53 protein-coding genes, 1 pseudogene and 1 riboswitch (1 of these 55 only partly in view) are annotated in these 55788 nt (G+C 54.8%); of the genes and pseudogenes, 27 read left to right on the top strand and 27 right to left on the bottom strand.

The window, feature by feature from the left end; translation table 11 throughout:
* Positions 1–1460: hydroxysqualene dehydroxylase (locus IQ241_RS12985; protein ID WP_193907801.1), on the top strand; the 1460-nt coding region annotated here is incomplete at its 5' end.
* A gap of 40 nt (positions 1461–1500) precedes the next feature.
* Here IQ241_RS12985 and IQ241_RS12990 read toward each other — a convergent pair.
* Positions 1501–1770, bottom strand: a complete 270-nt coding sequence (locus IQ241_RS12990) for a hypothetical protein (RefSeq protein WP_193907804.1) — start codon at positions 1768–1770, stop codon at positions 1501–1503.
* Positions 1771–2037: 267 nt separating this feature from the next.
* A complete protein-coding gene (locus IQ241_RS12995) occupies positions 2038–2652 on the bottom strand; it encodes a glutathione S-transferase (RefSeq protein WP_193907806.1) in 615 nt (204 codons plus the stop codon).
* 177 nt (positions 2653–2829) lie between these two features.
* On the opposite strand from IQ241_RS12995, the gene IQ241_RS13000 reads away from it, so the two are divergent.
* Entirely contained in the window at positions 2830–3963 is a 1134-nt protein-coding gene (locus IQ241_RS13000; protein WP_193907808.1) for a M50 family metallopeptidase, read from the top strand.
* Here the strand turns inward: IQ241_RS13000 and IQ241_RS13005 are convergent.
* The 3 genes from IQ241_RS13005 to ggt form a co-directional block, all read right to left on the bottom strand.
* Positions 3950–4501, bottom strand: coding sequence for a Uma2 family endonuclease (locus IQ241_RS13005; RefSeq protein ID WP_193907810.1), 552 nt, complete (start codon positions 4499–4501; stop codon positions 3950–3952). The two genes, IQ241_RS13000 and IQ241_RS13005, sit on opposite strands and share 14 nt — an antisense overlap.
* Positions 4502–4707: 206 nt before the next feature.
* Positions 4708–4941: a type II toxin-antitoxin system VapB family antitoxin gene (gene vapB, locus IQ241_RS13010; protein WP_193907812.1), complete on the bottom strand. Its 234-nt coding sequence runs from the start codon at positions 4939–4941 to the stop codon at positions 4708–4710.
* Between the two features lie 108 nt (positions 4942–5049).
* Positions 5050–6591 carry a gamma-glutamyltransferase gene (gene ggt / locus IQ241_RS13015; RefSeq protein ID WP_193907814.1) on the bottom strand — a complete coding sequence of 514 codons (1542 nt, stop codon included), beginning with the start codon at positions 6589–6591 and terminating at the stop codon, positions 5050–5052.
* Positions 6592–6939: 348 nt separating this feature from the next.
* Here ggt and IQ241_RS13020 point away from each other — a divergent pair, with 348 nt between their 5' ends.
* Entirely contained in the window at positions 6940–7707 is a 768-nt protein-coding gene (locus IQ241_RS13020) for a hypothetical protein (RefSeq protein WP_193907816.1), read from the top strand.
* Positions 7708–7751: 44 nt separating this feature from the next.
* On the opposite strand, the gene IQ241_RS13025 is transcribed toward IQ241_RS13020, so the two are convergent.
* Positions 7752–9266: a hypothetical protein gene (locus IQ241_RS13025; RefSeq protein ID WP_193907818.1), complete on the bottom strand. Its 1515-nt coding sequence runs from the start codon at positions 9264–9266 to the stop codon at positions 7752–7754.
* A gap of 100 nt (positions 9267–9366) precedes the next feature.
* Positions 9367–10335 carry an ABC transporter ATP-binding protein gene (locus IQ241_RS13030; protein ID WP_193907820.1) on the bottom strand — a complete coding sequence of 323 codons (969 nt, stop codon included), beginning with the start codon at positions 10333–10335 and terminating at the stop codon, positions 9367–9369.
* A 235-nt stretch (positions 10336–10570) separates the two neighbouring features.
* Here IQ241_RS13030 and speE point away from each other — a divergent pair, with 235 nt between their 5' ends.
* The 3 genes from speE to IQ241_RS13045 all read left to right on the top strand — a co-directional run bounded on the left by speE (position 10571) and on the right by IQ241_RS13045 (position 13551).
* Positions 10571–11869 carry a polyamine aminopropyltransferase gene (gene speE, locus IQ241_RS13035; protein ID WP_193907822.1) on the top strand — a complete coding sequence of 433 codons (1299 nt, stop codon included), beginning with the start codon at positions 10571–10573 and terminating at the stop codon, positions 11867–11869.
* Positions 11847–12911, top strand: a complete 1065-nt coding sequence (locus IQ241_RS13040) for an agmatinase family protein (protein ID WP_193907824.1) — start codon at positions 11847–11849, stop codon at positions 12909–12911. Before speE ends, IQ241_RS13040 begins: the two co-directional genes overlap by 23 nt.
* Before the next feature lie 115 nt (positions 12912–13026).
* Complete coding sequence (locus IQ241_RS13045; protein WP_193907826.1) at positions 13027–13551, top strand: protein-tyrosine phosphatase family protein; 525 nt, start codon at positions 13027–13029, stop codon at positions 13549–13551.
* A gap of 10 nt (positions 13552–13561) precedes the next feature.
* Here the strand turns inward: IQ241_RS13045 and IQ241_RS13050 are convergent, their stop codons facing one another.
* A complete protein-coding gene (locus IQ241_RS13050) occupies positions 13562–14137 on the bottom strand; it encodes a Uma2 family endonuclease (RefSeq protein ID WP_193907828.1) in 576 nt (191 codons plus the stop codon).
* 199 nt (positions 14138–14336) lie between these two features.
* Here IQ241_RS13050 and IQ241_RS13055 point away from each other — a divergent pair, with 199 nt between their 5' ends.
* Positions 14337–14894, top strand: a complete 558-nt coding sequence (locus tag IQ241_RS13055; RefSeq protein ID WP_193907903.1) for a GrpB family protein — start codon at positions 14337–14339, stop codon at positions 14892–14894.
* Between the two features lie 126 nt (positions 14895–15020).
* On the opposite strand, the gene IQ241_RS13060 is transcribed toward IQ241_RS13055, so the two are convergent.
* Entirely contained in the window at positions 15021–15341 is a 321-nt protein-coding gene (locus IQ241_RS13060; protein WP_193907830.1) for a TMEM14 family protein, read from the bottom strand.
* Positions 15342–15392: 51 nt separating this feature from the next.
* Between IQ241_RS13060 and IQ241_RS13065 the strand changes: the two genes are divergently transcribed.
* The 3 genes from IQ241_RS13065 to IQ241_RS13075 all read left to right on the top strand — a co-directional run bounded on the left by IQ241_RS13065 (position 15393) and on the right by IQ241_RS13075 (position 20034).
* Entirely contained in the window at positions 15393–16706 is a 1314-nt protein-coding gene (locus tag IQ241_RS13065; RefSeq protein ID WP_193907832.1) for an ATP-binding protein, read from the top strand.
* A 44-nt stretch (positions 16707–16750) separates the two neighbouring features.
* Positions 16751–18043, top strand: a complete 1293-nt coding sequence (locus tag IQ241_RS13070) for a TAXI family TRAP transporter solute-binding subunit (RefSeq protein ID WP_193907834.1) — start codon at positions 16751–16753, stop codon at positions 18041–18043.
* A gap of 500 nt (positions 18044–18543) precedes the next feature.
* Complete coding sequence (locus IQ241_RS13075; RefSeq protein ID WP_228021664.1) at positions 18544–20034, top strand: alanine/glycine:cation symporter family protein; 1491 nt, start codon at positions 18544–18546, stop codon at positions 20032–20034.
* A 41-nt stretch (positions 20035–20075) separates the two neighbouring features.
* Here the strand turns inward: IQ241_RS13075 and IQ241_RS13080 are convergent, their stop codons facing one another.
* Together IQ241_RS13080 and IQ241_RS13085 are read right to left on the bottom strand one after the other, a co-directional pair.
* A complete protein-coding gene (locus IQ241_RS13080) occupies positions 20076–20261 on the bottom strand; it encodes a hypothetical protein (protein ID WP_193907838.1) in 186 nt (61 codons plus the stop codon).
* Between the two features lie 178 nt (positions 20262–20439).
* The gene (locus IQ241_RS13085; protein ID WP_193907840.1) at positions 20440–20868 is read right to left on the bottom strand and encodes a universal stress protein; all 429 of its coding nucleotides are present in this window, start codon (positions 20866–20868) and stop codon (positions 20440–20442) included.
* A 276-nt stretch (positions 20869–21144) separates the two neighbouring features.
* On the opposite strand from IQ241_RS13085, the gene IQ241_RS13090 reads away from it, so the two are divergent.
* Complete coding sequence (locus IQ241_RS13090; protein ID WP_193907842.1) at positions 21145–21498, top strand: arsenate reductase family protein; 354 nt, start codon at positions 21145–21147, stop codon at positions 21496–21498.
* 67 nt (positions 21499–21565) lie between these two features.
* Positions 21566–22177, top strand: coding sequence for a hypothetical protein (locus tag IQ241_RS13095; RefSeq protein WP_193907844.1), 612 nt, complete (start codon positions 21566–21568; stop codon positions 22175–22177).
* Here IQ241_RS13095 and IQ241_RS13100 read toward each other — a convergent pair.
* From IQ241_RS13100 to IQ241_RS13125, 6 genes are all read right to left on the bottom strand, one after another.
* Positions 22174–22848 carry a chromophore lyase CpcT/CpeT gene (locus tag IQ241_RS13100; RefSeq protein WP_193907846.1) on the bottom strand — a complete coding sequence of 225 codons (675 nt, stop codon included), beginning with the start codon at positions 22846–22848 and terminating at the stop codon, positions 22174–22176. The genes IQ241_RS13095 and IQ241_RS13100 overlap by 4 nt on opposite strands.
* An 89-nt stretch (positions 22849–22937) precedes the next feature.
* On the bottom strand, positions 22938–25004 hold the full coding sequence (locus IQ241_RS13105) for a cation:proton antiporter domain-containing protein (protein WP_193907848.1): 2067 nt from the start codon (positions 25002–25004) through the stop codon (positions 22938–22940).
* Positions 25005–25106: 102 nt separating this feature from the next.
* Positions 25107–26243, bottom strand: coding sequence for a magnesium/cobalt transporter CorA (gene corA / locus IQ241_RS13110; protein ID WP_193907850.1), 1137 nt, complete (start codon positions 26241–26243; stop codon positions 25107–25109).
* Positions 26244–26263: 20 nt separating this feature from the next.
* Positions 26264–26884, bottom strand: coding sequence for an exopolysaccharide biosynthesis protein (locus tag IQ241_RS13115; protein ID WP_193907852.1), 621 nt, complete (start codon positions 26882–26884; stop codon positions 26264–26266).
* Positions 26874–28661: an SLC13 family permease gene (locus IQ241_RS13120; protein ID WP_193907854.1), complete on the bottom strand. Its 1788-nt coding sequence runs from the start codon at positions 28659–28661 to the stop codon at positions 26874–26876. The genes IQ241_RS13115 and IQ241_RS13120 overlap by 11 nt, the downstream gene beginning before the upstream one ends.
* 188 nt (positions 28662–28849) lie before the next feature.
* Positions 28850–31663: a cation-translocating P-type ATPase gene (locus tag IQ241_RS13125; RefSeq protein WP_193907856.1), complete on the bottom strand. Its 2814-nt coding sequence runs from the start codon at positions 31661–31663 to the stop codon at positions 28850–28852.
* An 87-nt stretch (positions 31664–31750) separates the two neighbouring features.
* Here IQ241_RS13125 and IQ241_RS13130 point away from each other — a divergent pair, with 87 nt between their 5' ends.
* Both IQ241_RS13130 and IQ241_RS13135 read left to right on the top strand, forming a co-directional pair.
* Positions 31751–32839, top strand: a complete 1089-nt coding sequence (locus IQ241_RS13130) for an AAA family ATPase (protein WP_228021665.1) — start codon at positions 31751–31753, stop codon at positions 32837–32839.
* Between the two features lie 55 nt (positions 32840–32894).
* Positions 32895–33024, top strand: a riboswitch (cyclic di-AMP (ydaO/yuaA leader).
* Between the two features lie 62 nt (positions 33025–33086).
* Positions 33087–34421 (top strand): annotated as a pseudogene (locus tag IQ241_RS13135) (ArsB/NhaD family transporter).
* 536 nt (positions 34422–34957) lie between these two features.
* On the opposite strand, the gene IQ241_RS13140 reads toward IQ241_RS13135, so the two are convergent.
* Positions 34958–36385 carry a dihydrolipoyl dehydrogenase family protein gene (locus tag IQ241_RS13140; RefSeq protein ID WP_193907860.1) on the bottom strand — a complete coding sequence of 476 codons (1428 nt, stop codon included), beginning with the start codon at positions 36383–36385 and terminating at the stop codon, positions 34958–34960.
* 124 nt (positions 36386–36509) lie between these two features.
* Here IQ241_RS13140 and IQ241_RS13145 point away from each other — a divergent pair, with 124 nt between their 5' ends.
* The 3 genes from IQ241_RS13145 (at position 36510) to rfbB (ending at position 38475) form a co-directional block, all read left to right on the top strand.
* Positions 36510–37100, top strand: coding sequence for a hypothetical protein (locus tag IQ241_RS13145; protein ID WP_193907862.1), 591 nt, complete (start codon positions 36510–36512; stop codon positions 37098–37100).
* A gap of 107 nt (positions 37101–37207) precedes the next feature.
* Entirely contained in the window at positions 37208–37342 is a 135-nt protein-coding gene (locus IQ241_RS25985; protein ID WP_265579893.1) for a hypothetical protein, read from the top strand.
* Positions 37343–37404: 62 nt separating this feature from the next.
* On the top strand, positions 37405–38475 hold the full coding sequence (gene rfbB / locus IQ241_RS13150) for a dTDP-glucose 4,6-dehydratase (RefSeq protein ID WP_193907864.1): 1071 nt from the start codon (positions 37405–37407) through the stop codon (positions 38473–38475).
* A gap of 70 nt (positions 38476–38545) precedes the next feature.
* On the opposite strand, the gene IQ241_RS13155 is transcribed toward rfbB, so the two are convergent.
* The 4 genes from IQ241_RS13155 to IQ241_RS13170 all read right to left on the bottom strand — a co-directional run bounded on the left by IQ241_RS13155 (position 38546) and on the right by IQ241_RS13170 (position 41656).
* Entirely contained in the window at positions 38546–38911 is a 366-nt protein-coding gene (locus IQ241_RS13155) for a DMT family transporter (protein ID WP_193907866.1), read from the bottom strand.
* A gap of 63 nt (positions 38912–38974) precedes the next feature.
* On the bottom strand, positions 38975–39931 hold the full coding sequence (locus IQ241_RS13160; protein ID WP_193907868.1) for an RNA polymerase sigma factor, RpoD/SigA family: 957 nt from the start codon (positions 39929–39931) through the stop codon (positions 38975–38977).
* A gap of 551 nt (positions 39932–40482) precedes the next feature.
* On the bottom strand, positions 40483–41343 hold the full coding sequence (locus IQ241_RS13165) for an SDR family oxidoreductase (protein WP_193907870.1): 861 nt from the start codon (positions 41341–41343) through the stop codon (positions 40483–40485).
* A gap of 139 nt (positions 41344–41482) precedes the next feature.
* On the bottom strand, positions 41483–41656 hold the full coding sequence (locus IQ241_RS13170; RefSeq protein WP_193907872.1) for a hypothetical protein: 174 nt from the start codon (positions 41654–41656) through the stop codon (positions 41483–41485).
* Positions 41657–41787: 131 nt separating this feature from the next.
* Here IQ241_RS13170 and IQ241_RS13175 point away from each other — a divergent pair, with 131 nt between their 5' ends.
* Positions 41788–42405 (top strand): hypothetical protein, encoded by a 618-nt coding sequence (locus IQ241_RS13175; protein WP_193907874.1) that lies wholly within the window; start codon positions 41788–41790, stop codon positions 42403–42405.
* 157 nt (positions 42406–42562) lie between these two features.
* Positions 42563–43306 (top strand): hypothetical protein, encoded by a 744-nt coding sequence (locus IQ241_RS13180; RefSeq protein ID WP_193907876.1) that lies wholly within the window; start codon positions 42563–42565, stop codon positions 43304–43306.
* Between the two features lie 25 nt (positions 43307–43331).
* On the opposite strand, the gene IQ241_RS13185 is transcribed toward IQ241_RS13180, so the two are convergent.
* Together IQ241_RS13185 and IQ241_RS13190 are read right to left on the bottom strand one after the other, a co-directional pair.
* Complete coding sequence (locus IQ241_RS13185; RefSeq protein WP_193907904.1) at positions 43332–44636, bottom strand: MFS transporter; 1305 nt, start codon at positions 44634–44636, stop codon at positions 43332–43334.
* A gap of 330 nt (positions 44637–44966) precedes the next feature.
* Complete coding sequence (locus IQ241_RS13190; RefSeq protein ID WP_193907878.1) at positions 44967–46331, bottom strand: FAD-binding oxidoreductase; 1365 nt, start codon at positions 46329–46331, stop codon at positions 44967–44969.
* Positions 46332–46397: 66 nt separating this feature from the next.
* Between IQ241_RS13190 and IQ241_RS13195 the strand changes: the two genes are divergently transcribed.
* The gene (locus IQ241_RS13195) at positions 46398–46757 is read left to right on the top strand and encodes a DUF3566 domain-containing protein (protein ID WP_193907880.1); all 360 of its coding nucleotides are present in this window, start codon (positions 46398–46400) and stop codon (positions 46755–46757) included.
* On the opposite strand, the gene IQ241_RS13200 is transcribed toward IQ241_RS13195, so the two are convergent.
* On the bottom strand, positions 46728–47516 hold the full coding sequence (locus IQ241_RS13200) for an isochorismatase family cysteine hydrolase (RefSeq protein ID WP_193907882.1): 789 nt from the start codon (positions 47514–47516) through the stop codon (positions 46728–46730). The two genes, IQ241_RS13195 and IQ241_RS13200, sit on opposite strands and share 30 nt — an antisense overlap.
* Positions 47517–47646: 130 nt before the next feature.
* On the opposite strand from IQ241_RS13200, the gene IQ241_RS13205 reads away from it, so the two are divergent.
* The 6 genes from IQ241_RS13205 (at position 47647) to IQ241_RS13230 (ending at position 52981) form a co-directional block, all read left to right on the top strand.
* Positions 47647–48033, top strand: coding sequence for a resolvase (locus tag IQ241_RS13205; RefSeq protein ID WP_228021669.1), 387 nt, complete (start codon positions 47647–47649; stop codon positions 48031–48033).
* A 295-nt stretch (positions 48034–48328) separates the two neighbouring features.
* Positions 48329–48463, top strand: coding sequence for a hypothetical protein (locus IQ241_RS25990; RefSeq protein WP_265579894.1), 135 nt, complete (start codon positions 48329–48331; stop codon positions 48461–48463).
* Positions 48464–48588: 125 nt separating this feature from the next.
* Entirely contained in the window at positions 48589–49101 is a 513-nt protein-coding gene (locus IQ241_RS13215; RefSeq protein ID WP_193907886.1) for an inorganic diphosphatase, read from the top strand.
* 266 nt (positions 49102–49367) lie between these two features.
* A complete protein-coding gene (locus IQ241_RS13220; protein ID WP_228021670.1) occupies positions 49368–51113 on the top strand; it encodes a peptide ABC transporter substrate-binding protein in 1746 nt (581 codons plus the stop codon).
* Positions 51114–51119: 6 nt separating this feature from the next.
* Positions 51120–52076, top strand: coding sequence for an ABC transporter permease (locus tag IQ241_RS13225; RefSeq protein ID WP_193907890.1), 957 nt, complete (start codon positions 51120–51122; stop codon positions 52074–52076).
* Positions 52076–52981 carry an ABC transporter permease gene (locus IQ241_RS13230; protein WP_193907893.1) on the top strand — a complete coding sequence of 302 codons (906 nt, stop codon included), beginning with the start codon at positions 52076–52078 and terminating at the stop codon, positions 52979–52981. The genes IQ241_RS13225 and IQ241_RS13230 overlap by 1 nt, the downstream gene beginning before the upstream one ends.
* Here IQ241_RS13230 and IQ241_RS13235 read toward each other — a convergent pair.
* Entirely contained in the window at positions 52978–53811 is an 834-nt protein-coding gene (locus IQ241_RS13235) for an Rpn family recombination-promoting nuclease/putative transposase (protein WP_193907895.1), read from the bottom strand. The genes IQ241_RS13230 and IQ241_RS13235 overlap by 4 nt on opposite strands.
* A 135-nt stretch (positions 53812–53946) precedes the next feature.
* On the opposite strand from IQ241_RS13235, the gene IQ241_RS13240 reads away from it, so the two are divergent.
* Complete coding sequence (locus tag IQ241_RS13240; RefSeq protein WP_193907897.1) at positions 53947–54672, top strand: LmeA family phospholipid-binding protein; 726 nt, start codon at positions 53947–53949, stop codon at positions 54670–54672.
* 107 nt (positions 54673–54779) lie between these two features.
* On the opposite strand, the gene IQ241_RS13245 is transcribed toward IQ241_RS13240, so the two are convergent.
* Positions 54780–55788: the 3' portion of an ArnT family glycosyltransferase gene (locus IQ241_RS13245; RefSeq protein WP_193907899.1), read on the bottom strand. Its footprint extends 725 nt past the window's final position; 1009 of the gene's 1734 nt are visible here — the last part of the coding sequence; the start codon falls outside the window, past its right edge — the gene reads right to left on this strand; it ends in the stop codon at positions 54780–54782.

The following is a 55788-nucleotide window of genomic DNA, read 5'->3' on the forward strand; positions in this document are numbered from 1 at the left end:
GGGCCGGGCTGGGGGCGACCTACCACCTGACGAAGCAGGGCTATGACGTAACCCTGCTGGAGGCCGGTGCCCACCCCGGCGGCCTGGTCGCGGGCTGGCAAACGGCGGCGGGTCGAGCCGTCGAAGCGGGCATCCATGGCTTTTGGTATCCCTACCACAACATTTTTGGCCTGGTTGATGAGCTGGGGCTCCAGCCCTTCACCCCCTTTACTCGCTCGGCCCAATATTCTCCCGCCGGGCTAGAGGTCGAGTCGCCCCTATTTCAGGAAATGCCCTACCTGCCGACCCCCTTGGGCACCTTTATCTATACCCGGTTCAAACGGCTGCCGCTGCGCGATCGCCTGTCTGCCCTGCCGCTGCTCTACGCCGTTGTTGACTTTGACAATTCCGACGACGCCTGGCGGCGCTACGACGGCGTCACGGCACGGGAGCTATTCAAGCAGTTTGGTGTCTCGGAACGGCTCTACAAAGAGTCCTTCGAGCCGATGCTGCTAGTGGGCCTGTTCGCGCCGGGTGAGCAATGTTCAGCGGCGGCGGCTTTGGGCATGCTCTACTACTTTATCCTGGCCCACCAGCCCGACTTTGACGTGCGCTGGTGTCGCGGCACCGTCGGCGAAATGATCTTTCGCCCCTGGGTAAAAAAGATTGAGCAGCTGGGCGGACGAATTCTGGCGAATCGCCGGGTGAGCGATGTCCAGGCGAATTCTAACGGCGCAGTGACGGCGGTGATCTGTGGCGATGAGGCGTTTGCCGCTGATGCTGTTATGTTTTCCGTGGGCATTACCGGCATGAAGAAGATTGTTGCGGGCAGCCCCAGCCTGCGTCAGCGAGAGGAGTTTCGCAACTTCAGCAACCTCGGCGCGGTGGATGTTTTGGCGACGCGGCTGTGGTGCGATCGCAAGATAGATGTGCTGCTGCCGTCCAATGCCTGCTTTGGCTTCCACCCCACCACCGGCTGGACGTTCTTTGACCTCAACGCGCTGCATGACGAGTATCGCAATGAACCCGGCAGCGTGATCGAGGCCGATTTTTACCATGCCAATCAGCTGCTGCCGCTGGATGATGCAGAAGTTGTTGCTCAGGTGCAACAGGATCTGGCAGGCTGCCTACCCGCTTTTGCCGAGGCTAAAGTGATAGACCATAGCGTGATTCGCTTACCGCAGGCGGTCAGCCACTTTGCCCCCGGCAGCTACCGCTATTTACCGACTGTTACCACCAGCTTCCTCAACCTGTTCATGAGCGGCGACTGGATTGCTAACCGGCACGGTTCCTGGTCGCAGGAAAAAGCCTTCGTAACCGGTTTAGAAGCCGCAAATCAGGTGATTGACTATCTCCAGGTCGGTCAAAAAGCAGCTATCAAAGCCGTCACCCCAGATGAACCACACATTCAAGCCGCCCGGCAGCTCAATCGGGCAGTGCGTACCGTTACCGATCCTCTGACGCAGTTTTGGCTGCCCTGAGGGGATAGCCTAAAATTGGCCGCTCGCAAAAACGCCCGAGTCATTCCTCAAGTAGCCGATCTATCTTGTTTTCAATTGAACTGAGCCGCTGCAGAATGGTTGGCCGATCCTGATCCAGGGCGCTTAAAAGATTGGCAATTCTCAAGGTGGCTGCCCTCAGCTCGGCTCTGTCTGATTCCGCCTCACGCTGTACCCGAATCAGGTCTGCAATTTCACTGCCTAGCGTTTCGCCCATTGCCTGAATTGAGCGAGCGTTAGACTCGACTAAGGCTTCAATTCGAGCCAGGCGCTCTTCAGATGAGTTGGCCATGATGCTGCTTTCCCCAGAATTGGGGGACTGTAGAGCTTGCTCTTCTCGAAGAGTGGGGCCTCAGTATGAGGATGTTCCTTAGGGTGTTTGAGGTCAGCAGCTGATTGACTCGTTTCAGTCATCAACGTTGCTTGAAGGCTCGACATACTAGGGATTCTAGGCTCCCTCTCCCAAGCTTGGGAGAGGGCTGGGGTGAGGGCGCTCCGAGAATTGGTAGGCATGGAAGTTATACAATTTCTATTCCTACGCTTGCCCTGGACTCAAACGCTATTCCAAAGGAGTTGCAACAAATTCCGGCAGCCGCTCGGCGTCGTTAGAAAACTCGGCCAGGGCTGGATAGGTCGCTTTCTCAATCACCTCAGGCAGCATCAGCTGGGTAAATCGCCAGGCGACGCAGACGGTAATATCGGGCTGCATCAGCTCCGTTGTCACCAACCAGGGCGATCTCTGGGCGGCAGACTGCTCCAGCAGATCGTAGGCGGCCACGAGCTGGCCATTCACCCGGTCTAGCCAGGGCTGATACTGCTTTTCAGCCGGGCGCAGGGTGCGCTCATAGACAATTTGAACCGTTTTTTCACAGGCCCCCAGCGCCAGGCCAATCAGCCGCAGAGACTGCTGATGCTGGGGATTGCCGCTCGGCATCAAGCTCTTATCTGGTCCAGCCATTGTCTCGATGTATTCCAGGATCAGCGTGGAGTCTAGCAGCACCGTACCGTCATCACAGACCAGAGTAGGCGCTTTAACGAGGGGATTGGTCTGGCTAAAATCGTCGAAATTTTGGAAGACAGACAGGGAACGATGCTTAAAGGGAATGCCCAGCCGCTTTAGGGAAATCGCTACGCGGCGAACATAGGGGGAATCAAGCATACCGATGAGTTGCATAGAGACGCCTGCCAAAAACAACATTCTACTCTAGCGCTGGTACCGTCACCGCTGTTGCCCTGCCGAGCCTGATCGGCCCGACGAAAAAGGGAAGGGATAGCCCAAACGCTGAAGGCTAAGATAGGGGCATATTTACGCTGCCATGCTGCCAGCGTATTGCCTCTACTGAGTTCTGCAATGACCGACTTTTCCGACCTGACTGCTCTGATCGCGGGCTTAATCTGCGTCCAAACCCTCTGGCAGCTATCCCAAAACTGGTCAAAGTTCTGGGATGACCCGGTAACGCCGGAGGACCAGCAGCTGGCCCAGCGGTTGGCGATATTTGCTTTGGTTCCGATTGGGGTGCTGCTGCATGAGATTGGGCACTGTCTGGCGACCTGGCAGGTGGGCGGAACCGTTATCGCTTTCCAATGGCGATTTTATTGGGGATACATCATCCCGTCGGGAAGTTTTAGCCCGGTCGAGCAGTGGTGGATTGCTTTCAGTGGCAATTTGGTCTCTATTCTGTTGGGGCTCGTCGCCATTCCGTTTATTCCCCTTGTGCGCAAGCGGATTGTTGGAGAACTGCTTTACTTTTTCGCCCTTGTTGAGCTGATTTATGCCCTAATCGGCTATCCGCTGTTGTCTTTAAGTATAAGGGGGGGAGACTGGGTTCAAATCTACAACTTCGACGTTCAGCCCTATGCAACGATCACGTTAATAGGCCACGTGGGGCTGCTATGGGGGCTGTGGCAGCTGTATCACAGCCGTAGGGCAATTCGCTGGCGGCTGGATCGCAACGCCTCTACCTTAGACGAATGGGAAATGCTGGAGGCAAACGCGGCCGAACATCCGAATCAGCTACAGCCCCAGCTAGAGCTGGCCTATTTTTTGATACAGCACAGCGAGATGCGCGAAGCTAGGCAGGTAAGCCGAAAAATTTATCGGCTCGCCCCTGAGGATGAGCGGGTAAAGATTTTTCAGGTCGCGATGCTTTCTTCCCGCCGGGCCTACCGCAAAGCCATTCAAGCCGGACAAAACTTACTCAACTCTAACCCTTCAGCCGAAGCCCAGATCCGAATTTACCGAATCCTCTGTCACTCAGCCTACTCATCAAACCAACTGAAAGCAGCTCTTTCCTATGCTAACCGGGGATTAGCGATCTCGCCCAAAGACTACAAGCTAAGATACCATAGCGCCATTGCCCATTGGATGTCGAAGCTGCCTCAGAAAGCAAAAGCAGATTTCGACATTGCCTTGGAGAATGCTCCTGATGAAGAGATCCGTCAGCAGATACAGCAGTGGTTAGGTCAGCATTTCAAACGCTATTGAACACCTCAGCTACGGTTAAACGCAACCCCTCCAGGTAGGCATCTTCGATCACCTGACTTTCCATAAAGGTCTGGGGCGAAGCATCGGGTAAAAAAACGGTAATGCTTTTGGCCCTTGGATCGACAATCCACACTCTGGTAACCCCGGCGGCGAGATAGTCTGCGGCTTTGGCAGCCATGGTGCCAAAACTCTGATCAGGCGAAACCACTTCGATAGCCAAATCCGGCGGCACCGGCGAAGGGGCATCCTCGTCCCAGTCTCGAGGAAGGCGATCATAGGAAACAAACATCAGATCGGGAATAGGCACCCAGGGCTCTCCCTGACGCGTGAGCACCACCGACCACTCAGGATAAAAATGGCCTCGCTCCTCTGCCCAGCCATCGAGTAGCTTCAGCAGTGCTTTTTGGGTTTTAGCATGAAACCGCTTTGGAGACATCTTAGGAATGGCCTCGCCATCGATTAATTCGCAGCGATCGCCGATTTCAGCAGAGGTCAGAAAGGTGTCGAGGCTAATAAATTTAGGAAGCGACTGTACCATAATAGTTTAGAGAAAGTTGTGTTTTTAGCTCGAGAGAATCAAAATAATGAACTTCGAGGTTCAAAATAGGCAGGTGTAAGCCAGCTTAGCTATCCTCTAACCAGTTTTCTAAAGCGACGTTGGAATAAATCTGAAAGCCTTCAAGATTGTTAGTCACTACCGTTAGGTTCAAGCTCTTAGCATGGCTTTAATATCGAGCATATATTTCACAGAGTTTCTCGCTCCTGAGTTCCCTGATCTGGTCGCCCTTCGGTCATAAAGTCATCTGAAAAAGCTGCAAATTTATTTAAAGCATGTGTTAGAGGTTCACCTACAGGTCGAATAATCAAGCTATCGCCTCGGCGTTCAATTTCGTAATCGATGTCTGAGCGCTCAAACTGCAATTCTTTAGGAATTCGAACTGCCTGGGAGTTACCGCTTGGAAATACATGAGGACGCATTAGGGACTCTCCTCTAAGCAGAAAAAGGGCAAAGAATGACCGTATCTACAAGTGTATACGTAGAAATTTATTTTGTCTTCAACGCTAGTATGCATGAGACAATAGGGTTTAGACGATCGCGATCGCGCCATCTCGCCGCTCATCCCCAGCCGCCTGAAATTGTCCCTCGGCATCGACGCCAACGCTGTGAACACCGCCAAAGAACATATTGGCCTGAGGCCACCAGAGCGGCTGCTCGGAGCCGAGAAGATTGGATTGTTCAATCGCAACCCGGTCAAAACCCGGCTCCAGGTTGAAAATCTCTCGTTCCCAGTGTATCCGAGGGGCAGAGACCGCTTCTGCTAATGGCAGGTTGAAATCGACAAGGTTGGAAATGACCTGCAAAATCGCCGTACGGATTCGGTTGGAGCCGCCGGAACCCAGGACGAGCTGGGGCTGGCCGGATTGCAGCAGCATCGTCGGAGCCATCATCGAAGATATCCGCTGGTTGGGTTGCCATTGGTGAAAGCCCTGGGGATTCAAATCCTCCTCGCCCAGCATATTGTTGGCCATAATCTGAGTGCCAGGGATGACATAGGACGAACCTTCGCCATTGGATGTTGTGACGCTGGCGGCATTGCCCTCGCTGTCGATGACGCTGATATGGGTGGTGCTGCCCCACTTATTGACCGCTTCAGCTAACGCCTGCCGATAGGGCTCGACATGCCCATCGGCCAGGAAACGTTCAGCTACATCAGCCTCGTACAGCCTGGCATCGTAGCCGTCGCGGCGGGCCTCATTGGTCATTTTCATGGCCTGACTGAGCAGCTTCAGGTGAGCCGGACTGCCGCGCGTAAGCTGAGATAAATCAAATTTGCTGAGCAGGTTTAGGCAAAAGGCAATCAGCGCCCCGCCAGAGCTGGGGGGCGGATTGGTCAGCAGCGTCCGATTGCGGTAGGTCAGCCTGAGCGGCTGCCGCTCGATTACGCGATAGTTTTGCAGGTCAGCCTGGGTAAGATAGCCGCCCTTGACCTGACAGTCCTGCACCAGCTGATGGCCGATAGCGCCTCGATAAAATTCTTCAAACCCGACTTTGACCAGCATTTCCAGCGTATCGGCCAGTGCTGGCATCCGCAGCCGATCGCCCTTTTTTAGCCGCTTCCCACTGGGCGCATAGATTTCCCGAGCCGCCGGATTGGCCGTCAAAATAGCGTCAAGAATTTGATAGCAGTAGCTCTGAAAAGCATCGACGGTGACGCCGGTTCTGGCCCAGTGAATCGCCGGAGCCGCGATCGCGGCCAGCGGCAGCCGTCCCAGTCGCCGATGCACGTGGGCCAATCCTGCCGGTAATCCGGGTACTGCGATCGCGCCTAGCCCAACGTGAAACTCCTGCACCGTATTGCCAAAATTGGCATCAATCGGATAGAAATCCGGCGGCTGTGCCGTCGTTTGCTGGCCCGGGGTTTGGGTAAAAAAGTCGAATAGGAGATCCTCCTGCGGCGTATGGGCCAGCAGAAAGCCACCGCCGCCCAGCGACGTCAGGGCCGACTCGGTGACGCAGGCCGTGAGGACAGCCGCGATCGCGGCGTCGAAGGCATTGCCCCCCAGCCGCAGCATCTCAGCCCCGGCGGCGGCAGTTTGAGGATGACCGGCGGCGACTGCACCCGGCATAGTTTGATCCTGTAGGTTGGATCAATTTTAGGGTAGAGGGGGGAGGGGGGGTAGCGGGTAGTGGGTAGTGGGTAGAGAGTGATGGGGTGTTCGCGAAGCGTGGCCGTAGGCGTTAGGAGTGATCGGGTGGATGGGTAGGGGCTTGGTTTCCAAGCCTACGCGGAGAGGTGATGGAGTTAGGGATGGGTGGGATGGTAGGTTACGATTCGCACATAAAGCGTTTTGCGGCGCTGAGTAGTACTGGTATACTGATAAAACAAGACCCACCATGGGCTAAAATCACGTAAAAATCAGGAATCGCCAGCCTTTCAGCTGAGCCCCTGGTAGTACCGATGAGGCGAGGCAGGTATGGCTATTATTGCGCTGAAGGCTTGGTACCTTCAGGAATATGAACCTATTCGCGAGTTGGCAGATCGGCCTCACGATCTCCGCTTGGCTAAAAATAGCCTGCTCAAGTCGGCGCTGCGGGCTGACTTTTTAGAAGACGTTGAGGAGGTGAAGCAGGCTGACTGGTTTCAGCGCTACCTGGAAGGCGACCGGGTCGAGTTTTATATCGAAGGCAGCGGCACCTACGCGATCGCGAATATCGACCTGATCAGCCATGAGATTTACTTTGCCAAGCAAGATTCGCTGGCGAACCTGGAACCGACGATTTTTCTGTCTTACCAAACCGAGTTTGCCGATTCCAGCGAGCTACTGCGGGAAGAACTAGAGGCATTTATTGAAAAATTTAATGGGCGATCGCGCCTGCCGCTGGAGCTGGTCGAGTCCCACCGCCTGAGTCAGGGACCGGTCCGACTCAGCAGCGCCCTGATGCGCCGGATTCGCCGCTCCCTGGTCTACATCGCCGATGGTACGCCGATTATGGGCTTTGATGCCAGCCCGCCCCAGCTGATTCCTAACCCTAAAGTCTGCGTGGAGATGGGCTACGCTCTACAGGCCAAGCGTCCCGAGCAGATTGTCCTGGCCCAGATGGAACGCAGCGACCTGCCCGGCCAGTTTCCCTTTGATCTGCCGACCCGTAGTCGGTTCAGCTTCAAGAATAAGTCGGAAATTCGCAAGGAGCTGCCTAAGCTTTTGGAGGCTAAGCTCCAGCGGTTTAATTTGGCTGGCTAGGGAGTAGGGGAGTGGGGGAGTGGGGGAGTGCGATCGGTGGGTTCTTAGCTGGGGCTGGCAAGCTGTCTCAGGTGGCGGGTGAGGCCGGTTAGGAGCAGGCCTAAGATGAGCCACTGGAGTAGGATGGCTGCGATTGCAAAGCCGATGACGTCGGCATCGCCTAAGTAGGGATAGCCAAATAGGGTCCAGGCGAACTGAGAGGCTGGAACGCGGTCGGGGTTGAGCTGCAAAATGCCGAGGACGATGGCGGGAATAAAGGCGATTACCAGGACAGTGACAGCCGCCCAGATTTGCGGATTGCGCAATTTAGCGGCAAAGATGCGCTGGGTTAGGGCAGCGTAGATCAGCAGTGCGCTGGTGGTTGAGATTGCAGATATCAGGGCAATGACTGCGGCCCCAGCTCGGTCGGCGGGCTCGCTGAGCAAGATAAACCAGGGGACGATGAGCGCGATCGCGACCAGGCAGTTAATCCCGATGGCTAGAACGGCTGGGCTTTTATCGGCCCAGATTAGCGGCTGCCAGCCCGAGCGGCCCATTCGGTAGCGCACCCAGTCGGCCAGCGCCTGTCGCGAGGGGGAGAGGGCAAAAGTCAGCACTAGGATAAAGACGGCACTGAGCAGGTACATCGCGATCGCGCCGCTGGTTGCACTGCTGACAGAAACTTGGCTAGATAGAAAAAAGCCCAGTCCTAAAATTTCTAGATAGGCAACCAGCGCATAGCTCTGGCGCTTGCTCAGCAGGCTGGCGCTGGGTTGCCGAAAGCGCCGTCTGAGCACCCGCCAGCAGAGTGCTGTGAATAGCCCCACGTTGATCAGAGTAAAGCCGTGCGACAGGAGCCAATTTTGATTGATCGGCAAATAGCTCCATTCCACCACGCTATTCACGTCCCATTCTGGCCGCTGCGGTAGCAGCGGCTGCCAGGTCACCAGCTGATTCCAGAGCATAAACATCGGCACCAGTGTCGTCAGCGTCAGCCCAGCAAACACAAAGGCCGATAGCGACTGTGGCCCTACTACACCCGAGCTACCGCCCTGTAAGCCCACCAGCATGGCCAGACTAAAGAAGAGGACAGCTCCGGCAGCCAGCATCAGGTAGTAGCTCAGTAGCAGCAGCGGCGATATCTGGCCAGACGCGATCGCGGCGGCCCCATGCAGCGGTACGGCTACTAATATGCTGAGATAGGCCAGCAGCGGCACCCCTAGCAGCTTGCCCAAAAGAATTTCCTGACTGGGGCGCGGACTGGAGCGAACAAAGCTCAGCGTGCCGCGCTTCTGCTCCTGCATCAGGTCAATGATGATAAAAAAGGTGCCGCTGGTAAACAGCACATAGGGCAGCGTCCAGGTTAGGGCGTTCCAGATCAGATACCACTGTTTCTCATAATCAATCTCTCCCAGGGGTGGTGTCCGCGCATTCTCATGGCAGATCAGCCAGATTAGGCCCTGCACCAGCAGCGACAGCCCAACCGCCGCTATCAAGCTGCGGGGTTTCAGCCGCCCTCGACATTCCCGCAGCAGCTGCGGATTCCAGTCGCCCAGTTGATTAATCCAGGTAGAAGTCATCGGCTATCTATAAATAACTGTTAACACCGAAAATCGTCACCAAAATAACCCAGTTACTCGTTCACCCCTTTACCCCATTACCCGATCACCCCATTACTCCCTACGCCGTCTTCTGATAACCCAATTTGATAAAGATATCCTCCAGCGTCTCCTGCGTCTGGTGAAACTCGGTAATCGCGTGACCGGACTGGATCAGCGATCGCAGCACCTCCGCCAGCTCCACATCTGTTCCGGCAAAGGCAAAGCCTATTTTTTGGTCGGGCAGGACTTCGCAAACCTGGACTCCGTCAAACGCCTGGACCGCCGTCTGCAAAGCTGCGGCCTCGCCTAGGCTGGCGGTAATAATCCGCCGCTGGCTATCGCGGCCATAGAGCGCTCGCAGCTGCGAACTTTCGACCAGGCGTCCCTGCTCCATAATCCCAATAGCGGTGCAGAAGTCCTCCAGATCGCTGAGGATATGGGATGAAATTAAAATCGTCATGCCCTGCCGCTGGAGTGCCTTAATGGTCTGGCGATACTGAATGCGGGCAATTGGATCGAGGCCTGAGACGGGTTCGTCCAGCAGCAGTAGGGTAGGCCGGTGGATGACGGTACGCGCTAGGCTGAGGCGCTGTTTCATGCCCCGAGAAAGCTGACGAATAGGGCTACGCTGCTTATCTTCTAAACTGACTAGCTCAATGACTTCTTGAATACGCTGGGTAAGCGTAGGCTCCTTCAGGTAGTAGAGGCGGGCGAAGTAGTCGAGGTAGTCCCATACCGTCAGGTCGTCGTAGAGCGGAAAGTCATCGGGCAAAAAGCCGATCTGCTGCTTGATGCTGGGATTGGCCTGGTCGCGAATCAGCCGCTGTCCGCCAATGTGGATTTCGCCAGCGGTGGGCTCGTCGATGGTGGCCAGCATTCGGATCAGGGTGGTCTTACCCGCGCCGTTAGGGCCAATCAGCCCGTAAATTTCGCCTGGCGAAATCTGCAAGTTCACTGCGGCGACAGCATTCTGGTCGTCGAACTGCTTGGTCAGCTGAGTCGTTTCGACAATCAGCTGAGTGGTTTCGACAGCTGGAGCTTCGGTCATGGAATCGCCCTCTACCGGTTCGACTGTTATACCGTACCCGAGTCCAGGCTTCCCGACCAGACGGCGGTTCTTTCAGCCCGGTAGCGCTGGAGCCGAGATCGCTCACCAGGGGGAGTACACTGAAGGGCGTTTGTCTGTAACTCCATTAACTGAGTCCTCGGTGCCCCTGAGCCGCCCCCTTAATCGTTAGACTTTAAAGACCTATCCTGAACCGTTAAACCTACCCTGATTTGCCATGAAATCGCTTGGACGCCACATACTAGTTGAGTTTCACGGTTGCTCTGCCGAAATTCTAAACGATGTTCCCCGGATCGAGAGCAGTATGCTCGACGCCGCTAAGGAAGCGGGGGCGACGATTATTAGCTCAGTCTTTCATCATTTTTCACCGTTTGGCGTGTCTGGCGTGGTGGTGATTCAGGAAAGCCATCTGGCTATTCATACCTGGCCTGAATATCGCTATGCGGCGGTGGACCTGTTTACCTGCGGCTATTCGGTTAGCCCCTGGGTATCTTACGAAAGCCTCAAGGCTGCCTTCCAGGCGGAACACGGCTCGGCGATTGAGCTGAATCGCGGCCAGCTGGAGCTGCTGGAAAAATCCGACATCGACCTGGGCGACCTGCGCGACCAGGCGACGCAGAAGCTGATGCCGCCTAAAATCAGCCGCAGCGTTTGGTTTACGGACAAAAACGAAAACATTGCCCTCTCAATTCGGCATAAGGGCGATCGCATTTTTCAAGAAAGATCGCCTTACCAGCTGGTTGAGATCTTCGACACCTTTAAGTACGGCAAAATGCTCACCGTTGACAAGATGGTGATGTGTAGCGAAAAAGACGAGAAAGCCTACCACGAGATGATCATCCACGTGCCGCTGCTGACCAATCCCGGTGTTCGAGAGGTGCTGGTGATTGGCGGTGGCGACGGCGGCAGCGTGCGCGAAATTTTGCGCCATCCCCAGGTGGAAAAGGTGACCATGGTAGAAATCGATGAAGTGGTGGTGCGGGCTTCGCGGCAGTTTTTACCGTCTCTTTCGTCATCGCTGGACGACCCTAAGCTAGAGCTGAAGATTGCCGATGGCATTGACTATGTTAGGGAGGCTGCCGACGAGAGCTTTGACATGGTGGTAGTCGATTCCTCTGACCCGGTAGGGCCGTCGGAAGGGCTGTTTAACCCGTCTTTTTATAAAGATGTCTACCGCTGCCTGCGACCCGGCGGTGTAATGACTGCCCAGAGCGAGTCACCCCGCTTTAACCAAGAGGCTTTCGTAGACCTGAACCACTGCCTCAAGGGAATTTTTCAACCCGACAGCGTCCATTGCTACTTGGCCTTTATCCAAACCTACCCCACCGGCATGTGGAGCTTCACCTACTGCTCCAAAGACGGCACGCATCCGCTGCAGGACTTTGACCCGGTGACAGCGGCTGAGTTTTCGGCCCAGCACGACCTTCAGTACTACAACAGTGGCATCCATCAGGCCGCCTTTTGCCTGCCCACGTTCATTCAAACGATGCTCAATGTCCAACAAAGTGCCCAGTAAAGGGCCAGATAAAGCGACTATTCTCAAAACCTTCGATCCCAGTCAGGTCGGGCTAGAGAATGGCAATATCTTTGGCTTCCCGTTCGACTATGACACGGCGGATATTGTTGTCTTCGGGGTGCCCTGGGAGGTGACGGTCTCCTTCCACTCGGGTACCGCCCAGGGGCCGCAGTCGGTGCTGCAAGCCTCGCCCCAGCTCGACTTCTACGATTTAGACCATCCCGACGGCTGGAAGCAGGGCATCTATATGCCGCCGGTGCCGGACTGGATCGGGCAGCAGAATCTGGCGCTGCGATCGCGGGCCGCCACCGTCATTCAAGCTCTGGAAAGCGGTCAGCCCACCCCGGCAGATGCCCTAGCCGAAGTCAACCAGGGCGGCCAGCGGCTGAACGACTGGCTGCGCCAGCAGACCCGGGCGGCGCTCAAGCAGGGTAAAACAGTCGCGGTCATCGGCGGCGACCACAGCGTTCCTCTGGGCTGTTTGCAGGCTCTGGCCGAGCAGTACCCGGAGTTTGGCATTCTCCACATCGACGCCCACTGCGACCTGCGCGATCGCTACCAGGGCTTTCGCTTTTCTCACGCCTCCATCATGCACAATGCGCTAGAAATTCCCCAGATTTCCAAGCTGGTCCAGGTCGGCATTCGCGATGTTTCACAGGTGGAGATAGACGCGATCGCGGCTGCAAACGGACGGGTCGTCACTCACTTCGACAGCCACCTGAAGCAGGCCCGATACGCAGGTACCCCCTGGCTCCAGCTCTGTCAGCAAATTGTGTCCGACCTGCCCCAGCAGGTCTACATCAGCTGTGATGTCGATGGTCTGGATCCCAAACTTTGCCCCGGTACAGGCACCCCCGTCCCCGGCGGGCTGGAGCTGGAGGAAGCATTTTGTTTATTTCGAGAAGTGGTGAAGCGCGATCGCCAAATTATTGGCTTTGACCTCTGCGAAGTCGGCAATAGCGACTGGGACGGCAACGTCGGCGCTCGCATTGTCTACAAGTTGTGCAACCTGATCGGCTATCCAAACAGGGTAGAACAGTAAAAGCCATAAACAAAAATGCCAATGTTTTAATGAATATCCTTTGAAACAATGGCTTATAGGGTTGACAGCTCACTGAACGCAAATCGGCCTGGAAATTTGACTTTGTAAACTCAATATGTATAAGTTTGCTCCAGCCTCAGAAAATGAGTCCATTGTGTTTGGGTCTAGCCGACCGGGATATACAAACGAACAGGTCAACTTGTGGATTGAATTTATGCAAGCCCAGAATATTCAGCGCGTCTGCTGTTTGCTCACTGAATCTCAACTCAGCAGATACTCTGGTTTGCTCTATCTTTACCGAAAGACATTTGGAATCAACCAAATATGTTGGTCACCAGTGAAGGATTTTCACCTTGTCACAATTCAAGCCTGTACTCAGCAGATTCTGCCGTTTTTAAGACTTGCGGACCGGTGTCAAGAGAAAGTAGTTGTTCATTGTTCCGGTGGAATGGGTCGCACAGGTCACGTTTTGACAGCTTGGCTTGTAGCTGGAAGGGGGCTTTCTAACAAAGCAGCGATTTCTGCCGTGCGTAAAACTGGTAGAAATCCTTATGAAGCTGTTTTAGCTGCTCCGTTGCGAGGACGTAATCCCTGGAGAGTTACGACAGATCTCAGTGCTTTGCTAAATGCATGCAAGTAGAGATTTTTGCTTACCAAATGTTGCCGATGGTCAGCGAGAAGCCGGGCAAAACATTTTCACCGTATATTACAGATAGATTTTCTAATAGTTCAATCGGCTTGCCTAGACGAAAAATGGCAACTCGCTTATTTTCGGGGTCAATTAGCCATCCTAGCCGAGCTCCGTTTGCTTGATATTCGGTCATTTTGTTCAAAAGGTCTTCCCAGGTATCGCTGGGTGACATCAGTTCAACAACAAAATCCGGGCAAAGCGGCAAAAACCGTCTGCGCTGCTCCGGGCTGAGGCCCTCCCATTTGGCTTGAGGAATCCAGGCAGCGTCGGGGGAGCGCTCGGCTCCGTTGGGCAGCTTAAACCCCGTGGAAGAATCAAAAACGACGCCTAGCTTAGCCTGGCGGTTCCAGAGGGCCAGTTCTAAATTGATGTCAGAATTTCGCTTGCCGGTTTCACCACCCGTTGGGGACATTATGGCGAGTTCTCCAGTGGCGCTGCGCTCAAGCCTGAGTTCTGGATTTTTTGCACATAGGTCATAGAACTGATCGTCGCTCAGGCAAATGACGGGGCTGAGATCAAGCAGTATAGCTGCCATAGGCTAATAAAGCTCCCTTGTATGAGTATGAATAAATGCGTACCAAAACACAAAATCTACATAGGAATTTTGGGATAGCTAAAGACTTATTTCAAAGACCCCAGGGTGGGTAATTTAGGGGCGCTTGAGCACAGCCAAAGCTATTATATATGCTATAGCTATGATCCTGAACGAACCGACCCCACGATTGGCTCATGCAATGGACTTCATCCATCAAACTGATAAAGTAGAAGTTGTTCCCTACAATCTAAAGTGGCGAGAATCGTTTGAGACCGAGTCAAAAAGCATCGCTGACGCTTTAGGTGATAGCGTTGTCGCCATTCACCATATCGGCAGTACGGCGATTCCGGGTATCTATGCCAAGCCAATTATCGATCTGCTGGCAGAAGCTCAGGATCTTCAGAAAATAGACCATAACAGCTCAGCTTTAGAGTCGCTGGGCTATGCTGCTATGGGTGAGTTTGGCATTCCCGGTCGCCGTTATTTTCGCAAAGACAACCCAGATGGTGATAGAACGCATCATCTTCACATTTTCGAAGTGGGTTCAGCGCAGGTAGAGCGCCACCTGACCTTCCGAGACTATATGATCGCCCATCCTCTAGATGCTCACAAGTACAGCGAGCTCAAGCGTAAATTAGCAAAGCAGCATAGACACAGTATAGAGAAATACATGGACGGTAAAGATGGCTTTATCAAGGAAATGGACAGTAATGCAACCCGGTGGCGAAACCAACAGATTAATCCAAATCGCTCATAGGTTGGCCAGTAAAATTAATCACGCTTGCTTGAAAAAGATGTCGCTGGGCGGGAGGTCATCGCTGGGGACAAGGACGGCTGCTTCTATTGTGAAGAAACCGATCGGCGACGGTCACCTTTGCTGGGCCTATGTCGAAGGGAGGGGAGCTCCAGCTGAGAATAGGGCAATCAGCGTAATCACGCCAGCAATCACCATCAGGCCAGCGGGCATAAACTTGCGGGTTTTGACCAGACGAATGATAAACACAATCACCAGCACTAGGGTGACAATTTGCGCGAGTAAAAGTCCTACCGGATTGCCACCGCTATAGAGGACCGCGCCGGCAATCAGCAGCAAGCCACTGACGATGCCGGAAATTAAGGAAATCTTGCTGCCCGCCTTGGTGTAGCCGAGAACGCCGCCAATCACAGCCAGCAGACCGTAAGCGAGAGTGATGAGGATAGGCATAGGCGTAAGGCTGGTAGGCTAGGAGGGCTATCAGGTTGGAACGGGCGGAAAATGGGTGAACTAAAGCAAAGGAAGATCGGACTGGGTCAAGACGCGATCGCAGCTATCTCATCCTACCGCCAGCAGGCCGCTTCCCTCCTACTTTACCAGGCAGTATTAGCGGATCGAATCGGTCAGGCCTTTTTACAGCTACTGGCCGCTTTAACGCAAGGTTCCGCAGCCGACATCCTCAGCGCTTACGGGGACTGGTTTCAGGCGCTAGCGGCGGGACAGCAGAGCTGGCAGCAGCACCTGGTTAATCGTATTTTGCAGGCTGAAAATCCGTTGACGAGCCAGCTGACGAATCCAAACCAGGCGCTGGTCGAGGCGGCCCGACACGATTTGCAGATTCTGCAAACCCTCTATAGCTGTGAGCCGCAGCAGGTGGCGCAGTGGGTAGAGATGGGGGGCGCGCGATCTCATCTCCCGGCCTGGACAGTACCAACCGCAGACCTGCCCGTCACATTTCCTGACCTGCCCGACTGGCGAGAGGGCTTGGATGAGCTGATGGACTATTACCGCGCTCAGGGTACGGGCCTGCTGGCTCAGTTCAAAGCCCTGCGCTGGCAGCAGGGCGAGCTGATCGGCATCCCTCACGCGGATCCGATCCGGCTCGATCAGCTGGCGGGCTATGACAGGCCGAAGCAGCAGCTGATTCAGAATACGCGGTTTTTGCTGGCAGGCTATGCGGCGCTGCACATGCTGCTCTACGGCAGTCGCGGCTCGGGCAAGTCCTCGCTGGTTAAGGCACTGCTGAACGAGTACGGCAGCCAGGGACTGCGGCTGATTGAGGTGGCCCCAGAGCAGATGCGGGATTTGCCGCTGATTGTCGAACGGCTACGCGCCGCGCCGCAAAAGTTCATTATCTTTGTAGACGACCTGTCCTTTGAATCCGATGATGAGGCGTTCAAGGCCTTAAAGCGGGTGCTGGAGGGTAGCGTCACAGCACGGCCTCAGAACGTGGTGGTCTATGCCACCTCCAACCGGCGGCACCTGGTGCGCGAATTTTTTGACGAACGCCCGTCGCCGGGTCAGGCTGAAGAACTTCAAGCGTGGGATACGTTACAGGAAAAGCTGTCCTTTAGCGATCGCTTTGGTCTGACCTTGACCTTTGAACCGGCAGACCAGCCGACCTACTTAACCATTGTCAGGCATCTAGCAAAACAGGCCGGGATTAGGCTAGAGCCGACTGATCTCGACCATCGGGCGCGTCAGTGGGCCACCCGTCACAACGGCCGTTCAGGCCGCAGCGCCCGGCAGTTTGTTGATTTTTTGCAGGCCGAGCTGGCTTTGCAGTGGGAAGCTTCGTCGTCAGTGGTACCGTAGGCTTAGAGCCCACAGTTGGGTCTGAAGGACGGCCGGGAAAGGTCATGCAAAAAGTGAACCGCTGGGTTTGGCTGACGGGAGTGACGCTGAGCATTGGCGTGGCGCTGGTGTCTGGCTATCAGCTGCTGCGCGAACGCCAGGTGTATACGGTGCGGCTGGCGACTGGCGGCGCAAGCGGTGAGTATTATGCCTTTGGCACCGCGATCGCGCAGGTGGTTGCGGCGCACGAGCCCAAGATCAAAATTGAGGTGGTCGAGTCAGCTGGGTCGCCGCAGAATATGCAGGCCGTCCAAGCGCGACGGGCAGACCTGGCTCTGGTGCAGAGCGATACGCCGGTGCTGCCAGCAGTACAGGCGGTGGCTCAGCTCTATCCAGAAATGTTTCACCTGATTGCAGACACAGCGGCAGAGATTGACAGCATTGCTGACCTGCAGGGCAAGCGGATTGCCCTAATGCCAAAAGGCAGCGGTTCCTATACGCTGTTCTGGCCGCTGATTGCCCACTATGGGCTACAGCCAGAGGACTTTCAAGCCTTTCCGATGAGCCCTACGGAGGCCCATGCGGCATTGCTGCGAGGAGACGTAGATGCCCTATTTCGGATTATTGGCCTGGGGAATGAATCTGTGGCGGCGCTGCTGCGTGACCCAGCAGTAGAGCTTGTTCCCATTCAGCAAATTGAAGCCCTGAGGCTGTCTCAGCCCTACCTGCAGCCGACGATCATCCCCCAGGGGGCCTACGACGGTAGCCCGCCGACACCAGCGGCAGACCTGCCGGTTGTAGCGGTAAATGCGCTGCTTGTGGCCCATCAGGCGGTCCCTCTAGAGGTCGTCAAAGCGGTCACTCGGACGCTCTATGAATCGCGAAATGAGCTGATCCGAGCCAATCCTCACACGGCTCAGATTCAGTCGCCCAGCGTCAGCCAGAACTTGGGAATTCCTCTGCACCCGGGTGCTCAAGCCTACTATTATCAGGACGAGCCCAACTTTTTTGTCGAATATGCCGAGCCGATGGGGCTGCTGCTATCGGCAACGATTATTGTCGCCTCTGGCATCTGGCAGTTCCGACTTTGGCTGGTCGGTCGTCAAAAAAACCGAGCCGACATGTACAATCTGGAAATCCTGGCGCTGATTGAGCAGGTGCATAGCGCTAGCTCGCTGGAAGAGCTGCGATCCATTCGGCAGCAGCTGTTTGAAATTTTGCAGCAGGTCGTCGTTGATCTGGATATCGATCGAATTTCGCCCGAGTCATTTCAGTCGTTTACTTTCCCCTGGCAGGTGGCCATTGACACAATTCGACACCGGGAAATGATCTTAATGAATCTGACCGGAACTCGATAGCTTGAAGCGATACCCAACGGTGATACCGCTGTGGTTCTCAGTCTCTGGAGAAAAATTTAACGCCTGCCATAAAATTTATCAAATCCATACATATCAGGCCATATTGCTCAATCCCTACGATTGAAGGAATGGTATGAAAGTTGATGACTGAGTAATGAAATTAACAATATAGGCCCTCATAAAGTGATATGAACTAATTCAACCGCGCAGTTTTAACCGTAACTCTTGGAATATTGATTTGGTATTCCCAGAGCCGTTTTGGCGTTTTAACTGGTTTTGCGATCGCGTTGAGCCGCTAAGCTAGCGGCTCAACGCGAAGTAAGCTCGGAGGCGATAGCAAGTTCCACACCTTAGACTCACTTGATTCACTTAGAGTTATGAAGAAAAAGACAACCCCTGGCAGCGGCTGGCGATCAGCAGCGCCCAACGTCCTCCGCCTTCTCGACGGGTGGGTTAGCAGCTGCAGAGGCATCTATGGGATTCCCATTTTGCTAGTGCTAATGGTTGTTACTACCCAGCCAGCGCTGGCTCAGGACGCCGAGACCACAAACGCCGTCGATGCTATTTTCAGCCCGATTGTCGCATTCTTAGACGCGATCTTCTTCTTCAAGGTGGGAGGTGAGAATGGATTTCCGTTTATTGTTCTATGGCTGATTGTTGCAGCGGTTTTCTTCACCTTTCGCCTGGGTTTCATCAATCTGCGGGGCCTGAAGCATGCCATTCAAATCGTCCAGGGCAGGTTTGACGATCCCGAAGATGAAGGTGAGGTTTCTCACTTTCAGGCGCTGGCGACGGCGGTTTCAGGCACGGTTGGGTTAGGTAACATTGCTGGGGTCGCGATCGCGATCCAGCTAGGCGGCCCGGGGGCGATGTTCTGGCTGACCCTAGCCGGGTTCTGTGGCATGGTCACCAAGTTCGTAGAATGTACCCTATCGGTTAAGTATCGCCGTCGGCTAGAAGACGGTACGGTGCTCGGTGGGCCGATGTACTACCTTACCCGAGGACTATCGCCCAGGGGAATGCGTCCGCTGGGGCAGGGGCTAGCAGTCCTGTTTTGCATTCTCTGCCTGGGCGGCAGCCTGGGCGGCGCGAATATGTTCCAGTCCAATCAGGCCTATTCCTCCATCGAAAATATTTTTCCCGGACTGCCTGCCTGGATTTTTGGCCTGGTGCTGGCGGTGCTTGTCGGTGTGGTGATTATCGGCGGTATCAGGCGGATTGGTGCGGTAGCCGAAAAGCTGGTTCCGGCTATGGCGCTGATCTATATCGTGGCCTGCCTGTTTGTAATTATCGTCAATATCGCTCAGGTGCCTGCCGCGATCGCGACCATTTTTACCCAGGCGTTTTCACCGGAAGCCGTTGCTGGTGGGATTGTCGGCGTTATCGTGCAGGGGTTCCGGCGCAGTGCCTTTTCCAATGAGGCTGGGGTTGGATCAGCCGCGATCGCGCACTCCGCCGCCCGTACGGACGAACCGATCCGGGAAGGGCTGGTAGCGCTGCTGGAACCGCTAATTGACACAATCATCATCTGTAACCTGACGGCAATCACGATTGTGCTTACCGGGGTCTATCAGGACAGCGGCAGCGAGCTGAGCGGCGTCGCTATGACCGCTAGCGCCTTTAATACGGTGATCGGCTGGTTCCCGGCAGTGCTCAGCGTAGCGGTTTGCCTGTTTGCCTTTTCTACGATTGTCTCCTGGAGCTACTACGGTGTTCAGGCCTGGATCTATCTGTTCGGCGAGCGCAGCACAATCGTGTTCAAATTCATCTACATCACCTGCACCTTCCTAGGAACAATGATCAGCCTGGGGGTGCTGATTGACCTGAGCGACTACCTGCTGCTGGGGATGGCGTTCCCCAACCTGATTGGCTGCTACATTCTGTCGAATGAGGTTGCAGCTGACCTGAAGGACTACTGGAATCGCCTAACCTCAGGGCAGATGCCCACTTACGAACAGCAGCTGGCGGAGATGACAACAGCCGATCGCTAGCCGATCGCTGGGGTCAGGCGGCGGTTGAGGATTGGGCTCATTTACCTAAATTTAGGCGCTTGAGCCTGACCTTTAACAATCTTTTGAACATACTTCTGGCGCTCGGTGAGAGACCGCGATTGGTACTCACCGTAGAAGTTGCTAAATCGCCAGAACCACTTGAGGGCGGCGACTAGCCGGTTTGGCTGGGGCTGAGCGCTAGAAATTGGAAAAGCGATGCGGGTCATGGGGTTACCTAGATTGAATGAACACTTTCAGTCTAGGAACCGGCGCTCGAATGTTCAAAAGCCGCAGTCGATAGCGGCTATGGCAAAAATGCATCGATGCCTGTGAGCCTGCTATAGCAAACCCAACCAAAGCGCCCGGAAGGCCTGACCTTCCAGGCGCTTTGACTCAAAATCGAGCTTAGTCGCGGATCACTAAAACAGGGCAGTGAGCAAATCGAATGACGCGATCCGTCACCGAGCCCAGGAAAAACCGCTCTAGCCCGGTCCGGCCCCGCGAAGGCATGACGATTAATTGAATCTGATGGGTCTTAGCGTAGTCGATAATTTCGGCACTGGGGTCGCCGATGGCGACCGTAAACTGCATTCCCTCGTGATCGGTTCCGGCTAACCTTTCGTGCAGAGCTTTCTCTACATTTTGCTTCCGCGTCTCGTCGTCTAGTGTATCCCATACAACGCCTGGCTCGGTGGCCTCACGGCGGCTGATGACGTTGAGGGCATGTAAATTAGCATTGCTCTCAACAAACGCTAGCGCCTCTTTAAGGGCTAGCAGTGAAGCTTCGGAAAAGTCAATCGGAACTAAAACGCGGTCTTTTGAAAATAGGGCCATTTCTCAATTCTCGGCGTGAACCGAGGTAACTACTGTGAACAAAATTTGACATGAACAAAATTCAAACGGATTGGCTGCAGCTTACGCCAGTTGATTGAACGGCTGGCAAAGCCCTAAGATTAACCGCAATCTTAGGAAGTGATTGGTATTCTCCCTAAGATACCAGGAAGTTGCGATCGCGCAACCCGCCCTATCACAACGCTTGTCATTACGCAGTCGGGATTGCGGTAAGCTGTGATAGTTGCCGCCCAATTTAGCCCCGCAAAAATCGTCCCAATGGCCCTGAAAATATATGGTATCCCCACCTGCGCCACCTGCAAGAAAGCGCTTCAGCAGCTAGATCAGGCTGGGATTGCCTACGAATTTATCAATACTAAAACCGCTCCGCCGTCCCGCGAAACAATTGCCGACTGGGTTGGCGAGCTGGGTGCCAAGCCGCTGCGAAATACCTCAGGCAAAGCCTATCGGGCAATCGGCCCAGAAAAGCAAACCTGGGATGATTCCCAATGGGTGGATGCTTTCGCCAAGGACGCGATGTTGCTCAAGCGCCCAGTCTTTGTCAAACAGGGGAAAGCCGTTATGGTTGGCTTTCGTAATCCTGAAGCAGCGATTAGAGCCTGCCTTGAGTAACGCTGATCCGTGCTTCACGACCGATTAGATCATAATCTAAGTTATTGCGACCCTCTGGGGTTTTGCCATGACCCAGTCTACCCAACAGCGAAAAAAAAGCTTTTCAAGCTTTTCCTATAAAGAGGCATTTAAGCAGCTGGGAATTACAACCCTCAACCGTTGGAAATTAACAGCTGAACCAGTGCCCATTAGCGACTTCTTTCGGCAGCGCCTGGAGCGGCTGCGGCGGTTTGACCTGGAAAGCCTTGAGGTATCAAAAACGTTGCTAATTGATGCGATCTGTGAGGAAGGCCTGGAAGGCGTCGAGCGGCTCAAGGTATGGAAAGGAGCTTACCTGGAAGCAGAAACGGTCTGCGGCAATGTAGACTATCTGATTGCTGAGCAGCGGGCCTATCTGGAAGGGCCATTTGTCTGCGTGGTTGAGGCCAAGAAAGATGATTTTGAGCAGGGGACAGCCCAGTGCCTGGTGGAGATGCAGGCTTGCCAATGGGCGAATCAGCAGCTAGGAAAAGCCATTGATATCTATGGCATTGTGACCAACGGCGAAGGGTGGAAATTCTATCGGCTAGCGGTGGCGGGTGAGGTTCATGAGACGCTACTGCACGGAATTGCCGATATGCCTCAGCTGCTTGGTATTTTGAAAGCGTTCTTCCAACGCTGTGCAGACAACTTAGCCTAAAGCTGCTCCAGCCATCGATAGCGATAGGGCTCATCCTCCGCCCCCCAGATCTGCGTGCCGTCAGCAGCAAAGCCGCGGTCCCAGGTATCCATACCGCGATCGTGGAGCACGATGACATTCTGCACCCGCACCGCCCCCCGTACCGTAGTCGCGCATCCGGCTGTCGGCGTACTGCCGACATAGCCCAGGGCCGAAGGCCGCAGCTCAACCGTGCAAACCGCCTCGCCCAGGTCGGCTATGGTCACAGTTCTGCTAGGCTCTGGCTGCTCGCATAGTCCCGTCCATTCCTCGGAATTAACTGGACGAAAGGATCGAGACTCAACCCGTTGCCCAGACTCGCCCAGCGCCACTTGAATAAACCGCTGCCGATAGGGCTCATCGAGCGAGTCGGAAAGCGCCTGTTCCTGATACAGAAAGGTGCCAGGTGCAGAATCCGCGACGGTGATCGGGCAGGTCGTCATCCGCACGCTGACTTTATCAGGGTTGCCCCGAGCCTGCTCAGCAGTGCTCATGCTCCCGGTTAGGTGGTCAACGACACCCGCAATATCGGCCTCGGTCAGCGGCGCAGATAGGGGGAATCCGCGATCGCTTCGCTGTCCCCAAGCCTCGCCGCTTAGCGCCAGACTGAGCGCTATTGTGATAATCGGCAGCGCATTTCGCCCTTTAGCCATCGGCTTTCCCTATTGCCACCCGTCCCATTTCGGTTTCCCTTCATCCCTATCCAACCTTACCAAATCCTTGATTCTACTTCCCCATGCTCCTATCCCTCCGGCTCTCCGAACAGCACTACCGAACCATCAAACCGCCGCAGTACCTCCGTCGTCATATCGCTCACCGTCAGCCCCGGACTCGCCATCCGTCGGGTCGCCCGCAGCACCACCAAGTCGTACTGGGAGGCCACTCGCAGAATCACCTGGGCAATATCGCCGTGGGGAACGACCTTGTATCGGTCAGGGCTGGCGGCAGCGTCCTGGAGCTGGTCGTATAGCCGCTGGCGAAAGCGGGCTTTAGCGGGTTCTGTGGTATGGGCCGGGCAGACGTGGACCAGCGTCATTGCCGCGCCCAGGGCCGTCGCCAGGTAGCGAGCAAACTGAATTAGGCGGAGGCTAGAAGGGGCTAGGTCACGGATTGGGACTAGGATTTGTCGAATCTGCTGGGGTTGCACCTGAAGGCGGATGATGGCGACGGGGCAGTGAGCCGTCGTGAAGACGTGGGCGATTACGCTGCCAAATAGGCGCGCTTGCAGGCTAGCCGTTTCGCCATAGCCCATCACGATGAGCTGCGTATCGTGCTCCCGGGCCGCCCGGCTGATGCCCAGACCGACGTCGCTGTCGATGCGCAAAATTGGCTCGGCAGTAATCCCCAGGCTATGGCTGATGGTGTTCGCCTGCTGAAGCCGCTGACGGCTTAGCGCGATCGCGTTTGTCAACTCTGCTTCGGTGGGGTTGAGGTGGGCCTGGGCAATCGCGATCGCGGCCAGCTTGCCCCCGGCCTGACGGGCCAGTAGCGCCCCAACTTCAATCAGCCGCGCCTCAGTCGTCGGGTTATATACCGGTACCAGTACGGCAAAATCCTGCCTGGCAGGCGGTGCAGCTGGGTAGGGCGGCTCCCAGGGTTCGACTGGGCGATTGGACTGATTGATATCGGGGACGGTCAGCCGTTTGGCAAAGCGCTGGGTTAGCAGCGGCCCCAGTACCGACGTCACCAGCATGAGAACAATTACTGTGTTAAAGACGGCATCGGTCAGCAGCCCGGCCTGTCGCCCCACCAGCGCCGCCGCCAGGGTCGCAGCCACCTGCGGCATGGAGAGCGACCACATCACCATCGCCTCGCTCCAGCGATAGCCATAGCGCAGCCGTACTACTAGGACAGCCAGCAGCTTACTCGCCAGCAGCCCCAGAACTACGGCGCTGACCAAGGCCAGGTGGCGACTCAGCGTAGAGACAAAGGCGGGCAGGTTCAGCAGCAGCCCCATGTCGATGAAGAAAAAAGGAATGAACAGAACGCCGCCGACAAACTCCACCTTTTCTTTCACCGCGCCCTTGCCCAGCACGTCATTCACCGCCAGTCCCGCTAGGAAAGCGCCGATAATGCCTTCAATCTGGATTACCTGCGCCCCTACCGCAGCCAGAAAGACCGCTAGTAGGGTAAACAAAAACTGGCTGCCTTGGTCATCGCCCGTCTGGCGAAAGTAGCGCCGCCCGGCCCAGCGAAAGCCAAAGAGCACAATCACCGCATAGACGACCAGCGCCGCCATCTGTACCGCCAGCCGCAGCCAGGAAAACTCGCCGGCGCTGATCGATACGCAGATTGCCAGCACCAGTAGGGCAGCAATGTCGGTAAAGATCGTTGCGCCGACCGTCACGGTGACGGCTTCGGCCTGAGCCACGCCAAGCCGCTGGACGATGGGGTAGCCTAGCAGCGTATGAGAGGCAAGCAGCGACCCAATCAGAACGGCGGAAATCCATTCAAAGCCAAACAGCCGCCCGATGGCGATGCCGAACAGTAGGGGAATCAAAAAGGTGGCGCCGCCGAAGCTGAGGGAGCGATTCCGGGTTTTGCGAAACTCCTTTAGGTCAATCTCTAGCCCGGCCACAAACATCAGATAGATTTTGCCGATGTCGGACAGCAGCACGACGGTTTCAGCTTTGGGATCCAACAGCTGTAGACCGCTTGGCCCCAGCAAGACGCCAGCCGCCAGCAGCCCGACCAGCCCCGGCAGCCGCAGCCGCTCAAAAATCGGCGGAATCAGCAGGCTGGCCAGCAGCATCAGGGTGAAAATTGAAACCGGACTGCCCAGCAATCCGCCTAACGCGTCCAGACCCATCGGTTTGTGCCCGCTGTAAAGGATATTTCTTACGCTAGCGCTCCGAAAGATACCTGACGGTCCCTAGTTGATTCTAAGGCAATTTAGCGTATTTGCTCAATTTCAGCGGGCTGTAAACCAGCCCCGCCGCCAAAAAAAGTAAACTAGGCTAGTTGCTACAGCAATCATCAGACACCAGACAGCTGGATAGCCCCAGTACCAGTTCAGCTCGGGCATATTGAAGGATGAGGCTTCTGGATTGAAGTTCATGCCATAAATTCCGGCAATGAAAGTGAGAGGAATGAAAATGGTCGAGATGATTGTCAAAATTTTCACGATCTCGTTCATCCTATTACTGACAGCGGATAGATAAACATCCATCAGGCTTGAGGCTAGTTCCCGATAAGTTTCCAACATGTCTAGAACTTGAATAACATGCTCATAACAGTCTCGTAGATAAACTTTTACAGCAGGGCTAATCAGGGTACAGTCATCTCGCAGCAGAACAGAAATTGCTTCTCGCTGCGGCCAAATGGAACGCCGGAGGGCTAAAAGCTCCCGCTTGATTTGGTGAATCTCGGTGAGGGTCTGAGGAGTAGGTGCATCCGTCACCTGAGCTTCTAATGCTTCAATGCGTTCGCCATAGCGCTCTAGTACCGGGAAAAAGCCATCTATGATCGCATCGAGTAAGGCGTATAGCAAATAGTCGGCTTTGCGCTGACGAATAGTTCCTTTTTTGAAGCGGATGCGATCGCGGATTGGGCCGAAGCAGTCATGCTGGGGCTCTTCTTGAACCGTCAGCAGATAGTTTTTTCCTAAAATGAAGCTAACCTGTTCATGGAAAAACTGAGCCTGCTCGGAAACCATCATAATCATATGTAGGACAACAACTAGCTGTTCACCGTAATCTTCGCTCTTAGGCCGCTGAGGGACATTCACTACATCCTCTAAAACGACCGGATGCAGCTCGAACACCTCACCAATCTGTCGCCAAAAAGTTTCTTCTCCCAATCCTTGGACATCAATCCAGGAGATTGATTCCGTATCTAGGTAGGCAGCACAGTCTTTGGCAGCGGCTACTGACACCCGTACTGCCTCGGTCTCGTTATAGTCAATCAGGACAATTTGAGACGGCAAGGCGTCAGCTTTAATTTGTAAGGTTCCGGGTAAACTGCCTGGCTGGTCATAGGTGTAGTTCACGTACCTTTGCTCTATAGGCTGACTTAGCCGATGACTGAATTTTGAAGGTGAGTTGGTCATTTACTATTTCCTTTCGAACTTTACTGCAGCCAGCGTATAACCAGTTCGGGCGATTGCCACAGGCCGTATATCAGCAAGCCAAAAATTCCAGTGATGAGCCCTGTGGCAACATACCCTACACACATCATCAGCCCATCTGCTTCAAGAGTAGCCGCCACAAAAATTAAAATTCCTACAGTTGGAATTGGGTTAGTCATCGGAATAGGCGCTATCAGTAACAGTGTTAACCAGCTGATGCAGACTCCATTGATTTGCCAGATATGAGCGCTTTGAGCCAGTCCGGTTAATCGAGGGCGAATAAATCGCTCTGTTAGGCGAGTAACCCGCTTCAGGTTGCTGAGTATCTGCCGCGTTAACACGGGCGGAAACTGAAACTGTGTAACTCGCCGGGGTAGCCAGGGCGATCGCCGTCCTAAAGCCATTTGTAGCGACAGCAGCAGACAGGCCGAACCTAAGACAGTGGTAAAGCCTGGCGGCATCGGAAATAGAAAAGGTAACACTAGTAATCCAATCACCAGGCTAGATCCCCGCTCGGAGGTTTCAGCGAGTAAATGGGCTAAGGTCAGAGGCTGCTGAGCCAGTCGCTCTAGCAAGGTTTTAATTTCCTGAGAAAAGCTCAGGCGATTCGGATCAGAGACCATAGAAGGCCATGATGAGCGGTGGAGTAATTAGAGCCATCAATAGGTTCATGGGAGTACCCACCCAGAGAAAGTCGGTAAAGCGATAGCCGCCCGGGCCGTAGACCATCGTATTGGTTTGGTAGCCGATCGGCGTCATAAAGCTATTAGACGCCGCAAACATGACCGTGAACATAAAGGCGTAGGGATTGAGGCTTAAGGTTTCAGCAACCTTGGCAGCGATTGGCAGCAGCAGAACGACACAGGCATTATTGGAGAGAATCTCGGTCACCAGGGACGTGATGACGAAAAACAAAGTTAGCAGTCCGTAGCCGGACCATTGCCCGCCCAAGGCCACCATGGCGTCTGCCAGCCACTGGGTTGCGCCAGATTTTTCCATGGCAATTCCGAGAGGAATTAGCCCCGCTAGTAGAAAAATGATGTCCCACCGGACCGCCTGATACAGCTCTCCTGGCCTGAGGCAGCTTGTCAGCAGCATTAACACAACGCCAATCCAGGCGCTGACTAAAATAGGCACCCACTCTAGAGCCGCTAGCACGACTACACCAATGAGAATTGCGATCGCGATACCCGCCTTCTCCCGACGAAACGTTCCTACCTCTTTTTGCTCTATCAAAACCCAGCCTGGGCTAGTTTGCAGTCCCAAAAGGCTTTGTTTGGGTCCCTGCACCAGTAGCACATCGCCAAATTGAATCGGAACCTGCCCTAAGCGATCGCGCCGGACAGCTTGCCCTTGCTGAATGGCTAATACGGTTGCGTTATAGCGCTGGCGAAAGCGGGTTTCCTTTAAGGTTGAGCCTACGATCTCTGCATTTGGCAGGATTAAGACTTCAGCAATGCCTTCTGAAGCGGTGAGCGCGGGTTCCGCGTCCAGCTGGCCAAATTGGACTTCTGGTAAAATTTCGATCCCCTGGGCTTCTTTAATCCTCAATAAACAGTCGGGTCGTCCTCGAACCAGTAAAACATCACCAGCTTGCAGCACCTTATCCGCAATCGGTTGGGAGAAATGCTCCCCGTTGCGAATTAGCTCCATCACATCCATGTCGAATTGACGCTGCAGCTGGCTGGAGCGAAGCGACTGACCGACCAGGGTAGAGCCGGGGGAAATTACAATCTCACTGATGTAGCCATTGAGACCATAGCGCTGAAGTACTGGATCAGTTGCCAGGGCCTGACGGTTCGGCAGCCAGCGCGGTGCAATAAAGGCTAAATAGAGTAACCCAACAGAGCCTGTAATCAGCCCGACTGCGGTAAATTCAAACAGTCCAAAAGCTTGATACCCTAGCTGTTCTGAGAGACCACTGGCAAGAACGTTGGTAGAGGTGCCGATGACGGTTAACATGCCTCCTAGTACAGTCACATAGGAGAGCGGCATCAATAGCTTAGAGGGAGAAATTCCCTGTTTTCGACACCAGTCTTCCACAATCGGTAAAAAGACGGCAACGACAGCCGTATTGTTGATGAAGCCTGAGATCGGGCCTACAATGGCTCCCATTACTAAAATCTGGCGACTGGGTCGTTTTCCACCCCAGGTTATAAACCAGTTGCTCACCACCTGAACAGCTCCGGTTCGGGCAATACCTGCACTCAGGATAAACATTGCCAGTACGGTGATCGTTGCTGAATTACTAAAGCCCGAGATCCCCTCCTCTGGAGTGACCAGGCCCAAGGTCATGAGGATAACCATGACCGCGATCGCCGTAATATCCGCTGGAAACCACTCTCCTACAAAACAGATTAGCGCCAGCAAAACGACACCCAAAGTCATTATAATCGTCATAGTTTGGGTTCCTGAAGGCTAGATGCGGGACTAGGTAATGGTTTAGGGTCAGATTGGGAATAAATCCAGCCTATAGACGTTGCAGTAAAGGTCATCATCCCCAGCGCGATGAGTAGTAACAGCGGCCACGGTCCTGATGCAAAGTTGATTAGTTTTTTCATAGAGGCTTTTGCTGAACAGAGGGAAGGTTACTTGGATTGAGCTCGTTTCATAGCCTGTCTGATAAACAGCTTTTCGGCTTCCAGCCAAACAAAAACGAGTGAGCTAAAGCCAAAACAGATGGCTAGTTCTATAGCAGACAGGGCATAGAGCCCAAAGAACTGCTGGAATATGGGCACATAAATAAGGAGCACCTGTAGCCCTGTTGTCAACAGCACGGCTCCCCAAACATAGAGGTTGGAAAAGGGACTCAGCTGCAGCGTCAGCTGGGTATCTGAGCGAACAGCTAATGCATGGCCCATCTGGGCTAGACAGAGGGTTGTAAACACCATCGTCTTCCAGGTATCTGGGTCGCCTGAATAGGTTGCTGCATGGGTGTGGCGGTAAGCCCAGGCCATCAGGCCAATGGTGAGGATCGCCAGCAGCAGCCCAACTCGTAGCATGTATGCTCCCAGTCCACGGGCAAAGATGCTTTCTTTGGGGTTATGGGGCGGACGCTGCATCACGTTGGGCTCAGCGGGCTCCATTGCCAGCGCTAATGCCGGAAAGCCATCAGTCACCAGGTTCATCCAGAGAATTTGCAGCGGTGTTAAAGGCACACCCCCCAGTCCGAGTAAGGGAGCGGCAGCAATGGTTAGTACCTCGCCGATATTACTGCCAAGGATGTACTTGATAAAACGGCGAATATTGTCATAAACGACTCGTCCTTCTTCAGTAGCCGCAACGATAGTGGCAAAGTTATCGTCGAGCAATACCATATCACTGGCCTCTTTACTGACATCGGTGCCTGTGACACCCATCGCAATCCCGATGTCAGCCTGTTTTAGAGCAGGGGCATCGTTGACGCCATCCCCAGTCATCGCAACAAACTCCCCTCGCTTCTGGAGGGCCTGCACAATTCGAAGTTTATGCTCTGGAGCCACCCTGGCATAGACGCTGACATTGGGAACGGTTCTCTCTAATTCTGCTGTGGAGAGCTGAGTCAGGTCATATCCGGTCAGAACGGCGTTCCCCGGTTGAGCAATGCCTAAACTTTCAGCGATGACCTGTGCTGTTAGCTGGTGATCGCCTGTGATCATAACAGGGCGGATGCCTGCTCGCCGACAGGCGGCTACGGCAGTCCGCACCTCGGGGCGGGGAGCATCCAACATTCCCACTAGCCCCAGCCAAATCAGATTTTGCTCTTCCGTTTCCAGGTTCTCAGTGGATGAGGCTTCTAATGGCTTCATCGCAAAACCGAGAACTCGCAGTCCTTGAGCAGCCATCCTGTTGTTTGCAGCTAACACTCCCTGTTTTATATCGGCAGTTAGAGGCTCAACTTCGCTTTCTTTCTGTACAAAGCTGCATTGATCTAGCACTAACTCAGGCGATCCCTTCATAAACATCATTGGGCTTTCCGGCATAAGCGAGAGCAGTTCCGCCGCACAAGCCTGGATGACGACGCTCATCCGCTTACGCTCAGAAGTAAAGGGAATTTCAGCAACGCGATTGCTTGATTTTTTTAGCCTGGACTGGTCGAATCCTCCTTTGCCGGCTAAGGCTAAGAGCGCCCCTTCCGTTGGATCGCCTAATATCGTCCATAGACTACCTTCATGGTTCAAGTTGGCGTCATTGCAAAAAACGCTAGCGATCAATAAGGCTTCTAGGGCTGGGCACTCCTCGACCTTCACCGCCTGATCGTTTTCTAGAATTCTGCCGATTGGAGAGTATCCTTCTCCAGTTATCTGATACTGAGTATCGAAGGTTTGTACTTGCTGTACCACCATCTTGTTTTGGGTTAAGGTGCCCGTTTTATCAGAACAGATGGTGGTGACAGATCCCAGAGTTTCTACCGCTGGCAGCTTGCGGATGAGGGCATGGCGGCGTACCATGCGCTGAGTTCCCAACGCTAAGGTAACGGTGATAACAGCAGGAAGACCTTCAGGTACCACCGCCACCGCCATGCTGAGGGAGACTTCTAGTAACTCATCAAACAGACTAAGGTCGCCTGAACGCAATAGGCCAATCACGACAACTAGCGCCACTAGCACCAGCGAGCCAGATACCAGCACATTTCCCAGTTGACCCATGCGCTGCTGCAGTGGGGTAGGTTCGGTTTCTACTGACTGGATCAGGGTCGCAATGCGTCCTAGTTCCGTCTGCATACCCGTCTGCGTAACCAGTACGGTGCCTCGCCCTTGCAGCACTTCGGTGCCCTGATAGACCAGGTTGACGCGATCGCCTAAGCTTGCTTCATCCGGCAGCGTGACCTCAGGCCGTTTGATGATTGCCTCCGATTCGCCTGTCAGCGCCGCTTCGCGAATCTGGAGGTTCGAAGCATTCAACAATCGCCCATCAGCAGGCACCTGAACCCCGGCTTCTAGCAGTACAACATCCCCTGGTACCAGGTCTTTAGCATCTTGCTCTTGCTCTCGGCCACTGCGAACCACCCGAACTCGCGGCGACGTCATATTTTTGAGGGCAGCTAAGGCTTTTTCAGCGCGGCTTTCCTGAAAATATCCCAGAATGCCGTTCAGGAGCACAATCGCGAAAATTGCGATCGCGTCCTTGGGAAAGCCTCCTTCCTGCAAGTCGAGTATTAAAGATACGATAGCGACGGCGATCAGCATCAGCAGCATGATGTTCTTAAACTGATCCCATAGAATGACCCAGGGGCTGCGAACCGTGCCTTCTTTAAGTTCGTTGAGACCATAGCGATCCTGACGGTGCCTCGCCTTATCATCGGTCAATCCATTTGGGTCACTCTCCAGCGGACTCATCGCCTGCTGGGAAGTTAGCGTATGCCAGGCATTGCCTAGAGGACGGGTAGAGGACGGGATGCTAGGAATTGGGCGAGAAACCATAAGTGCAACCTATCAAAGCGAAGTGGTACTATCCGAACGTACATAACGGACAGTTATAGCACTAAAAAATAGTGCTAGATCGGTTTGATGAAAATTTTTTTTACTCCTCAGGGACTAATCGGTCGAGAAGCCGAGCTAAAACAGGTCTGTCAATTGCTACAGGAAGATAGGGACTGTGCAGTTACCGGGATTCCCGGAATAGGACGCCGCAGGCTACTTCGCACGGCTGCCAAACAAGTAGGCTCCCGTTCTCTAGAGATTGACTGCCTTCGCTGCCACAGTGCGAGACAGTTTCTCAGGCTTCTGGCCGATAGTCTAATAGATGTTTTTTCTGACCCTGCTGAGCTAGCCAAAATTCAACAGTGGAGCCAGGGGCAGCCGCTGACGTTGGATCGAATACAGTCGCCCAAGGTGCGGCTAATATGGCCAACGTTAGCTGGCAAAGAATGGGCTCTATTTCAAGGGCTACTCGCTTTGCCGCAGCAGATGGCCGAATGGCTTGGCTGTCGGGTGGTGGTTATGTTTTACAACTTTCCCCATATCCGCTCATGGGATCGTCAGGGTAAGTGGGAAACATACCTACGTCAGGAAATCCAGCTGCAGAGTCGGGTCAGCTACGCCCTAATCTCGACAGTCGCTGAACCTTGGGTCTACGCGAGTCAGCTGCCCGTAATTCATCTTGCTCCACTGACTGATGCAGAACTACAGCCTTGGCTAATGAATAGTTTTGCCCGAGCTGGTCTCAAGTTCGATTCTGAAAGCCAGGCTGTGAAGCTGTTTTTGAGCTACGTACAGGGCCATATCAAAGATGCCATTACTCTGGCTCAGCGGCTCTGGTTAAATCATCAGGCGACTGAGAAGTCTACTTCAGGCATTCTTTACGCCGATCAGGTGCACAGCAGTATGCTGTCATTAGTACAGGATATCGGTGTAACCTTTGAAGCTTTGCTCTTGCTACTCCCTCTGACCCAAGCCCGCCTATTGGAAAGTCTGGCCCTGGATCCTACCCATAGCCCTCAGTCCACGGCCTATATTAAAAAGCATCAGCTCTCGCGAGGTGGCGGCCTACAGGGAGCGCTTAACAGCTTAGAGCAGAAAGGACTGATCTACGGTCCTAGATTTGGCTACCGGATTGCCCTACCTCTACTCGATTTTTGGTTGAAGCAGCGATTGTAGTAAAGTTACTTGAGTTGCCGACTCTATAAACTAGTGCTATTCTTAAGAAAATTTATCTGAGCCGTTGCCTAATTCGGTCATACCGAAGCGGAGGACCCAACTTTGGGGCGTACCCTGCAAATGCAGGGAGGAGACTCTCACTCCTAGCCCGTCAGCTAACTTCGTCGGCGTTGAGAGGAGATAGCATTCTAAGGAAGCCCGTCTCCTGGTTTTACTGTTCAGATTTCACCTCATCCAGGAGATCGCTATGGAAAGTTGGTCTGCCAGTGTGTCACTAGCCGTGTTTATTGGCGTGCTAGCCTGCATTATTGCTGAACGACTCCCTCTGACAATTGCTGCCCTGCTGGGGGCGCTGCTGTTGGTATTTCTAAACGTGCTTACCCTAGCAGAGGCTGTTGAGTACATCGCCCAGAGCCATGCAACCCTTGCCCTCTTTTTTGGAGTCATGGTCATGGTACGAGCGTTTGAACCAACCCAAATATTCGACTATCTTGCGACTCAAATGGTGCTGCTAGCCAAAGGGCAAGGTAAACGACTGCTGATTGGCATTGTGGCTATTACCACTCCTATTTGCGCCGTTCTGCCCAATGCTACAACAGTCATGCTGCTAGCCCCACTGATTCCACCGATGGCGACAGAGCTAGGGATAAATTTTGTGCCGCTGCTAATCCTCATGGTATTCGTAGCGAACAGCGCTGGCCTGCTTACCCTGGTCGGAGACCCGGCCACATTCATCGTAGGTGATGCAATCAATATCAGCTTTATGGACTATCTGAAGTCGCTGAGCTTGGGAGGTGCGATCGCGCTTGGCGTCATCGTTTTTATGTTGCCAATATTATTTCCTTCCATTTGGAATAGGCAACTCGATAATCTTAATCAGCTCCCTCATCCTAAAATTAATCATCCCCGGGTCTTAATTTTAGGTGGGGTCATTGCAGCTCTAGTCCTGCTATTCTTTGTGATTGGAGAAACCTTACCTGTTCCGGTTTCTCCTGCAACGGTAGCTCTAGTCGGAGCCACACTCTGCATGCTCATTACGCATCAAAGTCGGATTGACGCTGTCCAGAATGTTCTAAGAGATGTGGACTGGAGTACTCTAATCTTTTTCATGAGTACCTTTGTGCTAATTGGCGGATTAGAGTAGACAGGCGTTCTCAGTGCCGCTTCTAATGTCTTAGCCTTTATCCTCAGGCAAAACATCGCCTTGGGCGCAATTTCCTTGATGCTGATAGTTGGAATCCTTTCAAGCCTTGTACCCAACATTCCATTGGTGGTTGCAATGGTACCTCTGCTCAAAGAATATATCGTCAATGTAGGACTCTCGCCAACTGACATTCTCGACCCTAATTTTACTGGCAACCTCCCGCCAGAGGTACTACCCCTGTTTTATGCTATGATGTATGGAGCAACCTTAGGCGGTAACGGAACTTTAGTCGGCGCATCATCCAATATTGTTGCGATAGGGATCGCTGAACAACATGGTAAACGCATCTCTTTTCAAACATTTTTGCAGTATAGTGTTCCCATTACAGCCTTACAGCTAATCGTAGTTAGTCTATACGTTCTGATTCGATTCTTCTGAATTTACCCATAATCTTCCCTTTCTGTATGTATTTTCAGACTGGAATACTAACCACTCAGTCACCAAACAAGAAAGATACGGAGTCTAGAATAATGTTTAAGACAGTTACAGTACAGCATTGTGTAGTGGAATTGCTGTAACTGTCTTAAACTTGTAACTGCAATATTAGCTAGTTAGCCGCGGCTGTCTTTGTTTAAATTTCTAACCGCTTTGAAGTCTGTATTAAGTTGGCAGATAATCCTGTGAAACCTGGAGCGGCTCATACGCTCCTGCTTCAGTGAGCCCAAATGCAAAAACCCACCTCTGTACTATTTTGCACGGCCCTATAGAGGCTGTCTATTGGCAATTTCTTCGGTCAAGGTGCGCAGCAACTTTTTCCTTGGTGTTCGGACACCTTGGACGCTTAGCAGTGAATATGGCTGGAGCAAAAGGGCCTAATCCAAAGTCCCCAGTTTGGCTGTGGATTGTCTTGCTACTACCAGATTTCTGGCTCAAGCAGCGGTTGACTTGAAAAGTTTGAATACCGCGATCACACTCTAAGCAATCGACCGACGGAAGTTAAAAAACTTCCGCAGCACAGTTTGCAGGAATTCGTTTTTGGCGTACTTCTGCTTGGTGAGCTGTAGGGCCGCCTTGCTGTTGATTTCCGACAGGGTAGGGTAGATGTGGATAAAGCTTTTCAGCGTGTCTATCTTCATTTTGTGGCTCATCGCCAGGACGACTTCGTGAATCAGTTCGCCTGCATGGGGGCCGACGATGTGAGCGCCCAGGATTTCGCCATTGCTGCGGGTAATAAATTTGGCAAAGCCGTAGCCTGCCGCCTCGGCTAGAGCCCGATCGACCTCGGCAAACTCATGCTTGAGGATGTAGACATCGTCGCCGTAGCGATCGCGGGCCTGCTGCTCGGTCAGCCCCACCCGAGCCAGTTCAGGATTCGTAAAAGTGGCCCAGGGAATGACGCGGTAGTCGGCCTTTTTAGTCGGAAAAATCAGTGCGTTTTGCATGGCCACGGCGGCTTCGTAGCCCGCTACGTGGGTAAACTGGTAGCCACCGATGACGTCTCCAGCGGCGTAAATTCGCTTGTTGGTGGTCCGCAGCTTTTCGTCTACCTTGATCCCGGTCTTGCCGCATTCCACCCCGGCTGCTTCCAAATTGAGCGAGCCGACGTTGGGGGTGCGACCCGTGGCGACCAAAATTTCATCAGCAACGACGACCTGATCGCCCACATAGAGGTGCTTTTTGCCGTCGATCACCTGAACTTTCTGCGCCCGGCTGTTGGTTAGAACGCGGATGCCCTCCCACTCAAACTGCTTCTGCACGACGCTGGCGGCTTCGGGCTCTTCTCTATGCATGATTGTGTCGCGGCTGGCAATCAGCGTCACCTCCGAACCCAGCCGCGAGAAGGACTGGCCTAGCTCGCAGCCGATCGGCCCGGCCCCGATTACCGCCAATGAAGCGGGTCGTGCTTTCATCGAGAAAACCTGAACGTTGGTCAGGAAACCGGCTTCCTGCAAACCCTCGACTGGCGGCATGGCCGGATGGGAGCCAGTCGAAATCAGAAATGCCCGGGCACTCAGCCGCCGTCCATTGACCTCAAAGGTACGCGAGTCTAAAAACTGCCCCTGGCCGTAGATTACGTCTACACCGAGGGATTCAAAGCGCTCGGTAGAATCGTATTCTTGAATCATGCCGACCACCTGCTGAACGTGGCTGAGGGCTTTGGCAAAGTCAATCTGGGGGGCAGAGGTATGAATACCAAAGTCTGACGCAGTTTTAACATCGTAGGCAATCTGCGCGGCATGGATCATCGACTTGCTGGGGACGCAGCCATAGAATAGACAGTCGCCGCCCAGCAGATGCTTCTCGACCAGGGCGACCCGGGCTTTGAGCTGAGCCCCAGCGCTGGCAGCGACTAACCCGGCTGAACCGCCGCCAATAATAACTAAGTCGTATTCTACTGACATGCTTCAACTCCTTCAATTCGCCGTTGCAGACCTGCGTTTTTCTGAGCGTAGAATGCTTACCTGAGTCTTTACTGAGAAACCTCCCTAATATTAAAGATTTTCACCGTAAGCTAAGGTGAACCAAATGAGCGAACTTATCTTATATGCCTGCCCCACGGGCGAGCTGGCCGCCCAGCTGGAAGATTACTTTCGCCACAGCCGTCGCCGCTGTGGGCCAAATGCGGCCCATGCCTACATGCCGCACTGCACCCTAACCGGCTTCTTTCAGGCTGAAAGCCAGGCCATTCCCCGCTATGTGCAGGCGCTGGAGAAAGCGACCGCTCAGGTTTTGGAACAAAGGTCAGAAGCCGCGTATAGCCTAAGGGACAGCAACCCTTCGGTAATGGCTAGCGCTAGGGCAGAGCGTCTTCAAGGGAGAGTCGCCATTCAGTCTCTCCAGTTTCATCCCCTCTGGCATGGCTTGGAGCTCGCCTCTGACTGGCTCTGTCAGCTCGCAGCTCGCTTCGCCCGGTACTCCCCGTCAGCCCCCGCCCTGAGGCTAAAGGACTGGCTGCACCTCAGCTTGGCCTACGATTTCGACCCTGCTCAGGCCCCGGAGCTGGAGCAGCTGGCTCGGGCCAAAATTGACATACAGGCAGAAGTCCGCTGGGAGCTGCGTCTTTACGAAAGAAATGAGAACAGGACCTGGCACTGCCATCGCCAGCTCGCGGTTTAAGTTGCCGGGGTTCCGCAATGGGTTAATATCTCCCCTATGACGTTGAGCGCCAGAGTAATGAAAACTCAACTGCCCCAGACCCGGCTGCTGCAGCCCCGAGGGTTTGAATGACCCGGATTCTTCTATTTGGGGTGCAGGGTCAGGTCGGGCAAGAGCTGATCAGAACCTTATCGCCGCTAGAAGAGCTCATGGCCCGGGGCGAACTGTTTGGCGTGTTCGCGAAGCGTCGCCGTAGGCGTTAGGAGTGATGGGGTAGGGGCATGGTTGCCATGCCCGGATGGGTTGATGTAGCAATAGGGGTTTGATGGCAGACGGTATGCGGCGGATTTTGGTGACCGGGGGGGCTGGGTTTATTGGCTCTAATTTTGTCCGGTGGTGGTGCGGGCAGAATCCTGGGCAGGTGGTGGTTTTGGATGCGCTGGTCTATTCGGGGAATCGGGCTAGTCTAGCGGAGTTGGGGGCGGAGCAGCTGCGGTTTGTACAGGGGGATATCTGCGATCGCGCCCTGGTCTCCAAACTACTAGAAGCAGCAGCCATTGATACAATCATTCACTTTGCGGCGGAATCTCACGTGGACCGCTCAATTTTGGGACCGGCAGCCTTTGTCCAAACCAACATGGTGGGGACGTTTACGCTGCTGGAGGCGTTTCGCGATCGCTGGCAGACCCAAGGCAAGCCGGCTGACTATCGCTTTTTACACGTTTCGACGGATGAAGTCTACGGCAGTCTGGGGCCAGACGATCCGGCCTTTACAGAAACAACGCCCTACGCGCCTAACAGTCCCTACTCGGCTTCCAAGGCGGGCAGCGATCACCTGGTGCGGGCTTACTTCCATACTTACGGGCTGCCGACGCTGATTACCAACTGTTCAAATAACTATGGCCCCTACCAGTTTCCCGAGAAGCTAATCCCGCTGATGTGCGTCAACATTTTGCTGGGGCGCTCGCTGCCGGTCTACGGCGATGGCCAGAACCTGCGCGACTGGCTACATGTCAGCGACCACTGTGGCGCGATCGCGACTGTCCTGAACCAGGCGCAGCCGGGCGAAGTTTACAACATCGGCGGCAATAATCAGGTCAAAAATATCGACATCGTCCACCAGCTCTGCGACCTGATGGATGATAGGGCTGGGGAACTGCCGGTCTTCCCCGCTCGCCAGCTAATTACCTTTGTCACCGATCGCCCGGGCCACGACCGCCGCTACGCTATGGATATCCACAAAATTCAGCGCGATCTCGGCTGGTCACCCCAGTTTGACTTTAGTACGGGCCTCAAGCAAACCGTCGAATGGTACCTCACCCACCGCGACTGGTGGCAGCCGCTGCTGTCTGAGGAATATCAAACTTTCTATCAAAAGCTCTATGGTCCGGGGTGATCGGGTGATCGGGTGATCGGGTCAAGAGTACTCCCCTACGCCATCACGCCATCACTCCCCACTCCCCCTCTCACCGCGATACCACCAAAACCACCCCGCAAATAATCAACCCCAGCCCCACCGCCCGAGTCAGCGGGATGGCTTCTTGAAAAATAAAGTAGCCAATTAGTACCGAGGATAGATAGATCAGCGAGGCGCTGGGGGCCGCGACGCTTAGCTTGACCCGGGTGAGTAGCAGGATATAGGCGATCGCGCCTACCCCGTAGGCCATTAGGCCAGCCACCAGTTCGGGCGTGGCGACAATGCTGAGTATGTGCTCAATCGCATTGCCTGCGGTCACTTTGCCGAGCTTCACAGCGCCTAGCTTGAGCAGCAGCTGACCGATGGAGCTGGTCAGGATGGAAATCAGCAGCAGGCCAAATTCAGGTAGGGTCACGCCGAGCTTGTAAGAATAGAATTCGGCTCATCATAACAGCTATTTAGGCCGCTATCGGGTCAGCTATCCAGCCAGATATTCGCGCATGTCGGCCTGTCGCTTGCGCAGCTTATTCAGGGCTTCTCGCTCGATCTGACGCACCCGCTCACGACTGATGCTGAGGAGTTCGCCAATTCTTGCTAGGGTCATATTCTGACCGTCTCTCAGGCCAAACCGCAGCGATAGGACTTCTTGCTGCTGCGGGGTGAGGTCGGCCATCAGCCGCGCTAGGTCTCGGCGTAGCGAGGTTTGGGTAGCGAAGTCTTCGGGCGACGGTCCCACGTCTTCGAGCAGGTCGCTGAGCTGGGTATTCTGGTTATCACCGACCCGTAAATCGAGGGAGAGGGGCTGCCGCGACTTGTCAATATAGTCGCGCACCTGCTTCGGCGTCAGGTTCACCGCTTCGGCTAGCTCAGCGATGGTCGCTGCTCGGCCCTCTTGCTGGGCGAACTGGCGCTGGGCCTTTTTGATTTTGTTGAGCTTTTCAGTAATGTGGATGGGGAGACGGATGGAGCGGCTTTTTTCCGCGATCGCGCGAGTAATCGCCTGACGAATCCACCAGTAGGCATAGGTCGAAAAGCGATAGCCCTTGGTCGGATCAAATTTTTCGACGCCGCGCTGCATGCCAATCGTGCCTTCCTGAATCAGATCGAGCAGGTCAACATTGCGTTTGATGTACTTCTTCGCTACTGAAACCACCAGCCGCAGGTTGGCCTCAACCATCTTGCGCTTAGCCAGCTCACCCGCCTGAATCATGCGGTTTAACTCTTTTTCAGAAAGCTCGGCCGCTTCAGCCCATTCGTGTCGCTGCGGCTCGCGATCAAGCCGTTCTGCCAATTCAGCTCGCTGCTCTAGCAGCCCCATCATTTTCTGAACTTGCTTACCGTAAATAATTTCTTGCTCGTGGGTCAGTAGGGGAACGCGGCCAATCTCCTTAAGGTAAGTGCGGACTAAGTCGTTGGACGTAGGAGCAGCTTTCATATGTTAAACAGGACTGAATAATGTAGACCTAGAAGCGAGCTGATATCGACTGGTATCAGGTGAGCACTGGCGTCAGAATAGCCCCACCCTGACGGCTTAAAATCCAATGGTCTTACTTTTTAACCGCAAAGCTAGTTAAAAACAGCCAATATCGCCACATGTGTAAAGTGATTGTAACAATAAAGCAGCGTTTATGAGAATAAAACTAGCCTCTCTAAAGATAGATTCGGATTAGCACCCTGCTGACCTGAAGTTTAGGTCGCCCCTGCCCAAGGCCTCGGAGCCGTTATCGCCGATAGGATAGCTGGTTCAGAGAAATCAGACTGCATCGATGATGACAAAATAGCGACTTTGATCCGCTTAAACTAAAATTAATTTTTGTTTTAAAACTTAATTTTATTTTTATAGAGTTTAAGTCAGCTGTTTTCAGATTGATTCAATTTTCGCTTCTTTTGCCGCCGCCAGCCATAAAACAAGCCAATGATCACCATGATCATTGGCTTTCACCTTGTACTGACTAAGCTATAGCAGGCTCAGCTCGTAACGCCTGGCTATCCGCCGACTACAACGCCGCCATTGGGATGCAGTACCTGACCGGTCATATAAGAAGCATCCTCCGAAGCCAGGAAGACAAAGCAGGTTGCGACCTCTACGGGCTGTCCCGGACGCTGCATCGGTACCTGTTTGCCAAAGCCCTCGACGCTTTCGGCTGGCATCGCATCGGGGATAAAGGGCGTCCAGATTGGGCCTGGGGCAACGCCGTTGACTCGGATTTTGCGGTCCATTAGGCGGCTAGCTAAAGAGCGGGTGAAGGCCAGATTAGCGCCTTTGGTGGTGGAGTAGCTGAGCAGCGATGCGTTGCCCTTGTAGGCATTGATCGAGGTGGTGATGATAATGCTGCTGCCTTCTTTCAGGTGGGGCAGGGCCGCATTGACGAAATAAAACATCGGAAAGACATTGGTGCCAAAGATGCTGCCCAACCGAGCCGCATCAATTTCATCCATATCTCCCTCGGTGTATTGCTCGGCCGCATTGCTCACTAATATATCGAGCTGACCCAGCTGGTCTACAGTCTGCTGCACGGCCTCGCCGCAGAACTGGTCGTTACTGATATCGCCGGGAATCAGCAGGCAGCGCCGGCCCTGAGCTTCGACCAGCTGCTGGGTTTTTTCGGCATCACCATGCTCATCTAAATAGACAATGGCAACGTCGGCCCCCTCTTTGGCATAGAGAACAGCCACTGAGCGACCGATACCGCTATCGCCGCCGGTAATCAGCGCGACTTTGCCCTTGAGCTTACCGCTGCCCTTGTAGCTATCGCGATCGTACTGAGGAGGAGGTGTCATTTCTGACTCTAGGGCAGGCTGGCGGTCCTGAGTCTGAGCTGGAATCTGGTCGGCAGAAATTGTCATAGGGTACTCCTGTAGAGGGTCAACAGATGGGTAACGTTTCCCAATACAGCGGCTGCGGCAGAAAATTTTAACTGTCCTAAAGTAGAGATCGCTAGGCCAAACTATTTCCTGCCTGAGTTGGAGGCGCGGTTAGAGGCGTTCACTCGCCATCGACGGGCTGGCCGCCGATGGTAATTGACACCAGGAGCTGAAAAACCAGGCCGCAGAGGGCGACAAATAGCAGCAGCATCAGGGGAGCCAGACCGGCCAGCGGAAAGACGACTAACAGCAGCAGGCTTAGGAGTAAAGCCAGTTTCACCCAGGAATTTTGCATCTTTGTAGTTTCTCTATCCAACGACTCGCTTCTTAGTGTAACGAACGAGGTGAAAGTCCTTCTCTAGCCAGAGGGATGAAGGGAAACAGGTTCTGTAACCTCATGAATGGAGCTAAATCTAGGTATTTCAAATGACTAAATTCAAATCTTTATTCAGCTGGCAGAAGCTGCGTAGCCTGGCTATTGTCTTTATCGCCGGGGCGCTGCTGTGGGTGAGCACCGCCTGTAGCCAGTCTCCTAATGCGGACATGAATGAAGCTGACTCGGTGTCCCAAAAGCGCACTAGCAATAACGGCCAGCCTGGCCAGCTGATGGATAATTACGATGAAGTGCAACCCCGTACCGGCGGCATGAATCAGTATGAAGATGTCGATCCGCGACGGGCGACATCGGACGTGAAAGGACGGGTGAACAATCTGCTGGATGAGGTTGACCGAAAGGCCGCCCAGAACGATGGCTTGGCTGAGAGTGTGACAGCAGCGGTTGAGGATGCGCCCTTGACCAACGCGGCTGAAGAAGCTACGGGTACTAATAACCTGACCGGCAAAAGGGCGGGTATCTCCAATAATAAGGACAATAGCAAAACCGAAGCGGCTATCAACCGGGCCAAGGCCAACCTTAGCGACACGGCTGAAAACGCCGATCAGCTGGCTAGAGAAAGCGTTTCGCGAACTCAGCGGACGGCTGAGCGAGCTGGCGACTATATGCAGGAAAAGGCTGCTAATGCTGCCGATTCATTGGATAGTTAGGTCAGCATAGACATCAGGCAGCGTTGAGATCAGGCAGCGTTGAGATTTTCTCAACCGGCCTATTTCTTATATCCTGAGGCATTACAGTAAAAGCGTCGGAGTGAAGGATTTGGTCCTTTCATCCCGACGCTTTAGGGTTGGCTGATATTATCGCGCTGTGACTTCAGAAACCGTTATTTTAGCTGGACTTTTAGCTTTAGGGCTGGCGTTCATCCATCTATACGGCTGCCGCCTACATTGGCTGCATCGCGTTCCTCGAAGTCGCTGGCTCTCTCTAGGCAGTGGTGTTTCAGCAGCCTACGTGTTTGTGCATATTCTGCCGGACCTGAGCTCGGCTCAAACTACGGTAAAGAGCCGCCTAGACGAAAACCTAAGCTATTTAGAACACCACGCCTATCTAATGGCGCTGGTAGGGATGCTGATGTTCTACGGTCTGGAGCGGGTCGCGCGGCAGTCGCGTCAGGAAAGCCGAGAGCAGGGTAGGGGCGACTATACGCATCCTGGTATTTTCTGGCTGCATATGGTTTCTTTTGCGCTCTATAACGCGCTGATTGGCTACCTGCTGCTGCATCGCGAAGAACCGGGCCTGGGTAGCCTGCTGATTTACGCAGGCGCGATGGCGCTGCATTTTGTCGTCAACGATTACGGCCTGCGGGAAGACCATAAAAAAGCCTATGACCACCAAGGCCGCTGGATTTTGGCTGGGGCGGTGATTTTTGGCTGGGTGCTGGGCAGCCAGGTCAGTTTGAGTGAAGCCGCGATCGCGACCCTCTTCGCCTTTCTCGCAGGCGGCATTATCCTAAACGTGCTCAAGGAAGAGCTGCCCGAAGAAAATGAAAGCCGCTTTTGGGTATTTGCCCTGGGCGCAGGCGGCTATTCGGCGCTGCTGCTGTCGCTGTAGCCCTATCAATCCCTATTGCTACAGATTATTGAACCGAAGACTGCTGGTAGACGGCTTCAGCGGTCTCTGTAGCCGATTCTACCGGCTGCACGCGCTGCATCAGCAGCGCCGCCACCAGCATAAAGCTGCCGCCAATCACCACTGCGGTCAGGCGGTTCTCATCCAGCACGTTGATCATCAGCCAGCCCAGCCCTAAGGAGGCGATAATCTCAGGCAGCACGATAAAAAGATTGAAAATTCCCATATAGAGACAGCTTTGCTCGGGCTCTAAAGCGTCGATTAGCAGCGCGTAGGGCAGCGCCAGCAGACTAGCCCAGGCAATGCCTACCCCCACCATCGATAGCAGCACCATGTAGGGATCATGGATCAAGCCAAGGGACATCAGCCCAACGGCGCCCGCAATTAAGCAAAGCGTGTGCGTCAGCTTAGCGCCAATCGCCCGTACCAGATGGGGCAGCGCAAAGGCGAAGATGCAGCAGACAGCGTTGTATAGCGCAATGCAGAGTCCGGCCCAGGCAATGCCTTCGGCGTAGAGAGCCGACCCCTGACTGCTGGCACCCAGGATATTGCGCGCGATCGCGGGTGGAAAGTACAGAAACATGCAGAACATCCCCAGCCAGCTAAAGCTCTGCACCCAGGCCAGCTGCCGCATCACCGGCGGCATATGCCAGAGCGCTGAGCCCATCTCACGCACCATGGTGTTCAGTCCTTCCCCCAAACCAGGCGAGGACTGCTCTTCAGTCGGTTCAGCCGGCGGTGCTTCGCGGACGCTGACCACGGTCCACAGTACCGAGATCAAAAACGCCATGGCGCCGATATAAAACGACAGCTTCACCGCAAAGGGTACCTCGTTGCCGTCGGCCTCCGCCAGGTGAAAGCCGTGGGTCAGCACCCAGGGCAGCGCCGCCGCCGCGATCGCGCCTAGCCCCTGGAGCAGACTCTGTACCGAAAAACCCGCTGTCAGCTGATCCTCTGGCAGCAGGTCACCCACAAAAGAGCGAAACGGCGTCATGCTGACGTTGATCGAAGTATCTAAAACCCACAGCAGCCCGGCCACCATCCACAGGCTAGAAGCATTGGGCATCAGCACCAGCGCTACAGAGCTCAAGATGGCACCAGCCAAAAAATAGGGACGCCGCCGACCCAGCGGGCTGCGGGTGCGATCGCTGAGGTAGCCAATCACCGGCTGCACCACCAGCCCAGTCAGCGGTGCCGCCAGCCACAGCAGCGGCAGCTGATGCGCGTCGGCCCCCAAATATTCGAAAATGGCGCTGGTATTGGCCATCTGCAGGCCCCAGCCCACCTGGATGCCAAAAAAGCCAAAGCTCATATTCCAGAGCTGCCAAAACCCTAGTCGATGCGGCGGTGGGGCTGAGTTGGGTTCAGTATTTTCTAAAGCTTTAATAGTTTCGATAGTTTCGACTGAGTTCCCAGCACCAGGCATGAAATAGACCTATGGACAGCAAAGAGAAAATTGAGTTTCTCCCAATCACGAGTTAATTCCCAACCATTATAGGAAAAGACCGGCCCCAAGCCATTTCGGCTACCCGCCAATCCCTACTCACCCCTCTTCTCTCTCCACCTATCCGTCCCCAACCCAATCATCGCACTGCATGGGCAGGGAGACCCAGCCCCTACCTACCCATCCACCCGCTACTCTCTACTCACTACCCTCCATCCACCCCCGCATCTTCCCCGGATTCATCAGCCCATAGGGATCCACCTTCGCCTTAAACGCCAGCTGCCCTCGATCGACCCTCTTCCGCCCGCCGTCTTCCAAAATGCAGGTGTGGGGATTGGCGATGAAGGCTCCCCGGTCTTCGTGATAGCGAATAATTTCGTCCAGCCGCTCCGGCGTCGAGAAGCGCACCAGCTGCAGCCCGGCTGGCACAATATTGCCCTGAACCCGCAGAAATTCTAGGTGCATCATCACCTCGTTGCCAAAGTGGTGATACATCTCCTCTAGCAGCTTCAGCTCGGGATCGTAGGGAAACAGGGTTTGCAGATAGGTCAAACTGGGGTCAACGTTGCGGGCATGGAGGGTGGTGTGGTTCCAGGTGAACTCGCCCAGGGCACTGCCCTTACTATCGGCGGCTCCCTTTTCAGCGGTTATGGTCCCGCCAAATTCCTTCACCAGCTCGCCCAGCGGCTCCAGGCAGGACTCGGACACGATGAGCAAAACCGCCGACTGCTCTGCGGGCAGGGCCGTCTGGAGGGCGGCAAAGTAGCTGGGAATCGGCCAGGCATGGACGCTGATTAGCTTAGAAATAATCCCGTCGCTGCTGCCCAGGCGCTGGCCAAACCGGGAGGCGGTCATGAAGTCTTCAAAGGTGACGATTACCTCAGCCCAGGGATAGGCGGCACCCAGAGGAATTTCTAGCTCGGTGATAATGCCATTGGTGCCGTAGGCGTGGTTGACCTGCTGGACGGCGTCGCCGCGCAGCTCAATCACCCGGGGTTCGTCCTCCAAGGTGACGACGCGGAGGGCGTGGAGGTTGCCGCGATCGCGCAGCTGCCCGTAGCGCACAGACCCAATTCCGCCGCTACCGCCGGCGATAAAGCCGCCAATCGTCGCCGTGCGATAGGTCGAGGGCGCCATGCGAATTTCCCAGCCCTGGGGCCGGGTGATCCGGTCGATTGCCGCGAGTCTGGCTCCCGGTTCAACGCAGGCCAGTCCGGGCTTTACCCATTTGACGGCGTTCATGGCGGTCAGGTCGAGGATGACGCCGCCCTCAAGCGGGATCGCCTGCCCATAGTTGCCGGTGCCTGCGCCGCGAACTGTCAGCGGTACTCGATTAGCCACACAGGCTCGCGCCACCTGTAAGACTTCAGCCTCGGTTTTGGGCCGCACCACCAGGTCACCGGTCTTATCGTCGAGGGCGGTTTTGAGAATGGGACTGAAGTAGTAATAGTCTTTAGAAAGCTTGGCCACCTGGATGGGGTCGCGGATGGTTTCGATGTCGCCTAGCTCGGTGGCGAAGGCGTCCCAGTTGATAGCGGTATGAGTGGAGGTTTGGGGGGTCATGGAGTGATCGGGTGATGGGGTGATCGGGTACAGTGGCTGAGATGCGATCGCTAGGAGTTTGCTGTCATGACCATTCGTAAAGTAACCATTCGTAAAGTCGATGCGCTCTCTGCAGCTAAAATTCAGGGCAGCGTATTGGGGCTGTTCGGGCTGATATTGGCTGTACTATTCGCACTTTTTCTGATGGCTGGCATCACATTGGACAGCGATGCTCCTGACTCTGCGATTCCAGGCGTGGTGGGTGGGGTAAGTATGATTATCTTTCTTCCGCTCTTTTACGCTATTCTCGGGTTTATTTTCGGGCTTGTCGGTGCCTTAATCTACAATCTGGTGGCTAAGGTCGTCGGTGGGATAGAGCTAGAGTTTGACTACAATCAGGGGCAGCTGATCGAGCCTTTAGAGACCCCGGTCGAGCCCATGCAGTAGCTGGTCGGCGCTGGAGACAAAGCCAAAGCACTGGTTGACATTGTAGACCGTCGCCTGCATACAGTAGTCGGGCGACGTGGTGGCGGTGCAGTCGCGTAGCAAAATGCAGTCGTAGCCTAGAAAATTGGCGTCTTGCAGGGTGGCCATGACGCACTGATCGGCGTTCACCCCGGCAAAAAATAGCGTGGTTTTGCCCAGATTGCGTAGGATGCTGTCGAGGGGCGTATCCCAGAAGCCGCTCATGCGGTACTTATCAATTTTAATATCGGCGGCTTCTTGAACTAACTCATCGATGACAGCGGCGGCCCAGCTGTCTTTGGTCAGTACGGGAGCGCCACGCTTGGGCAACGGACTGCCGAGCCCCACACCGTCTCCCGTCGGATTGTAGACATGGCGCAGCCCGGCGCTGATGTTGAGCAGGTCGGGCCGGTTGCCCCAGTTCAGCCAGATCACCGGTATCTTTGCCTGTCGCAGCTGGGGCAGCAGGCGCTGTAGCGGCTCTACCGGCTGGCTGGCAGCGGTCACATCGACGCCGATATGGGCCAGCCAGCCGTCGGGGTGGCAAAAGTCGTTTTGCATATCGATGACAATGCAGGCGGACTTGGCCAGGTCTAGCCGCAGCTGCTTAGTCTCAGTTGACAGCGCAATCACCCGCTGAGCTAAAGCCGGACGGGTGATATCAGCGCTATCGGCATCAACCTGCCAAGCATTGGGCGGCGGACCTAGCGTATGGAGAGGGCGGGTATGGGGAGGGCTCATAGTCTTCAGTCAGTACAAGCAGTATAGGTGAACGGGTTGAATAGCTGAGAGACATTGGCTCAACCCGTAGGCGCACAGGTTAAGCTTATTACGATTCAACTGAGACTAGTTTCTACACCGCGCTGCCTTCATGCATTCTTCCTTCAGCCAGGCAAACGATCCGTCAGCCGACCCGAGCCGAGTTTCTATCGAAGAAAACCATCTTTTGTCTGTCGATGCCGTCCAAAAAATCCTGAATCGGTCCCGCGCCTCGGTCTATCGCTATGCGAACACCGACCCGCTTTTAATGAACCCACCCTTTGACCCCAACCGCCTCAATCCTGAGATCCGCGACCATAAGGAAGCGGCGCTGATGTTTCACCCCAACGAGGTCGCTCGCTTTGCCCAGGATGTCTTGGGGATCAAGCAGGTCACCATCGAAGTTAGCCCGCCCGCTGAAACGGTGACCCACCAGCTTTTGCAGCAGATCCTAGCTGAGCTGCAGTCAATTCGAGCGCTGCTTAAGGCACAGTCCTAGCGGAAAACCGCCCATTAAGATCGGCAAATTTGCTGTGCTCAAGCTTGGTCAGCGGTGCTAACGTCATAGGAAAGTGAGACGGTAGCTGATCACACGGAAAGTCTTCAGCAAAGACTTAACCTAGGGATAAGCTGTCTTGCCCGCCTAATCACTAAGATTATGGCTGAAAGGTAGATCACTCAGCAGGATTAAATCCCCTGACTGCCAGTTTCGTCCTTTCCTTTGCACCCTTTCCCCGTATTTTATGCAATCGGTCAGTCAAACAGATAAACCTCCGCAACCTCCGTCAGGCCGAATGGCCAGCTTTATTGGCTATTTCATTGCCCTGACGACCGTTGCCCTCCCTCTGTTTGTCATCGCGCACTTTTCCTCGGCTCAGGTGGAACCCTTCGAGCAGCCCTCCTATTCGTTTATGCGATTCCGAGAATAGCGCCTGTCACTGACTGCGACCCGTCCTTCTTCCCCTAAAATGCTAGCTGGGGAAGTCTGCTGACCGTGGCCTGCCGCCATGATCAGCAGACTTTTCCATGAAATTTAGCAATTTGGAGAAGCCCTGTGGACCTATCTCGCATTCCAGCCCAGCCCAAGCCTGGACTGATCAACGTGCTGATTGAAATTCCGGCTGGTAGCAAGAATAAGTACGAGTTTGACAAGGACATTGCCGCCTTTGCCCTTGATCGCGTTCTCTATTCGTCGGTGCAGTATCCCTACGACTACGGCTTTGTCCCCAATACCCTAGCTGACGACGGCGATCCGCTCGACGGTATGGTGCTAATGGACCAGCCGACCTTTCCCGGCTGCGTCATCCCGGCTCGCCCGATCGGGATGCTAGAGATGATCGACGGCGGCGATCGCGATGAAAAAATTCTCTGCGTCCCCGATGCCGACCCCCGCTTCACCCAGGTCAAATCCCTGGACGATGTGTCGCCCCACCGGCTGGATGAAATTGCCGAGTTCTTTAAGACTTATAAAAATCTGGAAAAGAAAGTCACCGAAATTCTCGGCTGGAAAGATATTGACCAGGTGCAGCCGCTGATTGAGGAGTGCATCGCTGCGGTTAAAAAATAGGCCAGGCGAGGTTGGCTGCTGATTGACTAATAAATCTCTGTCCCCTCGTCCCCCAACCCCTCCGAGAGAGAAGGGGAGCTAGAATTCAAAATCCTTCTCCCCCCGGGAGAAGGATTTTGGATGAGGGATAGGTAACTTTTGTCGGTTAACCCAGGGTTAGCGGTGTGATTTTTTTAGCAATATGCTGTGGTGGTATCGTCTAGCATGGGCTGCGGTAGCGCGATCGCGCCAATCCAATCCGATCATTCAGGAGCAGTATGGATTTCATGGGACAATTTCGTCGCCGCTGGTGGGGCAGGTTCTTCAGCCTGTTTTGGGTAGCGCTGCTGAGCGTTGGACTGTTTGCCGCCTGCAACCAAAACAGTTCCCCTAGCTCAGACGCCGATACCCCAGCTTCTGAAGCCGCCGGGGGCTCCCTTCGCCTGCTCTACTGGCAGGCCCCAACCGTGCTCAACCCGCACCTTTCCACCGGGATTAAAGACATTGAGGCTAGCCGCCTGGTACTGGAGCCGCTGGCCGAATACAACGCGGATGAGGAGCTGACGCCCACCCTGGCGGCTGAGATTCCCTCGCGGGAGAATGGCGGCCTGGGCGAAGACGGCACCACCGTCACCTGGACACTCAAGGACGACGTGCTCTGGTCTGACGGCGAACCCTTCACCGCTGAAGACGTGGCCTTCACCTATGACTTTCTCAGCAATCCTGAAACCGGCGCCACCTCGACCGAGTTCTACGGCGACATTGCCTCGGTGGAAGCGGTGGACGACCAGACCGTGAAGATTACCTTTAGCCAGCCGACGCCCGCCTGGTCGCAGCCCTTCGTCGGCACTAGCGGCATGATTCTGCCGCAGCATGTGTTTCAAGACTATGTGGGAGCTCAGGCCCGCTCGGCCCCGGCCAATACCCAGCCGGTCGGCACGGGTGCCTACCAGGTGGTCGAGTTCAAGCCCGGCGATACGATTATCTACGAGCCCAATCCCAACTTTCGAGGCGAACCCTCTGCCTTTGAGCGGTTAGAGCTGAAGGGCGGCGGCGATGCCGTCTCTGCCGCCCGCGCGGTTTTGCAGACGGGAGACGCGGACTTTGCCTGGAATGTGCAGGCTGAACCGGCGATTATTCAGGGCTTAGAAGCGGGCGGCCAGGGCGAAATGCGCTACGTGTTTAAGCCGCTGATGGAGCGCATTTTCTTCAACTTCTCCGACCCCAACCAGGAGGTCAACGGCCAGCGCTCCAGCGCTGAGACAGAGCACCCCTTCCTGTCTGAAAAAGCCGTGCGGCAGGCGATTAGCCTGGCGATTGATCGGCAGACGATTACCGAACAGCTCTATGGCGAAGCCGGTGAGGTCGCAACCAACTTTATCGTTGCGCCAGATAAATATGTCTCGCCCAATACCGACTATGAGTTCGACCTGGAGCAGGCCGCCGCTCTGCTGGACGAGGCGGGCTGGGTAGACAGCAACGGCAACGGCGTTCGTGACAAAGACGGCGTGGAGATGAATATCCTGTTCACCACTTCTGTCAATCCGGTGCGCCAGAAGACGCAGGAAATTATCAAGCAAAACCTCGAATCGATTGGCCTGGCGGTGGAGCTGAAGAGCGTTGATGCCAGCGTTTACTTTGGCGACCCGGCCAACCCCGACTCGGCCAGCCGCTTTAATGCCGACCTCCAGCTCTTTGCCTTTGATAGCGAAACGCCCGAGCCTGATTCCTACATGCAGCTTTACGCCTGCGACCAGATCTCGCAGAAGGAAAATCAGTGGGGCAAGGAAAACGTGTCTCGCTACTGCAATCCCAAGTACGAAGCGCTGCTGACGCAGCTGGGCGAAACCCTCGACCCGGAGGCGCGGCAGGCCCTGCTGATCAAGATGAACGATCTGCTGATCGAAGATGTGGCCTTGATTCCCCTAGTGCATCGGAGCGATCCCTTAGCCGTCAGTCAGACGCTCAGCAATCTGGACTTTACCCCTTGGAGCGCCAGCACCTGGAAGCTGAATACCTGGGGCAGTCAGTAGGCCGCAATGCTCCGATATGCGCTCAAACAAGCGTTAATCGCCATCCCTACTCTGATCGCGATTAGCATCATCCTCTACACCATCCTGGCCCTGGCACCGGGCGACCCGCTGGGAGAGCTGGCCAGCAGCCCGTCGCTCACTCCAGACGTGCGGGAGAACGTGCGCCGGGCGCTGGGGCTGGACCAGCCCGCCTATATTCGCTATTTCAAATGGGCGGGTTCGTTTGTCACCGGCAATATGGGCTATTCCTTCGTCAGTCCGGTGCCCGTGAGCAGTCTAATTTTGCAACGGCTGCCGACGACGCTTTGGGTGGTGGGACTGGCCTATCTGCTGGCGATCGCGATCGCCTTCCCCCTCGGCATTCTCTCCGCCCTGAAGCGCTACTCACTGCTCGACCAGGTTGTCACTACGCTGACCTTCGTCGGCTTTTCGATTCCGACCTTTTTCACCGGGCTCTTATTTATCATCCTCTTTAGCGTCTGGCTGGGCTGGCTACCCTTTATCTATGACAGCACCCTCCAAATTCGCAATTTCAGCAGCCTGCTCGCCCAGGTGAAGCAGTCGATTATGCCGATTGCCGTCCTGGGGCTATTTCAGGCCGCCGTGCTGATGCGCTATATTCGCACGGCGGTGATTGAAGAGCTGGGGGCGGACTATGTGCGGACGGCCTATGCCAAAGGGCTGACCGGCTGGGCGGTGGTCAATCGGCATGTCCTGCGCAATGCCCTGATCCCGGTGGTGACGCTGATCGCTCTGGATATTCCCACTATTTTTACCGGGGCGCTGGTGACCGAGCAGGTCTTTCGGGTGCCAGGGCTGGGGTCGCTGCTGATCGACTCGATTGGCCGCAGCGATACGCCGGTGATTATGTCCATCACCTTTATCTATGCGATTCTGGTCGTGCTGTTTAACCTGGTTGCCGACCTGCTCTACGGCCTGCTCGACCCGCGCATTCGCTACTGATGACGTCTGCTCCGCCGCCAAACCTGAAACTAGCGCGCTGGCGAACCGCCTGGGCTCGCTTCTGCCGTGACCGAATGGCGGTGCTGGGCGGCCTAATCCTGCTGCTGATTTTGGTTGCGGTGCTGCTGGGTCCTGTGATTTATCCCATTTCCTACAGCGAAATCGATGTGACCCAGGCCACCGCCCCGCCGAGCTGGGCGCATCCGCTGGGCACCAACGCCCTAGGACAGGATCAGCTGGCTCGCATTCTCTGGGGCGGACGGGTTTCTGTCGCGGTGGGAATTACCGCGATGCTGGTTTCAATTTCGGTCGGCGTTCTGGTAGGTACGCTTTCTGGCTTTTACGGCGGCATCATCGACCAGGGGCTGATGCGCCTGACCGATCTGTTTCTCTCTCTGCCCCAGCTGCCGCTGCTGCTGCTGGTAATTTATTTATTTCGGGAGCCGGTACGCGCGATCGCGGGTCCTGAAATCGGCATTTTTCTGCTGATTATTTTGCTGATTGGCGGCCTCACCTGGATGACGCCGGCGCGGCTGGTGCGGGCCGGTTTTCTGACGCTAAAGCAGCGCGATTTCGTCACCGCCGTCCGCGCCCTCGGAGCTCAGCCCAGCCGGATTATCTGGGGCCATATCCTGCCCAATGTGATCGGCCCGGTGACGGTCGCGGCGACTCTGGGCGTCGGCAATGCGATCATCACCGAATCGACCCTCAGCTTCCTGGGCATTGGCTTTCCCCCCGATGTGCCCACCTGGGGCCGGATGCTTTTCGACGCGCAGAACTATCTGGTCTCAGCTCCGCACATGGTGATTTTCCCCGGGCTCGCCATTTTCTTTACCGTCCTCAGCATTAACTACGTCGGCGACGGCCTGCGCGACGCCCTAGACCCGCAGTCAAACCGCCCTTAGCTAGCCGTTTCCAACCACTGAACTAAATCGCTCTGCCCCTCAAAATCTAGCAGCGCCTCGCCCAGCATCTCTAGCTGCTCCAAAGGTAAAGACTCTATACGAGCGACTAACTCTGCGGGCACCGTTCCTACTAGTCGGCTTAGCTGTCGGACTATTAGCGTTATTTCTCCTTCCTGTCTCCCCTGTTGAAGACCCTGTTCTAATCCCTCAGCTTTAATGCTTTGGTAAACCACCGACTCTTGCATCAGCCTTCTCCCCAAAATCTGCCCGATTAATCCTTCCTCCAATACTAGCCCAGCCAGAATCGCCGCAGACGCGGCCAGGTTGACCTGAGTACTGCGCTCTGCAATCCCCTCAATTTGCCTAGCGACTTGACGCAAGGCCACTTCTGGACTGTCGGTGCGGCTGAGCGGGGCAAAGGGCAGAAGTCCCGGCAAGGATAAAAAAGGTTCCGTTGGCTGTTCCCATAGGCGAATCACCTCAAAGCAGTGACGGGTTTTTGCTAGCTCAAACGTAGTCTGCTCAACTAGAGGGGACTGAGTCTCTAGCAGATAGATGACGACCTGCCGAATCTCTCGCTCGGGCAGTCGGCGATGGATTCGTACCCAGTAGTCTAAAAGCCGAAAAGGGATAGCGGCGTCGGGCCGGGTTTGAAATTCCAAATGCAAAACTCGCTGCTCGGACTGGAGCAGCAGAGCGTCGGCACGGATGGGCTCTAGCAGCAGCTCTGACGGACTGAGTTCGCTAAAGCTAATGTCTTCTCCTAGCAACCATTGGGCGAAGTCAGCTGAAAAGGTCTCAACCAGATATTTACAAATTGCATCGAACATGTTCGCGATTTTAGCAGGCAGGCGATATGGCGGTTCCTCTACTGCCATGCCAAAGTCGTTTAAGGGATCAACAGCAGATAAACTGATATCTCAGATGAAATTTATTTGAATCTGCTCACAGCCAAAGTTTTTACTATGCCAGCTAATAAAACTGTTTCGGGGATCATTTCGGGGACGGCGCTTGTCCTTACGGCTACTGTCCTAGCGAGCTGTAGCCCAGCGGGCTATGTCGAACGCGGGATTGAGCGCGAGCTGCCGAAATATATTGGCCCCGCTGATAGCTACGATGTCGATATTGAGGGCTTGCAGCTGCGGTCAAACCAGGCCGACCGCGTCTTTGCAGTAGGCGAGCGGGTGCGTCCAGACGGCTCTCCCGTTTTGGACCGGCTGGAACTGGAGCTGCGGGGCGTTGAATTCAACCGCGATCAGGGACGCCTAGAGCGGGTCGAAAGCGCTGGGGCGGTAGCGCTGGTCCGCCCCGATGATTTAGCGGTGTTTTTGGCGAATAGCCGCAATGTTCAGGATGCTGAGATTGCGCTTCTACCCCCCAACCAGGCCACCATTCGAGTGAGGCCCAGCATCGGTGAATTTAATGCGCCGCCGGGCGTCACCGTCGATATCGCCGGTGAGCTGGTCGGGTCGGGTAGCCAGCTGAGCTTTGACGTTTCGTCAGTTCGGGCTGCCGGAATTAACCTGGGGAGTGGCGTCGCTCAGCGGCTTTCTCGCGAAATTAATCCCCTGGCTGACCTGTCCGGGCTGCCGGTGACGCTAACGATTAAAGATGTTCGGGTAGATGACGGGGCTATTCGGGTGGAGGTGACTGGGGATCCGAGTAGTTTTCAGCTGCCTGTGGGGGAGTAATGGTTAGAGGGTAGAGGGTGGAGAGTGGAGGGTGATGGAGTGGGGGAGTGATGGGGTGATGGGTGTTTGTGAAGTGTCGCTGTGGGTGTTAGGAGTGTGAGCTGGCTTTAGCGGTGGACTCGGGCGAGCTGGTAGGTGCCTTTTTGTAAAAGCACTTCCTGAGTTTGGCCAGGCTGGAGGGTGGCGGCTACTTCCTCGGGGTGGCCAACCAGTAAGAAAGAGTCGCTAGGGGAATCGGCGAGTTCTCCGGCTACGGCGGCAGGGTCGCCGATATAGTTGACTCGCCGTTGGCTGTAGAACACCAGGCTGGGTTTCATGAAGCCGACCATTACCACGGGCTCGTTTCTCTGCTGCTCGACGGCAACGGCGGTGGCGATTTGCTGAAGCGGCTGCTGGCGCAGGCTGTCGGCTAGCTGAAAGGCGGGCATTATTGTGAGCAGCACGAAGGCGGCGATCGCAATCAAATTCACGCTCCACAGCCAAACGGCTCGCCGCAGGATAACCAGAACGCATCCTGCGATCGCGGCCATGCCCCAAATCACCGCGGCCCGAGTGAATATGCCCGAGGCCCGGGCTAGATGGGGCAGGTTTGGCATGGTGGGGTCGTTGCCCATCCAGTTGGGGCTGTAGAGCGCGATCGCGCTGAGTCCCAGAAATAGCGCAATATTTGCCCAGGCGCTGGCCCAAAAGCCCCAGCCCAGCCGTCGAGGCTGGCTCAGGTAGTCACTCCAGGTGAGGCCGACTAAAATCCCGGCTGCTGGCATCAGCGGCAGGACGTAGCTCGGCAGCTTAGTCACTGATGCCGTAAAGAAGAGGAAAACGACGGCAAACCAGACTAGGGCAAACAGTCCCAGGTGCTGCGATCGCGGCAGCCTGCGCCAGTGCTGCACCCGCCAAAATTTCAGCCGAAAGATGGCTAGGGGCAAAAATCCCGACCAGGGGAGAAAGCCGATGGTGACGACGAGAAAATAGAAAAACCAGGGAGCGGCGTGGCGATTGACGACGCTGGTAAACCGCTGAAAATTGTGATAGCCAAAAAAGGAGTCTAGATAGGCTTCGCCATTCGCCAGCGTCACCAGGATGAACCAGGGCAGCGCGATCGCCAGAAACAGCAGC

It is taken from the genome of Vasconcelosia minhoensis LEGE 07310, from assembly GCF_015207255.1.
Classification (GTDB): domain Bacteria; phylum Cyanobacteriota; class Cyanobacteriia; order Phormidesmidales; family Phormidesmidaceae; genus Vasconcelosia; species Vasconcelosia minhoensis.

What these genes read in the sequence shown, in the direction of transcription:
- IQ241_RS12990 (WP_193907804.1), bottom strand. Translation starts at nt 1,770, where the DNA reads ATGGCCAACTCATCTGAAGAGCGCCTGGCTCGAATTGAAGCCTTAGTC.
- IQ241_RS12995 (WP_193907806.1), bottom strand. Translation starts at nt 2,652, where the DNA reads ATGCAACTCATCGGTATGCTTGATTCCCCCTATGTTCGCCGCGTAGCG.
- IQ241_RS13000 (WP_193907808.1), top strand. Translation starts at nt 2,830, where the DNA reads ATGACCGACTTTTCCGACCTGACTGCTCTGATCGCGGGCTTAATCTGC.
- IQ241_RS13005 (WP_193907810.1), bottom strand. Translation starts at nt 4,501, where the DNA reads ATGGTACAGTCGCTTCCTAAATTTATTAGCCTCGACACCTTTCTGACC.
- vapB (WP_193907812.1), bottom strand. Translation starts at nt 4,941, where the DNA reads ATGCGTCCTCATGTATTTCCAAGCGGTAACTCCCAGGCAGTTCGAATT.
- ggt (WP_193907814.1), bottom strand. Translation starts at nt 6,591, where the DNA reads ATGCCGGGTGCAGTCGCCGCCGGTCATCCTCAAACTGCCGCCGCCGGG.
- IQ241_RS13020 (WP_193907816.1), top strand. Translation starts at nt 6,940, where the DNA reads ATGGCTATTATTGCGCTGAAGGCTTGGTACCTTCAGGAATATGAACCT.
- IQ241_RS13025 (WP_193907818.1), bottom strand. Translation starts at nt 9,266, where the DNA reads ATGACTTCTACCTGGATTAATCAACTGGGCGACTGGAATCCGCAGCTG.
- IQ241_RS13030 (WP_193907820.1), bottom strand. Translation starts at nt 10,335, where the DNA reads ATGACCGAAGCTCCAGCTGTCGAAACCACTCAGCTGATTGTCGAAACG.
- speE (WP_193907822.1), top strand. Translation starts at nt 10,571, where the DNA reads ATGAAATCGCTTGGACGCCACATACTAGTTGAGTTTCACGGTTGCTCT.
- IQ241_RS13040 (WP_193907824.1), top strand. Translation starts at nt 11,847, where the DNA reads ATGTCCAACAAAGTGCCCAGTAAAGGGCCAGATAAAGCGACTATTCTC.
- IQ241_RS13045 (WP_193907826.1), top strand. Translation starts at nt 13,027, where the DNA reads ATGTATAAGTTTGCTCCAGCCTCAGAAAATGAGTCCATTGTGTTTGGG.
- IQ241_RS13050 (WP_193907828.1), bottom strand. Translation starts at nt 14,137, where the DNA reads ATGGCAGCTATACTGCTTGATCTCAGCCCCGTCATTTGCCTGAGCGAC.
- IQ241_RS13055 (WP_193907903.1), top strand. Translation starts at nt 14,337, where the DNA reads ATGGACTTCATCCATCAAACTGATAAAGTAGAAGTTGTTCCCTACAAT.
- IQ241_RS13060 (WP_193907830.1), bottom strand. Translation starts at nt 15,341, where the DNA reads ATGCCTATCCTCATCACTCTCGCTTACGGTCTGCTGGCTGTGATTGGC.
- IQ241_RS13065 (WP_193907832.1), top strand. Translation starts at nt 15,393, where the DNA reads ATGGGTGAACTAAAGCAAAGGAAGATCGGACTGGGTCAAGACGCGATC.
- IQ241_RS13070 (WP_193907834.1), top strand. Translation starts at nt 16,751, where the DNA reads ATGCAAAAAGTGAACCGCTGGGTTTGGCTGACGGGAGTGACGCTGAGC.
- IQ241_RS13075 (WP_228021664.1), top strand. Translation starts at nt 18,544, where the DNA reads ATGGTTGTTACTACCCAGCCAGCGCTGGCTCAGGACGCCGAGACCACA.
- IQ241_RS13080 (WP_193907838.1), bottom strand. Translation starts at nt 20,261, where the DNA reads ATGACCCGCATCGCTTTTCCAATTTCTAGCGCTCAGCCCCAGCCAAAC.
- IQ241_RS13085 (WP_193907840.1), bottom strand. Translation starts at nt 20,868, where the DNA reads ATGGCCCTATTTTCAAAAGACCGCGTTTTAGTTCCGATTGACTTTTCC.
- IQ241_RS13090 (WP_193907842.1), top strand. Translation starts at nt 21,145, where the DNA reads ATGGCCCTGAAAATATATGGTATCCCCACCTGCGCCACCTGCAAGAAA.
- IQ241_RS13095 (WP_193907844.1), top strand. Translation starts at nt 21,566, where the DNA reads ATGACCCAGTCTACCCAACAGCGAAAAAAAAGCTTTTCAAGCTTTTCC.
- IQ241_RS13100 (WP_193907846.1), bottom strand. Translation starts at nt 22,848, where the DNA reads ATGGCTAAAGGGCGAAATGCGCTGCCGATTATCACAATAGCGCTCAGT.
- IQ241_RS13105 (WP_193907848.1), bottom strand. Translation starts at nt 25,004, where the DNA reads ATGGGTCTGGACGCGTTAGGCGGATTGCTGGGCAGTCCGGTTTCAATT.
- corA (WP_193907850.1), bottom strand. Translation starts at nt 26,243, where the DNA reads ATGACCAACTCACCTTCAAAATTCAGTCATCGGCTAAGTCAGCCTATA.
- IQ241_RS13115 (WP_193907852.1), bottom strand. Translation starts at nt 26,884, where the DNA reads ATGGTCTCTGATCCGAATCGCCTGAGCTTTTCTCAGGAAATTAAAACC.
- IQ241_RS13120 (WP_193907854.1), bottom strand. Translation starts at nt 28,661, where the DNA reads ATGACGATTATAATGACTTTGGGTGTCGTTTTGCTGGCGCTAATCTGT.
- IQ241_RS13125 (WP_193907856.1), bottom strand. Translation starts at nt 31,663, where the DNA reads ATGGTTTCTCGCCCAATTCCTAGCATCCCGTCCTCTACCCGTCCTCTA.
- IQ241_RS13130 (WP_228021665.1), top strand. Translation starts at nt 31,751, where the DNA reads ATGAAAATTTTTTTTACTCCTCAGGGACTAATCGGTCGAGAAGCCGAG.
- IQ241_RS13140 (WP_193907860.1), bottom strand. Translation starts at nt 36,385, where the DNA reads ATGTCAGTAGAATACGACTTAGTTATTATTGGCGGCGGTTCAGCCGGG.
- IQ241_RS13145 (WP_193907862.1), top strand. Translation starts at nt 36,510, where the DNA reads ATGAGCGAACTTATCTTATATGCCTGCCCCACGGGCGAGCTGGCCGCC.
- IQ241_RS25985 (WP_265579893.1), top strand. Translation starts at nt 37,208, where the DNA reads ATGACCCGGATTCTTCTATTTGGGGTGCAGGGTCAGGTCGGGCAAGAG.
- rfbB (WP_193907864.1), top strand. Translation starts at nt 37,405, where the DNA reads ATGGCAGACGGTATGCGGCGGATTTTGGTGACCGGGGGGGCTGGGTTT.
- IQ241_RS13160 (WP_193907868.1), bottom strand. Translation starts at nt 39,931, where the DNA reads ATGAAAGCTGCTCCTACGTCCAACGACTTAGTCCGCACTTACCTTAAG.
- IQ241_RS13165 (WP_193907870.1), bottom strand. Translation starts at nt 41,343, where the DNA reads ATGACAATTTCTGCCGACCAGATTCCAGCTCAGACTCAGGACCGCCAG.
- IQ241_RS13170 (WP_193907872.1), bottom strand. Translation starts at nt 41,656, where the DNA reads ATGCAAAATTCCTGGGTGAAACTGGCTTTACTCCTAAGCCTGCTGCTG.
- IQ241_RS13175 (WP_193907874.1), top strand. Translation starts at nt 41,788, where the DNA reads ATGACTAAATTCAAATCTTTATTCAGCTGGCAGAAGCTGCGTAGCCTG.
- IQ241_RS13185 (WP_193907904.1), bottom strand. Translation starts at nt 44,636, where the DNA reads ATGAGCTTTGGCTTTTTTGGCATCCAGGTGGGCTGGGGCCTGCAGATG.
- IQ241_RS13190 (WP_193907878.1), bottom strand. Translation starts at nt 46,331, where the DNA reads ATGACCCCCCAAACCTCCACTCATACCGCTATCAACTGGGACGCCTTC.
- IQ241_RS13195 (WP_193907880.1), top strand. Translation starts at nt 46,398, where the DNA reads ATGACCATTCGTAAAGTAACCATTCGTAAAGTCGATGCGCTCTCTGCA.
- IQ241_RS13200 (WP_193907882.1), bottom strand. Translation starts at nt 47,516, where the DNA reads ATGAGCCCTCCCCATACCCGCCCTCTCCATACGCTAGGTCCGCCGCCC.
- IQ241_RS13205 (WP_228021669.1), top strand. Translation starts at nt 47,647, where the DNA reads ATGCATTCTTCCTTCAGCCAGGCAAACGATCCGTCAGCCGACCCGAGC.
- IQ241_RS25990 (WP_265579894.1), top strand. Translation starts at nt 48,329, where the DNA reads ATGGCCAGCTTTATTGGCTATTTCATTGCCCTGACGACCGTTGCCCTC.
- IQ241_RS13220 (WP_228021670.1), top strand. Translation starts at nt 49,368, where the DNA reads ATGGGACAATTTCGTCGCCGCTGGTGGGGCAGGTTCTTCAGCCTGTTT.
- IQ241_RS13225 (WP_193907890.1), top strand. Translation starts at nt 51,120, where the DNA reads ATGCTCCGATATGCGCTCAAACAAGCGTTAATCGCCATCCCTACTCTG.
- IQ241_RS13230 (WP_193907893.1), top strand. Translation starts at nt 52,076, where the DNA reads ATGACGTCTGCTCCGCCGCCAAACCTGAAACTAGCGCGCTGGCGAACC.
- IQ241_RS13235 (WP_193907895.1), bottom strand. Translation starts at nt 53,811, where the DNA reads ATGTTCGATGCAATTTGTAAATATCTGGTTGAGACCTTTTCAGCTGAC.
- IQ241_RS13240 (WP_193907897.1), top strand. Translation starts at nt 53,947, where the DNA reads ATGCCAGCTAATAAAACTGTTTCGGGGATCATTTCGGGGACGGCGCTT.